The 57,671-nt window shown below is 39.9% G+C and carries 59 protein-coding genes (1 of these 59 only partly in view); 11 read left to right on the forward strand and 48 right to left on the reverse strand.

The window, feature by feature from the left end:
- Nucleotides 1-191 precede the first annotated feature (191 nt).
- From ACWNMY_RS09785 to ACWNMY_RS09805, 5 genes are all read left to right on the forward strand, one after another.
- Entirely contained in the window at nt 192-1,397 is a 1,206-nt protein-coding gene (locus tag ACWNMY_RS09785) for an IS256 family transposase (protein WP_449538036.1), read from the forward strand.
- 608 nt (nt 1,398-2,005) lie between these two features.
- Complete coding sequence (locus ACWNMY_RS09790) at nt 2,006-2,440, forward strand: VanZ family protein (protein WP_449538037.1); 435 nt, start codon at nt 2,006-2,008, stop codon at nt 2,438-2,440.
- 77 nt (nt 2,441-2,517) lie between these two features.
- Nucleotides 2,518-2,889, forward strand: a complete 372-nt coding sequence (locus ACWNMY_RS09795) for a hypothetical protein (protein WP_449538038.1) — start codon at nt 2,518-2,520, stop codon at nt 2,887-2,889.
- The gene (locus ACWNMY_RS09800; RefSeq protein WP_449538039.1) at nt 2,876-3,400 is read left to right on the forward strand and encodes an RNA polymerase sigma factor; all 525 of its coding nucleotides are present in this window, start codon (nt 2,876-2,878) and stop codon (nt 3,398-3,400) included. Before ACWNMY_RS09795 ends, ACWNMY_RS09800 begins: the two co-directional genes overlap by 14 nt.
- Nucleotides 3,397-3,633 carry a hypothetical protein gene (locus ACWNMY_RS09805; protein ID WP_449538040.1) on the forward strand — a complete coding sequence of 79 codons (237 nt, stop codon included), beginning with the start codon at nt 3,397-3,399 and terminating at the stop codon, nt 3,631-3,633. The genes ACWNMY_RS09800 and ACWNMY_RS09805 overlap by 4 nt, the downstream gene beginning before the upstream one ends.
- A gap of 42 nt (nt 3,634-3,675) precedes the next feature.
- On the opposite strand, the gene spoIID is transcribed toward ACWNMY_RS09805, so the two are convergent.
- The 26 genes from spoIID to upp all read right to left on the reverse strand — a co-directional run bounded on the left by spoIID (nt 3,676) and on the right by upp (nt 30,726).
- Nucleotides 3,676-4,689 (reverse strand): stage II sporulation protein D, encoded by a 1,014-nt coding sequence (spoIID, locus tag ACWNMY_RS09810; RefSeq protein ID WP_449538041.1) that lies wholly within the window; start codon nt 4,687-4,689, stop codon nt 3,676-3,678.
- Between the two features lie 420 nt (nt 4,690-5,109).
- Nucleotides 5,110-6,411 carry a UDP-N-acetylglucosamine 1-carboxyvinyltransferase gene (murA, locus tag ACWNMY_RS09815; RefSeq protein WP_449538042.1) on the reverse strand — a complete coding sequence of 434 codons (1,302 nt, stop codon included), beginning with the start codon at nt 6,409-6,411 and terminating at the stop codon, nt 5,110-5,112.
- 757 nt (nt 6,412-7,168) lie between these two features.
- Nucleotides 7,169-7,402, reverse strand: a complete 234-nt coding sequence (locus ACWNMY_RS09820) for a DUF1146 family protein (RefSeq protein WP_449538043.1) — start codon at nt 7,400-7,402, stop codon at nt 7,169-7,171.
- A gap of 187 nt (nt 7,403-7,589) precedes the next feature.
- Nucleotides 7,590-9,098, reverse strand: coding sequence for an NADH-quinone oxidoreductase subunit NuoN (gene nuoN / locus ACWNMY_RS09825; protein WP_449538044.1), 1,509 nt, complete (start codon nt 9,096-9,098; stop codon nt 7,590-7,592).
- A 4-nt stretch (nt 9,099-9,102) separates the two neighbouring features.
- A complete protein-coding gene (locus ACWNMY_RS09830) occupies nt 9,103-10,614 on the reverse strand; it encodes an NADH-quinone oxidoreductase subunit M (protein WP_449538045.1) in 1,512 nt (503 codons plus the stop codon).
- Nucleotides 10,611-12,479, reverse strand: a complete 1,869-nt coding sequence (nuoL, locus tag ACWNMY_RS09835) for an NADH-quinone oxidoreductase subunit L (RefSeq protein WP_449538046.1) — start codon at nt 12,477-12,479, stop codon at nt 10,611-10,613. Before nuoL ends, ACWNMY_RS09830 begins: the two co-directional genes overlap by 4 nt.
- Before the next feature lie 81 nt (nt 12,480-12,560).
- A complete protein-coding gene (gene nuoK, locus ACWNMY_RS09840; RefSeq protein WP_449538047.1) occupies nt 12,561-12,875 on the reverse strand; it encodes an NADH-quinone oxidoreductase subunit NuoK in 315 nt (104 codons plus the stop codon).
- Complete coding sequence (locus ACWNMY_RS09845; protein ID WP_449538048.1) at nt 12,872-13,387, reverse strand: NADH-quinone oxidoreductase subunit J; 516 nt, start codon at nt 13,385-13,387, stop codon at nt 12,872-12,874. The genes nuoK and ACWNMY_RS09845 overlap by 4 nt, the downstream gene beginning before the upstream one ends.
- Nucleotides 13,384-13,803: an NADH-quinone oxidoreductase subunit NuoI gene (gene nuoI, locus ACWNMY_RS09850; RefSeq protein WP_449538049.1), complete on the reverse strand. Its 420-nt coding sequence runs from the start codon at nt 13,801-13,803 to the stop codon at nt 13,384-13,386. The genes ACWNMY_RS09845 and nuoI overlap by 4 nt, the downstream gene beginning before the upstream one ends.
- 324 nt (nt 13,804-14,127) lie before the next feature.
- Nucleotides 14,128-15,129, reverse strand: a complete 1,002-nt coding sequence (nuoH, locus tag ACWNMY_RS09855) for an NADH-quinone oxidoreductase subunit NuoH (RefSeq protein ID WP_449538050.1) — start codon at nt 15,127-15,129, stop codon at nt 14,128-14,130.
- Nucleotides 15,129-16,229, reverse strand: a complete 1,101-nt coding sequence (locus tag ACWNMY_RS09860) for an NADH-quinone oxidoreductase subunit D (protein WP_449538051.1) — start codon at nt 16,227-16,229, stop codon at nt 15,129-15,131. The genes nuoH and ACWNMY_RS09860 overlap by 1 nt, the downstream gene beginning before the upstream one ends.
- 3 nt (nt 16,230-16,232) lie before the next feature.
- Entirely contained in the window at nt 16,233-17,510 is a 1,278-nt protein-coding gene (locus ACWNMY_RS09865; RefSeq protein WP_449538052.1) for an NADH-quinone oxidoreductase subunit C, read from the reverse strand.
- 1 nt (nt 17,511) lies between these two features.
- A complete protein-coding gene (locus tag ACWNMY_RS09870; protein ID WP_449538053.1) occupies nt 17,512-18,024 on the reverse strand; it encodes a NuoB/complex I 20 kDa subunit family protein in 513 nt (170 codons plus the stop codon).
- On the reverse strand, nt 18,015-18,392 hold the full coding sequence (locus tag ACWNMY_RS09875) for an NADH-quinone oxidoreductase subunit A (RefSeq protein ID WP_449538054.1): 378 nt from the start codon (nt 18,390-18,392) through the stop codon (nt 18,015-18,017). The genes ACWNMY_RS09870 and ACWNMY_RS09875 overlap by 10 nt, the downstream gene beginning before the upstream one ends.
- Nucleotides 18,393-19,790: 1,398 nt before the next feature.
- A complete protein-coding gene (locus ACWNMY_RS09880) occupies nt 19,791-20,195 on the reverse strand; it encodes a F0F1 ATP synthase subunit epsilon (protein ID WP_449538055.1) in 405 nt (134 codons plus the stop codon).
- A 25-nt stretch (nt 20,196-20,220) separates the two neighbouring features.
- Nucleotides 20,221-21,642, reverse strand: a complete 1,422-nt coding sequence (gene atpD, locus ACWNMY_RS09885; RefSeq protein ID WP_449538056.1) for a F0F1 ATP synthase subunit beta — start codon at nt 21,640-21,642, stop codon at nt 20,221-20,223.
- A 110-nt stretch (nt 21,643-21,752) separates the two neighbouring features.
- Complete coding sequence (locus ACWNMY_RS09890) at nt 21,753-22,610, reverse strand: F0F1 ATP synthase subunit gamma (protein ID WP_449538057.1); 858 nt, start codon at nt 22,608-22,610, stop codon at nt 21,753-21,755.
- Between the two features lie 316 nt (nt 22,611-22,926).
- Entirely contained in the window at nt 22,927-24,438 is a 1,512-nt protein-coding gene (atpA, locus tag ACWNMY_RS09895) for a F0F1 ATP synthase subunit alpha (RefSeq protein WP_449538058.1), read from the reverse strand.
- An 11-nt stretch (nt 24,439-24,449) separates the two neighbouring features.
- Nucleotides 24,450-24,992 (reverse strand): F0F1 ATP synthase subunit delta, encoded by a 543-nt coding sequence (locus ACWNMY_RS09900; protein ID WP_449538059.1) that lies wholly within the window; start codon nt 24,990-24,992, stop codon nt 24,450-24,452.
- Nucleotides 24,989-25,513: a F0F1 ATP synthase subunit B gene (gene atpF / locus ACWNMY_RS09905; RefSeq protein WP_449538060.1), complete on the reverse strand. Its 525-nt coding sequence runs from the start codon at nt 25,511-25,513 to the stop codon at nt 24,989-24,991. The genes ACWNMY_RS09900 and atpF overlap by 4 nt, the downstream gene beginning before the upstream one ends.
- A 223-nt stretch (nt 25,514-25,736) precedes the next feature.
- Nucleotides 25,737-25,952: a F0F1 ATP synthase subunit C gene (atpE, locus tag ACWNMY_RS09910; protein WP_449538061.1), complete on the reverse strand. Its 216-nt coding sequence runs from the start codon at nt 25,950-25,952 to the stop codon at nt 25,737-25,739.
- Nucleotides 25,953-26,039: 87 nt separating this feature from the next.
- On the reverse strand, nt 26,040-26,774 hold the full coding sequence (gene atpB / locus ACWNMY_RS09915) for a F0F1 ATP synthase subunit A (protein WP_449538062.1): 735 nt from the start codon (nt 26,772-26,774) through the stop codon (nt 26,040-26,042).
- A 78-nt stretch (nt 26,775-26,852) separates the two neighbouring features.
- The gene (locus ACWNMY_RS09920; protein ID WP_449538063.1) at nt 26,853-27,221 is read right to left on the reverse strand and encodes an ATP synthase subunit I; all 369 of its coding nucleotides are present in this window, start codon (nt 27,219-27,221) and stop codon (nt 26,853-26,855) included.
- Between the two features lie 6 nt (nt 27,222-27,227).
- Complete coding sequence (locus ACWNMY_RS09925; RefSeq protein ID WP_449538064.1) at nt 27,228-27,449, reverse strand: AtpZ/AtpI family protein; 222 nt, start codon at nt 27,447-27,449, stop codon at nt 27,228-27,230.
- Between the two features lie 342 nt (nt 27,450-27,791).
- Nucleotides 27,792-30,041: a S8 family serine peptidase gene (locus tag ACWNMY_RS09930; protein ID WP_449538434.1), complete on the reverse strand. Its 2,250-nt coding sequence runs from the start codon at nt 30,039-30,041 to the stop codon at nt 27,792-27,794.
- A gap of 55 nt (nt 30,042-30,096) precedes the next feature.
- Nucleotides 30,097-30,726, reverse strand: a complete 630-nt coding sequence (gene upp / locus ACWNMY_RS09935; RefSeq protein WP_449538065.1) for a uracil phosphoribosyltransferase — start codon at nt 30,724-30,726, stop codon at nt 30,097-30,099.
- Nucleotides 30,727-30,974: 248 nt separating this feature from the next.
- On the opposite strand from upp, the gene ACWNMY_RS09940 reads away from it, so the two are divergent.
- Together ACWNMY_RS09940 and ACWNMY_RS09945 are read left to right on the forward strand one after the other, a co-directional pair.
- Nucleotides 30,975-31,817 (forward strand): SPFH domain-containing protein, encoded by an 843-nt coding sequence (locus tag ACWNMY_RS09940; RefSeq protein ID WP_449538066.1) that lies wholly within the window; start codon nt 30,975-30,977, stop codon nt 31,815-31,817.
- A 12-nt stretch (nt 31,818-31,829) separates the two neighbouring features.
- Nucleotides 31,830-31,991 carry an Arc family DNA-binding protein gene (locus ACWNMY_RS09945; protein ID WP_449538067.1) on the forward strand — a complete coding sequence of 54 codons (162 nt, stop codon included), beginning with the start codon at nt 31,830-31,832 and terminating at the stop codon, nt 31,989-31,991.
- Nucleotides 31,992-32,230: 239 nt separating this feature from the next.
- On the opposite strand, the gene glyA is transcribed toward ACWNMY_RS09945, so the two are convergent.
- The 11 genes from glyA to spoIIR all read right to left on the reverse strand — a co-directional run bounded on the left by glyA (nt 32,231) and on the right by spoIIR (nt 42,445).
- Nucleotides 32,231-33,472, reverse strand: coding sequence for a serine hydroxymethyltransferase (glyA, locus tag ACWNMY_RS09950; protein ID WP_449538068.1), 1,242 nt, complete (start codon nt 33,470-33,472; stop codon nt 32,231-32,233).
- A gap of 268 nt (nt 33,473-33,740) precedes the next feature.
- Nucleotides 33,741-34,751: an anti-sigma factor C-terminal domain-containing protein gene (locus ACWNMY_RS09955; RefSeq protein ID WP_449538069.1), complete on the reverse strand. Its 1,011-nt coding sequence runs from the start codon at nt 34,749-34,751 to the stop codon at nt 33,741-33,743.
- Nucleotides 34,752-34,765: 14 nt separating this feature from the next.
- Nucleotides 34,766-35,293: a sigma-70 family RNA polymerase sigma factor gene (locus tag ACWNMY_RS09960; protein ID WP_449538070.1), complete on the reverse strand. Its 528-nt coding sequence runs from the start codon at nt 35,291-35,293 to the stop codon at nt 34,766-34,768.
- Nucleotides 35,294-35,623: 330 nt separating this feature from the next.
- On the reverse strand, nt 35,624-36,196 hold the full coding sequence (locus tag ACWNMY_RS09965) for a TIGR01440 family protein (RefSeq protein WP_449538071.1): 573 nt from the start codon (nt 36,194-36,196) through the stop codon (nt 35,624-35,626).
- Between the two features lie 63 nt (nt 36,197-36,259).
- A complete protein-coding gene (rpiB, locus tag ACWNMY_RS09970) occupies nt 36,260-36,712 on the reverse strand; it encodes a ribose 5-phosphate isomerase B (RefSeq protein ID WP_449538072.1) in 453 nt (150 codons plus the stop codon).
- A gap of 314 nt (nt 36,713-37,026) precedes the next feature.
- Nucleotides 37,027-38,316, reverse strand: coding sequence for a methyl-accepting chemotaxis protein (locus tag ACWNMY_RS09975; protein ID WP_449538073.1), 1,290 nt, complete (start codon nt 38,314-38,316; stop codon nt 37,027-37,029).
- 18 nt (nt 38,317-38,334) lie between these two features.
- Nucleotides 38,335-38,769 (reverse strand): low molecular weight protein arginine phosphatase, encoded by a 435-nt coding sequence (locus tag ACWNMY_RS09980; protein WP_449538074.1) that lies wholly within the window; start codon nt 38,767-38,769, stop codon nt 38,335-38,337.
- 201 nt (nt 38,770-38,970) lie between these two features.
- Nucleotides 38,971-39,531: a manganese efflux pump MntP gene (locus ACWNMY_RS09985; protein ID WP_449538075.1), complete on the reverse strand. Its 561-nt coding sequence runs from the start codon at nt 39,529-39,531 to the stop codon at nt 38,971-38,973.
- Between the two features lie 127 nt (nt 39,532-39,658).
- Complete coding sequence (locus ACWNMY_RS09990; protein ID WP_449538076.1) at nt 39,659-40,702, reverse strand: L-threonylcarbamoyladenylate synthase; 1,044 nt, start codon at nt 40,700-40,702, stop codon at nt 39,659-39,661.
- A 343-nt stretch (nt 40,703-41,045) separates the two neighbouring features.
- Entirely contained in the window at nt 41,046-41,492 is a 447-nt protein-coding gene (locus ACWNMY_RS09995) for a GNAT family N-acetyltransferase (protein ID WP_449538077.1), read from the reverse strand.
- 257 nt (nt 41,493-41,749) lie between these two features.
- Nucleotides 41,750-42,445 (reverse strand): stage II sporulation protein R, encoded by a 696-nt coding sequence (gene spoIIR / locus ACWNMY_RS10000; RefSeq protein ID WP_449538078.1) that lies wholly within the window; start codon nt 42,443-42,445, stop codon nt 41,750-41,752.
- Between the two features lie 194 nt (nt 42,446-42,639).
- Here spoIIR and ACWNMY_RS10005 point away from each other — a divergent pair, with 194 nt between their 5' ends.
- Both ACWNMY_RS10005 and ACWNMY_RS10010 read left to right on the forward strand, forming a co-directional pair.
- Complete coding sequence (locus ACWNMY_RS10005; RefSeq protein WP_449538079.1) at nt 42,640-42,840, forward strand: helix-turn-helix transcriptional regulator; 201 nt, start codon at nt 42,640-42,642, stop codon at nt 42,838-42,840.
- A gap of 3 nt (nt 42,841-42,843) precedes the next feature.
- Nucleotides 42,844-43,317: a hypothetical protein gene (locus ACWNMY_RS10010; RefSeq protein WP_449538080.1), complete on the forward strand. Its 474-nt coding sequence runs from the start codon at nt 42,844-42,846 to the stop codon at nt 43,315-43,317.
- A 171-nt stretch (nt 43,318-43,488) separates the two neighbouring features.
- Here the strand turns inward: ACWNMY_RS10010 and prmC are convergent, their stop codons facing one another.
- Nucleotides 43,489-44,358: a peptide chain release factor N(5)-glutamine methyltransferase gene (gene prmC, locus ACWNMY_RS10015; protein WP_449538081.1), complete on the reverse strand. Its 870-nt coding sequence runs from the start codon at nt 44,356-44,358 to the stop codon at nt 43,489-43,491.
- Nucleotides 44,358-45,425 carry a peptide chain release factor 1 gene (gene prfA / locus ACWNMY_RS10020; protein WP_449538082.1) on the reverse strand — a complete coding sequence of 356 codons (1,068 nt, stop codon included), beginning with the start codon at nt 45,423-45,425 and terminating at the stop codon, nt 44,358-44,360. Before prfA ends, prmC begins: the two co-directional genes overlap by 1 nt.
- Nucleotides 45,426-45,714: 289 nt before the next feature.
- Between prfA and ACWNMY_RS10025 the strand changes: the two genes are divergently transcribed.
- Nucleotides 45,715-46,230 carry a MerR family transcriptional regulator gene (locus ACWNMY_RS10025; protein WP_449538083.1) on the forward strand — a complete coding sequence of 172 codons (516 nt, stop codon included), beginning with the start codon at nt 45,715-45,717 and terminating at the stop codon, nt 46,228-46,230.
- A gap of 75 nt (nt 46,231-46,305) precedes the next feature.
- Here the strand turns inward: ACWNMY_RS10025 and ACWNMY_RS10030 are convergent, their stop codons facing one another.
- From ACWNMY_RS10030 to ACWNMY_RS10060, 7 genes are all read right to left on the reverse strand, one after another.
- Entirely contained in the window at nt 46,306-46,926 is a 621-nt protein-coding gene (locus tag ACWNMY_RS10030) for a thymidine kinase (protein WP_449538084.1), read from the reverse strand.
- A 362-nt stretch (nt 46,927-47,288) separates the two neighbouring features.
- The gene (rpmE, locus tag ACWNMY_RS10035; RefSeq protein ID WP_449538085.1) at nt 47,289-47,489 is read right to left on the reverse strand and encodes a 50S ribosomal protein L31; all 201 of its coding nucleotides are present in this window, start codon (nt 47,487-47,489) and stop codon (nt 47,289-47,291) included.
- A 199-nt stretch (nt 47,490-47,688) separates the two neighbouring features.
- Entirely contained in the window at nt 47,689-48,981 is a 1,293-nt protein-coding gene (rho, locus tag ACWNMY_RS10040) for a transcription termination factor Rho (RefSeq protein ID WP_449538086.1), read from the reverse strand.
- Between the two features lie 401 nt (nt 48,982-49,382).
- Nucleotides 49,383-50,345: a class II fructose-bisphosphatase gene (gene glpX / locus ACWNMY_RS10045; protein WP_449538087.1), complete on the reverse strand. Its 963-nt coding sequence runs from the start codon at nt 50,343-50,345 to the stop codon at nt 49,383-49,385.
- A gap of 536 nt (nt 50,346-50,881) precedes the next feature.
- Nucleotides 50,882-52,168, reverse strand: a complete 1,287-nt coding sequence (locus ACWNMY_RS10050; protein WP_449538088.1) for a UDP-N-acetylglucosamine 1-carboxyvinyltransferase — start codon at nt 52,166-52,168, stop codon at nt 50,882-50,884.
- A gap of 811 nt (nt 52,169-52,979) precedes the next feature.
- A complete protein-coding gene (locus ACWNMY_RS10055) occupies nt 52,980-53,837 on the reverse strand; it encodes a class II fructose-bisphosphate aldolase (protein ID WP_449538089.1) in 858 nt (285 codons plus the stop codon).
- A gap of 334 nt (nt 53,838-54,171) precedes the next feature.
- The gene (locus tag ACWNMY_RS10060; RefSeq protein ID WP_449538090.1) at nt 54,172-54,543 is read right to left on the reverse strand and encodes a response regulator; all 372 of its coding nucleotides are present in this window, start codon (nt 54,541-54,543) and stop codon (nt 54,172-54,174) included.
- 262 nt (nt 54,544-54,805) lie between these two features.
- Here ACWNMY_RS10060 and ACWNMY_RS10065 point away from each other — a divergent pair, with 262 nt between their 5' ends.
- Nucleotides 54,806-55,339 carry a DUF2529 domain-containing protein gene (locus ACWNMY_RS10065; protein ID WP_449538091.1) on the forward strand — a complete coding sequence of 178 codons (534 nt, stop codon included), beginning with the start codon at nt 54,806-54,808 and terminating at the stop codon, nt 55,337-55,339.
- Between the two features lie 40 nt (nt 55,340-55,379).
- Here the strand turns inward: ACWNMY_RS10065 and ACWNMY_RS10070 are convergent, their stop codons facing one another.
- Nucleotides 55,380-56,987, reverse strand: coding sequence for a CTP synthase (locus tag ACWNMY_RS10070; protein WP_449538092.1), 1,608 nt, complete (start codon nt 56,985-56,987; stop codon nt 55,380-55,382).
- Between the two features lie 439 nt (nt 56,988-57,426).
- Nucleotides 57,427-57,671, reverse strand: the 3' end of a protein-coding gene (rpoE, locus tag ACWNMY_RS10075) for a DNA-directed RNA polymerase subunit delta (protein ID WP_449538093.1). Its footprint extends 322 nt past the window's final position; only the last 245 of its 567 coding nucleotides appear in the window; the start codon falls outside the window, past its right edge; the stop codon is at nt 57,427-57,429.

Genomic DNA, 57,671 nt, shown 5'->3' on the forward strand with positions numbered 1-57,671 from the left:
TAGCTCACACAAGGGCTTATTTGGTTTTAGTCTTCGATTGATGGTAAAGAGCTTATCATAGCAACTACACCCCTGTTTTGCTCTTCATACGCCTGATGAAGGGCTTGTCTCTGTAGACGAGAAGAGAATGTATAAAATTTTGTGTAAATGGTCATAATTTTCTAATAATTATTAACAGGAGATGATCATTCATGCAAAATTTTAAAGACATTACAATTAGGGAATTAGCTAGTCAATGCGAAACGGTAGACGATATCCATGTCATGATAAGGGACCTTTTTAAGGAAACTCTTCAACAGGTTTTCGAAGCTGAAATCGAGGACCATCTAGGCTATTCTAAACATGACCCTAGAGGGAATAATTCCGGAAATAGCCGAAATGGATATAGTAAAAAAACGATCAAAAGTAAGTTTGGTGAGACCGAATTAAGTGTACCAAGAGACCGTAAAGGTGAATATGAGCCTCAAATTATTAAGAAATATGAAACATCCATCAATGGCCTTGAAGACCAGATTATTGCACTATATTCTAAAGGAATGTCTACCAGAGACATCGAGAGCCACATGAGGGATATATATGGGGTGAACGTCTCTCCGAGTCTTGTAAGTAAAGTGACTGATAAAATATTGCCTGCTGTTTATGAATGGCAATCTCGTCTACTAGACCCTGTGTATCCAATTGTGTTTTTAGATGCAATCCACTTTAAAGTAAAACATGAAAATAGAATTGTTAGTAAAGCTGCATATACAGTTTTAGGTATTAATTCGGAAGGAATAAAGGACATTCTTGGTATCTGGATAGGTGAGAATGAGAGTGCTAGTTTTTGGCTGAATGTCTGTCAGGAACTCAAAAGCCGTGGTGTCGAAGACATCTTAATTGCCTGTAAAGATGGACTTTCTGGCTTCTCCGAGGCAATTAAGGCCACATTTCCTAATACCGATATTCAATCATGTGTGATCCACCAATTGCGCAATAATATGAAGTTTATACCTACTAAAAATCGTAAGGAAGTAATGGATGATTTAAAGAATGTATACAAAGCCTTTACACTTGAACAGGCTGAAGTAGCTTTTGAAGAATTAAAGAATAAGTGGGAAACCAAATATCCAATGATAATTAAATCATGGGAAAAGAATTGGCTTGAACTAACAGCCTACTTCTCTTACCCAGTAGAAATTAGAAAATTGATATATACAACTAATACGATTGAGGCCTTCCATAGACAGCTAAGAAAGGTGACAAAAACCAAAAATGCGTATCCTAGTGATAATGCTTTAAGAAAGATTGTTTACCTCGCTACAGTAGGAGTAACAGAGAAATGGACTACTCCCGTTCCTGGATGGTTAGAATGTAGTCAACAGTTCGATATTATGTTTAACGGTCGGCTAGGAAAGTAACATCTCAATTGTATAGTTACGTATTAGGGCTACGCCCTAAGGGTTTATCGCTTTTGTTCTCCCAAAAGGAGAAAAAAGATGGGGAAAACCCCATCTCCTTTTGTGCAGAACCCTATTAGGTGCTCGGGTTGCTCCCCAGCATTGCCCTATCCCCCTAATAGGTAAGAACATATAGTTTTAGTATAGTCAAAATATAGTAACAAAATCATTTACACAAAATATTTTACGTAACCGACGAGAACTACTTTTGCTCTTCATACGCCCGATGAAGAGCTTTTCTCTGCATCCATGATCCGATTTTGCTCTTCATACCCCCGATGAAGGGCTTTTCTCTACATCCATGATCCGATTTTGCTCTTCATACCCCCGATGAAGGGCTTTTCTCTACATCCATGATCCGATTTTGCTCTTCATACCCCCGATGAAGAGCTTTTCACTGCATCCATGATCCGGTTTTGCTCTTCATAACCTCCATGAATACCTTTTCTCAGTGCTAAAATACGTTCTGTCCCTCGTCCATGAATGAACTCATCGCTAAAGTAATCTCCCTCATTCCTTTTAATGAATGCTATACTATGTTAGTACATTTTTAAAAGGAGAGTCACAGCATGAAAGCAATTTTACGATTTCTACTATTACTTGCACCATTTGCATATATGATATTTATTTGGATATTATCGAGCCTTCCTTCTGATGCAATTGTCAATACGCCTTATTCATGGGATCGGGCCTTCAAGGAATCGTTACATCTGATTGAATTTGGGATCTTATATGGATTTTGGGTGTTGTTTTTCTTAGTCCGCGGAAAGCTCACGTTACAAACAAACCTGTTGGCCGCAATTATTACCATCGCATACGGATTTGTCGATGAAACACACCAGTACTTTGTTCCGTATCGTTCCGCAACTGTCATTGACCTTGTTAAAGATACCATTGGCGTTCTCGTTTTATTTTTCATTGTAAAAGCCAGTTATTTTGGAGAAAAACTTCCGCGTTTCAAAAAACTGTTGCAATGGGTTGAAGGGCTAGGTAACCAAAAATAAAAATAGGTAAAAACAAATGAACCTTTTCACCTGTTCTCTTGTATAAGCTAGTAAAAGGATGAAAAGGGGTAGATGATATGGCTTTAGGTTGGTTAATCAGTACGATAGTAGCCGCGATTCTTGGAACAATATTTGCTATATTAATTGGCACCATGAATAAAAAGGTCGTCCGCGACAGCAAGGGAGATATTGATTTTAGTAAATCAGATTTATATTTTCACTGGACGAGATGGGATTATACAATAATCCTAGCCGCTGTTTATACATTTTTATGTATCACAGGTTTGATGATCTTCTTACTTCGTGGTGATACGATTGAAAGTCCATGGATCCAATTCTTTATCCATCAAACATTTGTGTTTTCGTTGCTCACCTTTATTTGGTTTATTACTAGAATTGCATTTGTATTCAAAGGTATTAAAAAGCGGTGGTCGGATGAATGTAAATAGAGATGCAGCAATGGAGATTAAAGAAGGACACGAAAAGTATACAATAGAAGACTTGTTTCGTACGTACAAAGACCCTATCTATCATTTTATTTATCGGTATTGCCAAGATGAACAGCTTAGCATTGATACTGTACAGGATACATTTGTGAGATACCATAAATATCAAGACAGGTATGACAGTGACAAATCTAGCATGAAGACGTATCTATTTCGAATGGCCTATCAAATTATGATAAATCGGTTAAATAGACAACGTACATTGAAACGAATACTTCCGTTTTTATATCAACCGCATCCGCAACAGGAACTATTACTAGACGATAAACTCACCATCCAAGCAGCCCTGCAGCAACTTCCTGATCAACATCGTGCGGTGCTTTTATTAACCTATTATCACGATTTAACACAAAAAGAGATATCAACTATTTTAGAAATCCCTGTAGGGACAGTAAAATCGCGACTACATGCTTCACTAAAAAAAATGAAGAATTTATTGGAGGGGATTGAATGAGTAAAAAGGAGTTTCCACCTGAGCTTCAAAGTAAGTTAGACGAATTCCATGTTGATGTTCCGGATATTCCAGTTCATTGCAGCAAACTTGACCGAATCGCGAACTGGATTTATGCCCCATCAAAGGATCCACTGGAACTTTTCCATGTCAAGGAATCCTCTATCACAAAACTTATCCTATACCCATTCATCTTCTTACTCGTTTTGTTCTTCATACCTAGTTTCTTTATTTAATCAAAAAAAGATGCACCGCGTGATTTACGGTGCATCTTCTTTCTATTTTTTCACTGTTAATTTATTTAAGAAACTCTCTGCTGATGAAACTTCAACACCTTGGTAATAGTGAGTCACAATTTCCTTATAATTTTTGCCTTCCTTCGCCATTCCGTCTGCACCATATTGACTCATACCAACACCATGACCATACCCCTTGGTTTGAATGACGATGTGGTCACCTTTCCGTTCCCACGTGAAATCACTTGAACGAAGCCCTAATGCTTCTCGAACCTCACGACCAGTAAATGTCTTTCCACCTACCTCAACAGTTGCCACACGATTGGAATCAGTACGAGCTGTGACCTTCCCAATATCATTCCCAACTTTGACTCCGAGTTTTTGTTCAAAGTCAGCTACAGTCATTTCAATACGGGTGAGGTACTTTTCTGTGTTTACATCCCATGGACTTGGAACACTTTTTAAATAAGGATACGCATTCTTATAATAATCTTGAGAGTTTTCGGTATACCCATTACTCGTCGAGAAAAATTGTGCATCTATCGGCGCTCCATCATAGGTTAAAATTTGACCTTGCGTCGCATTAACAGCATCTGTAATTTTTTTAATTTTCCAACTGTAGTCGCCTTTCCACTCTGACTTCAACTCTTCCATATCTTTATATACCTGATGGTTAATTGTATCTGAAACATCTGCTCCTTTAGGAACACCTATTTTTTGATCACTTAACATGTGTCTTACAACATACGTCCTAGCTGCCAACGCTTGTGCTTTTAATGCTTCCATTTCAAACTTTGCTGGCATCTCCATCGCTAACACACCTACCACATATTCTTCAAGTGGTACATTTTCAATTGTTTGTGCATTTACGCGGTGGACTGCTACCTCAACCGTCGGACCTGATGCAATTTGAGGCGGTTCTGGATTTGATTGCCGTTCTTCAGCCAGCTTACTCGACTCCTTACCAGAGAACGGTATGACTAGCATTGTTGGAATTAATAAGATCAAGATAAATAGGGCAGAAACTAGTACAATGATTGGTTTAATTTGTTTCATGAATGCAAGCCTCCACTTAAAAATTAATTATATATACAATATCTATGGTAGTGGACAAGCATTTATGACTTTACGAAAAAAATAATTATATTCTAGCACCTACCACATATAGTATAATTTTTCTAGTAAGAAAGACTTATATTTTAATCAAAGGGGAACCGAGAAAGATGAGCAAACACTTGATAAGTAGGATTTGTCTTGCACTTGCTTTGTTGGTAACAGTTTACAATTTTTTTATTACAGAGAACCCAGACTCTCGTGCGACAGGCGTGATATTTTTATTTCTCATCATCGCAAATATACTACTTATACTAAAAAAGGATTCATAATGCATAAAATTAAAAAAGCTAGAGATATTACCTTATATGGGTAATGTCCCTAGCTTTTTTGCGGTTAAATCAAATGTGCTACTGAATAAACTTAAAAGTTTACATTTACCTCTTCTACTATGTTTTCAGTAGTGACTTCGGCAATGCGTTCAATATCCGCACCCAATCCAGCAAGCTTTTGGTGGAAGCCTACATAACCACGGTCTAAGTGCTTTAATTCAGTTACACGAGTGTAACCTTCTGCAACCAATCCAGAAAGGATAAGTGCAGCTGCGGCACGAAGATCAGTTGCTGCGACTTCAGCTCCTTGAAGCTGTGATTCACCATTGATAATAACAGAACGACCTTCTATCTTGATATCACCATTCATGCGACGGAATTCTTCAACGTGCATGAAACGATTTTCAAATACAGTTTCCGTAATCATACTTGTGCCTTTTGCACGTAGTAATAATGCCATCATTTGCGATTGCATGTCTGTTGGGAAACCAGGATGAGGCATTGTTTTAATATCAACTGCCTTTAATTTTTCAGGTCCGATTACTCGAAGACCATCCTGTTCCTCAATAATGGTAACACCCATTTCTTCCATTTTCGCAATAAGTGAGCTTAGGTGTTCTGGTACCGCACCTTGAACAAGTACATTACCGCCTGTAATGGCAGCTGCCACCATAAACGTGCCTGCTTCAATACGATCAGGAATAATATTGTGAGTTGCACCGTGTAATTCTTTTACACCTTCAATACGAATAGTTCCAGTTCCTGCTCCTCTAACCTTTGCTCCCATTGCATTAAGGAAGTTAGCTAAATCAACAATCTCTGGTTCCTTCGCACAGTTCTCAATTGTAGTAATTCCATCTGCCAATGTAGCAGCCATCATGATATTTTCAGTAGCCCCTACACTTGGGAAATCCATATATACCTTTGCACCGCGAAGTCTGCCTTCGACTTCAGCATCAATAAATCCATTTCCAACCTTTACAACTGCTCCCATTGCCTCGAAACCTTTTAAATGCTGATCAATTGGTCTTGATCCAATCGCACAGCCACCAGGAAGAGCAACTCTTGCATGGCCGTTGCGAGCAAGCAATGATCCCATAACGAGGACAGATGCGCGCATTTTTCGAACATATTCAAAAGGTGCTTCCGTTTTTAGCTCTCTTGATGCATCGACAACGATTTGATTGTTAGCAAATGTAACCTCTGCGTTTAAAAAGCGCAATACCTCATTAATCGTATACACATCTGAGAGCGTGGGTACTTCATTTATAACACTTTTTCCATTACTTGCTAATAAGGATGCAGCGATAACTGGCAAAACGGCGTTTTTTGCGCCTTCTACTTTAACTGTGCCGTTTAGCTTACGACCGCCGCGGACGATGATTTTTTCCAAGGTATTCCCCTCCGCGTCCCATTTTCTATATATTCATATTCATACATGACAATTGGTGTTCCATCTTGGCGAATGTTTATCGAACCCAATCTTTCATATTCACTACTTATTCATTACTTATTTGTGAAAATTTGATTCGCACTGATGTAGTATATGCAAACAACCGGGCAAATGTCTCTATTTGAGGTTGGATGCTTCTTACCTTTTCATTTAAAAAACCTGACAAATCTACACAAAACCAAAGTTCATCATATCATTCAAGCATAGTTGATACAAGTGAAAATTGTGGTATTTTCGCAATTTCTGTCGACAAATATTCGTACGTTTCTTATATAAAATTTCGGCATAGCTCACATAGTACATTACATTCGAAAGGAACATCTACTTTATGAGGGTTTGTCTCTATTATTTTGGACATGAATATCGTAGTATATGGATGATGAAACTCAAGAAAATGCTCTTTTGGTGCGTTTACCCGAATATCATCAATAAGAATTTTATAATTCCTAGTTCCTTCTTAGTAGTAGTGACCTTTACCTTCTAATTGGTCAAAATATAACCCAGTAAAATCCAATGTATTTTTACCAAACATAGATATACTAAGAAATGTTTTTACCCTTTCTGCCCTCTCCTTACTAACATTTTTTGCGATATTCACCATACACATACGTGGAAAGTAGTGGAGATAGCACGCCATCACTACATAAGGCATAAATTTCCACACATGTTTTTTACGAAGAGGACAGGACATTCTATTTTATAAGATACTTGGTAATTGTTGTGACCAAAGGAGATAATCTAGAAAGAAACTACTGACAGTTGATCCAATCGCGATCGTAACTAATATAAGAAGGACACGCGCCTGGAACACATGATTTGGTTTTATTAAATGTTCATATCGTATACTCTGTAACGCCCACCATGTAATCGTAATAAAAATCAAATGCGATATAATACTTATTAGTGCTTGATACCCGAAACCCGCTAACATGAAACCACTCCTTAACTGAGCCTGAGTCATTCTTACTAACAAAAACCACACCAATCTATTTTAGCACCTTACCATACAGAAGTCCCCTATAAAAAAACGACAAAAAAGAAGAGGCATCCCCATACCTCTTCCTTTTTCGTTACACCCCTATGTTTGAGAGGTCAGCAGTTGTTTTTCGTTTCGCTGCTTACTCCATGAAATCTCCAAAATTCTCGAATTGCTGAATAAATTCAAACGCAACTCCTGGGAAGATTCCAAATCCAATTGTACCAACTATCGCCACAATAATAACGACTAACACTCCAGTTGGCAGTTTTATTTTACGATCGTCCGCAGCAGGTCTAAAGAACATTTGCGTTAGGATTCCAAAGTAATAAAAATAGGAAACCACTGTAGTCGCAATCATAATTGATGCAAGCACGTAATGTGCTGGACTTGTTACAAAAACACCAATGAAAATCTCCAGTTTTCCAATAAATCCAGCTGTACCAGGAATACCAGCTAAGGATAAGATAAAGACGCCAAGTGCTACTGCGAGTAACGGTGAGCGCTTATACAATCCTGCAAAAATACTGATATCCTCAGAATCCGACTTTTGTGAAACCACTTGTAGGATGGCGAAGAAACCAAGGCTCATAAAGAGATACGCCACTAAATAGAACCAAATAGCATCCATCATAAAATAAGAGAAAGCAACAAATGCCACTAACACATATCCCGCGTGAGCAATACTTGAGTAAGCCATTAAACGCTTGATATTGCGTTGTCTTAATGCAATTGTGTTCCCAATAATCATTGTTGCGCCTGCGATGATTGCTAATAAATCCTGCAGATGGAACAATAAGAATGGTGAATCTTCATTTCCAGATGGTGCTTGAATAAAGATCATGACAACTATACGTAGGATGATCACAAATCCCGCTGTTTTCGATACAACACTCAGAAATGCTGTAACTGGTGTTGGCGCACCTTGATACACATCTGGTGCCCACATATGAAATGGTGCAGCCGCAATTTTAAAGGATAGACCAACAACAATCATAAATAGAGCAATGGCCAAGATGTAGATATGCTGTGAATCCTGTATATTGCCGCTCGCAACGAAAATTTCTTTTAAATTCGATGTCCCTGTAAGTCCATATACATAGCTTACCCCGAATAAAAAGATAGCGGTAGACACTGTTCCATTTATTACGTATTTCAAGGCAGACTCATTTGAAAGCTGATTTCGTTTTCGAATCCCTGCCAAAATGTAAGAAGAGATTGACAGCAATTCCAAGCCCACAAACAAGGTAATCAAGTCTCCACTCGAGGTCATAATCATCGTGCCTAGCAATGCCGTTAAAAGCAAATAATAAAATTCACCACGATACCCTATACCTTCTTTTGGCTCATAATTCATAGCTAATAATAGAACAAGACCCGTTCCAACTAATAAAATCAGTTTAAATGCGATGGAAAAAGTATCAAGACGAAAAGTGTCGTGCAAAATAGATGTAACATCTGTTCCTATTAAAGAGACAGTGAACCCAATTGCAACGAGGATACCTACAATTCCAATCCATCCAAGCGGTTTACGGTCTTTGTCTTTTCCTAAAAATAAATCAAGTAATGAGAGTAGGGTTGCAACACCGAGGATGATAAATTCTGGTGCCATAACTCCCCAATCGTAACTAAGTAATGTTTCTATATCCATCGGCTTACCCCCCTAACCCTAACATGATCGTTTCAAGTGCAACTTGTAATGGCTGTGTAAGCACGTTTGGATAAACACCGATTAATACGATAAAACCTAGTAGAACTAGGACTGGAATCATTTCAATCGGACGTATATCAAATGTACCTTCATATAAATGGTTGGCTTTCCCGAACGTTACATGTAATACAGCACGTAGTAAATAAACAGCTGTCATGATAATGCCAATTGCTCCAACTGCAGCAAGAACCGGCATTTCCTTAAACAGTCCGAGGAAGGCCATAAACTCACTTACAAAGCCTGACATACCTGGTAAACCTAGTGAAGCCATTGCTCCTGCCAGTAAAAATCCAGCAGTTAGTGGCATCACCTTTGCTAGTCCACCTAACTTGTCAATATACGATGTTCCTGTACGTTCGTACATAACCCCAATGAGGAAGAACAATAGAGCTGAAATTAAGCCGTGCGATACAACCTGGAATACAGCACCTTGAACTCCAGCCTCGTTCATTGCACCAAGTCCAATTAGTACAATCCCCATATGTGAAATACTTGAGTACGCAAGAACCATTTTGAAGTCTTTTTGAACAAAAGCCAGAAATGCCCCATATAAAAGGTTCACAACCCCAAGCACAGCAACAATTGGTGCAAGAGTCACAAATTCATCTGGGAAGAATCCCATTCCAAAGCGAATGATACCAAATGCTCCTATTTTCAGAAGAATTCCTGAGTGAATCATTACAACTGCTGGTGGTGCTTGTACGTGTACACGTAGCATCCACGTGTGCAGTGGAAAGATCGGTAATTTGATTCCAAAGGCAATCAAAATAGCGATTAGCAATCCAAGCTGTAAATCCTCTGAAAACTCACCGGGAATCGGTAAACTGTCAGTCGGACTCGCAAAAATTGCGGTTAATGCTGCTATATTTGCTGTTCCTGCCTTTGCAAAAATAATCATGATGACTATGAGTAAGATCGCTGAGCCGAGACCGTTATAAATCAAGAAGCTAAACGCAGCTTTTTCTTTCTCAAAATAACCCCATTTTCCAATCAGGAAGAACATTGAAATGAGTGTCATTTCAAAGAATATAAAGAATAAAAGTAAATTTCCTGCTGTAAAAACACCGAGCATTCCAAGTTCAAGTAAAAGGAATAGCATGAAATAGCCTTTCCATTCCTTTTTAATATGAATGGATGCAATAGCTGCTAAAGTAGAAATGACTGTTGTCAACAGGACGAGTACAAGCGAGAGGCCATTGACACCTAACTCATAGTAAACCTCCCATGGATTGCCCTTTGGTAAAAAGCCAAACCAATAGACTGATTCCTTAAATTTCTCTAGGTCTCCACCACCTGTATAAAACCCATACACATAAAGGGCAAGTACAAGTGAGGGAATGGTAGCCAAGGTTCCAACAAGCTTGATAGTTTTTTCCTCTGTTTTTGGCACGAATGCAAGAACAGCTATACCTAAAATCGGGAAGAATACCAAAAGTGAAAGTATAAGTGAGTTCATCTTAAGTACCCCCCTGTCAATGCCACAACGAGTAGTAAAATGGCTAAGCCTACAAAGGCAACAGATGTGTACATTTGTACTTGACCATTTTGAAGCTTAGAACCAAGCTTTCCAATACCCTGTGTAGTTGCAGCAACACCTTTGACAATTCCACCTACTAAAAATTCATCAATGTAGCGGAGGAATGTACTAAATACCCTTGTTCCGTAAACAACTGTCATGTTATAAAATTCATCAATAAAATATTTGTTGCGGACGATGCTATACATAATAGGTGCTCGCGAGCTGAAAAAGTCTCTAGAAATTGTTTTTCGTTGATACATCGCATATGCCAGTAAAATTCCAAACAACGATACAAATGTTGCAACTGCCATAATCCAACCTGGTCCTTCTATATGACCATGGCCATAGAGGTCCGTACCTTCTGTTAACCAATCACCGAGATACGTCCCAAACCAAGGAGTGTTCACATAACCAGCCACAACAGCTAATATCGCTAAGACAATTATTGGGAACGTCATTACCGACGGTGATTCATGTACATTTTTTTGTTTTCCTCTTGCTTCACCTGTAAATACCATGAAGAACAAGCGGAACATATAAAACGCTGTAAAGAATGCTGCAAGTACCGCTAACCAGAAGAGGACATAATTCCCACTTGCCCATGTCGCAAGTAGGATCTCATCCTTACTAAAGAAACCAGAAAAGAACGGTACCCCACTAATTGCCAGAGTTCCAATTAGAAACAATGGACCTGTCACACGAAGCTTTTTCCACAGTCCGCCCATCTCCTCAATGTTTTGCGTATGAACGGCATGAATAACACTACCCGCTGCTAAGAACAGTAGGGCTTTAAAGAAAGCATGTGTCATTAAATGGAATACTCCCGCTACATAGCCAGCTGATCCTAATGCAAGCATCATATAACCAAGCTGACTAACTGTGGAATAGGCTAACACACGCTTGATATCCGTTTGTGCTAAACCGATTGATGCTGCAAAAATGGCTGTTACTCCACCAATAATTGCAACGGTCATCATCGCAACGTTACTTGCCGCGAATAGCGGAAAAGTAGTAGCAACCAAGTAAACTCCTGCTGCAACCATTGTTGCTGCGTGAATTAAAGCTGATACGGGTGTCGGACCTTCCATTGCATCCGGTAACCACGTATGAAGTGGGAATTGACCTGATTTTCCGACAGCCCCTACAAAGATTAGGATAGCTGTTAACGTAATCATGGTAGCCGAAATTTCACCAGCTCCAACTGCTTCAAAAATTTTATCATATTCAAAACTACCAACTTGCCAGAATAATAGAATCATCCCAATTAATAAGCCAACATCCCCGATACGCGTCATGATGAATGCCTTTTTTGCGGCTGCTTTGGCTTCTTCCTTATAGAAGTAGAAGCCAATTAAGAGAAACGAACCTACCCCAACAAGTTCCCAGAAAATATACGTTTGCAGAAGGTTTGGCGAAAGCACCAAGCCTAGCATCGCAAAGGTAAATAACCCAAGGTATGCATAGAACACAGGAATGCGCTCATCACCATGCATATACCCTTTGGAATACATATGTACTAAAAAACTGACAAGTGATACTACCACTAACATAAGTGCATTTAATTGATTGACTTCGAACCCCGCTGTTAAATGTACATCCCCAATTGATAACCACGTACCCTCATATTTGTATGTTGGATTTCCTAGTCGAGCGACGAGAACCAACACCGAGTAGACGAGTGAAATAAAGGATAGCGCCATGCCGAGGTAGGCACTCGATTCTTTCAATCGTTTCCCGAATATAAGAAGGAACAAAAAAGAGATAAGCGGGAAAAGCGGTATGATCCATGCATTTTCCATCATCGTATCACAATCCCCTTCTTTGACTTTCGGTTCAAGACGAGTGGAATTTGATACTCAACATTCCACAGCTTTTACCGGTACTTAATGTTGCATCTTGTTCATTTCATCAATGTTAACTGTGCGTTTGTTTCGGTACAACGCCATAAGAATGGCTAAGCCTACTGCAAATTCAGCAGCTGCTATCGCTATCGTAAAAATCGAGAAAATTTGCCCAGTAATTCCAGGGACCGCACCATATTTACTAAAGGCGACGAAATTAATATTCACTGCATTTAGCATCAATTCAACGGAAATCAAGACAATAACCGTGTTTCGCTTTGTGAAGGCTCCATATAACCCAATACAAAATAAAATTAACGCAAGGACGAGATAGGCTGCTAATGGAATTGAACTCATTCCTTATTCGCCTCCTCTTCAGTGTCTTTTTTCGCTAAAATGATCGCACCAATTAACGCTACTAGTAACACAACTGACGTTAATTCAAATGGAATCACATATTTTGAATAAAGCTCAATTCCGATTTTTTCGGTATTGTCCACATGTAACTCAGTTGCTTGCCCGCCGAAGTCCAAGTCGTATATGCCAATGTAAACAGCAACACCAAATGCAAGGATTCCAAAGAGGACGAGTAAGTGTCGACCCAAGCTAATTTTTGGCTCATTGGTATCATTATGCTTAGTGAGCATAATCCCAAACAGCATTAGGATTGTGATGGCACCTGAGTAAATTAATACTTGAACAGCTGCAACAAACTCTGCATGAAGCAAAATGTACAAACCTGCAATACTGATAAAGGTGAAAACTAGTGCGATTACCATGTGTATGACCTTTTGGAGGTTCAGCATTAACACACCGCCGCCAATCGCACTAAGTGCTAGGACTAAAAATGCTAAAAATTCTCCAGTCACGCTTTATTCTCCTTTCGCACGTTTGTATCGTTTTCATCTAACCATTCTAGGTTTTTAAATAATTCATCACGACTGTATTCCGCCAGTTCGAAGTTATTTGTCATGACAATTGCTTCTGTCGGACAAACCTCTGTACAAAGATCACAGAGAATACAAATTTCAAAGTTAATGTCATAGGTATCAATGATTTTTCCTTTTTTCGTTGGATCAGGGTGTTTCTTCCCGGTTAACTGAATACAATCGGTTGGACAAATGTTGGCACATTGATTACATACGATACATTTTTCCGGATAAAATTTTTGGATACCACGAAAGCGATCAGGCAATGGTAGTGGTTCATTCGGATAATCATATGTTACTTTTTTATAGGTTAATTGATTAAGGGTGTATTTCATCCCTTTCAGTAAGCCAAGCATATTTTGTCACCCCTTTGTTTAGAAGTAAAAGATGATGTTTAAAAAGTGCGGTGAATATGACACATCTGTAAAGGATCTTCGACTAAGTACCGACACGTCCTGTGTCGAACGTCGAAGTCACCACATCCTGTGGAAGCTCGTTGTCTTGCTTCTCCGTTCCTCACGTATTAACTGCATACGCTCCGGTACTCAAAGCTGCGCCGCCTCGACCTTTCGACACACAGGATGTGTTAGTGTCGACAATGCCACAGGACGTGGCGTTCTTGTCGACGTGGTCCTTTTCATCCTCCTTTTTAAACACACACTTAAAACGAACTTTCCTTTTTAATAAAACAATTCTTTTATTAATGCGGAGAGGAAGATGTTTGCTAATGCGATTGGCAGTAGTACCTTCCAGCCGAATTCCATCAATCTGTCCGCACGTAATCGTGGGAATGTAGAACGGAACCAAATTAATATGAAGATGACCAGACTAAATTTCAAGGAGAACCAAACTGCACCTGGAATAAACTCTAAGAACAGTACAGGTTTCCAGCCTCCTAAGAAAAGAACCGTTGTTAATGCGGCCATCGCAAACATATACACATATTCGGCAAGCATAAAGAATGCCCATCTAAATCCAGAGTATTCGACATGGAATCCTGCTACAATTTCTGATTCGGCTTCAGGTAAGTCAAACGGCACACGGTTTAACTCTGCTACTGATGCTATGAAAAACACCAGAAACGCAATCGGCTGTGCAAAAATAAACCAAACCTTATCCTGCGCTTCCACAATTTCAGACAGATTTAAGCTTCCAGATAATAAAATAACCCCGATTACTGACATCACAAGTGGTATCTCATAGGAAATCATCTGTGCAGCTGCACGCATGCCTCCCATAAGGGCATATTTGTTATTTGAAGCCCAACCACCTGCAACAATTCCTACAGTTGTAATTCCAGAAACGGCAATGTAATAAAGCAACCCAACACCGATATCGGCAAATTTATAGTTATCTGTAAATGGTAGTGCCGCGACAACCATAAAGGCTGGGGCAAATGCAATCACTGGCGCAAGGATAAACAATGGTCGATCCGCAACCTTTGGGATAACATCTTCTTTTATAAGAAGCTTTAAAACGTCAGCGACAGTTTGTAACAGCCCCCATCGTCCTCCCACCTGATTTGGACCTTGACGCGCTTGCATGAAACCCATAACCTTACGCTCTGCAAGAATTCCATAGGTTACAAAACCTAGTATCACTAAAAGCAGTACCGTAGCCATCAAAAAGAAAATACCGAAATTCAACCAACTAGGAGGTGAATGTAACAAATTATCCATCATTATCCGTCAACCTCCCCAAGTACAATATCAATTGCACCTAATATCGCAATCAGGTTTGCCATATTTTCACCCTTCAATAGTTTTGGGAGGATTTGGAGATTGTAGAATGACGGTCGTCTAAATTTCAATCGATATGGTTCCTTCTTTCCATCACTTGCAATATAGCAACCAATTTCTCCACGTGGTGATTCTATTCTTACAAATGCTTCACCTTTTGGGGCTTTAATGATTTTTGGAACCTTTGCTAAGATTTCCCCTTCTGAAGGAAATTGTTCTACAGCTTGTTCTACTATTTTAAGAGATTCCTCAATCTCTGCCATACGACAATGATAGCGAGCCCATGCATCTCCACCATCTCTTGTTGGAACTTCAAAGTCAAAGCGATCGTAGATGGAATATGGCTCATCTTTTCGCAGATCCCATTTCACACCTGTACAACGAAGATTCGTACCGCTCAAGGAGTAATTTAGTGCATCCTCCTTCGTGTACTTTCCAACCCCTATTACACGATCACGGAAAATTTCATTTCCTGTTACAAGTTCATGGTATCCAGGTAGCTGTGATCTCATATAAGGAACAAACTCTTTTACTTTTTCAATCCATCCCTCAGGAGCATCCCATTTTACTCCACCTACACGCATATAGTTAAAGGTTAACCGTGCACCTGATAGCTCATTTAATAGATTGATAATCATTTCTCTTTCCCTAAATGCATATAGGAAAGGCGTTGTTGCACCAATATCTAGTAAATATGTTCCCCACCATACAAGGTGACTTGCAATTCTCCCTAATTCCATGGCAAGTACGCGTAAATACTCCGCACGCTCTGGCACTTGAATATCCATCATCGTTTCAACTGCGTGACAAAGTACATAGTTATTTGTCATTGCGGATAAATAATCCATACGGTCTGTATATGGGATGATTTGTGTGTATTGCAAATCCTCTGCAAGCTTTTCAGTACCACGGTGTAGATATCCAATTACAGGTGTAGCTTCCGTGATTATCTCGCCGTCTATCTTAACAACGAGACGGAAAACCCCGTGAGTACTTGGATGCTGTGGCCCTACATTGAGGAGCATTTCTTCGGTACGAATCATATGCTACACCTCCACATCATACGGTTCATAGTCTTTTCTAAGCGGATATCCCACCCAGTCATCTGGTAGTAGAATTCGAGTTAGATTTGGATGTCCGTTAAATCGTATTCCGAGTAAATCATACGCTTCACGCTCTGGCCAGTTAGCACCTTCCCATAAAGGCTGTAACGATTCAGTCACTGGATTATCACGATCAATCTTTACTTTTAAAGCAACTGATTGTCTATTTTTATAGGAAAATAAGTGGACATATACTTCCATATGAGTCTCGAAGTCTGTCCCATGCAGCTCTGACAGATAGTCAAACCCCAGTTGCTCATTATATTTTAAGAACTGCGCTACCTTATAATATGTATCTGGTTTAGAAACAAGGGTAGGAACATCTTTTGATAGTTTGTTAATATACAAATCTTCTAGAACATCTTCCCCTAGATGCTCTGTAATGACTTTCACATATTTATCTAGGTACTTCTGATTAGGCGATGGTTGGACTTCTTCCGCCTCTTCTACACCACCATCTGCAGCGCCTTTTGCTCTTGCTGCTGCGGCCGCCTTGGCTTTCGCTGCTGCAATTGCTTTTGCTTTTTCCTTTGCAAGGTCTTCTGTTCCACCAGCACCTGATGCCGCTTTCGCCTTCGCTGCCGCCGCCGCTTTTGCTTTCGCCACTGCTGCTGCTTTAGCCTTCGCTTTTACAGCCTCATCATCCGTGCCATCACCAGCTTTTTCAGCTGCTTTTTGTTTTGCTAACGCCGCAGCCTTTGCCTTTGCTGCCGCTACCGCTTTGGCCTTGGCCTTAGCTAAATCATCATCACTCGAAGCACCTGATGCTCCTGCTGCCTTTTGCTTCGCTAGCGCTGCGGCCTTGGCTTTCGCTGCTGCTGCAGCTTTCGCCTTCGCGGTTGCCTTGTCATCTTCCGCCGCCGGTTCTCCCGACGACTCTGCTGCCTTTTGCTTCGCTAACGCTGCAGCCTTGGCTTTCGCTGCCGCCGCTGCCTTTGCCTTTGCAATCGCCTTGTCAACCTCTTCTGATGATTCAGAATTTTTATCAGATACGGATTCCTCTAAGCCCTGTTCTTTCGTCTTTTGCTTTGCCAATGCTGCCGCCTTTGCCTTTGCTGCTGCTGCGGCTTTTGCTTTCGCAATATCTATATTCTCTTCCTTAGATTCTTCCTTACTTTTGGCTTTAGCCGACTGCTTTTCTGCTAGCCGCTTTTTCGCAAGTTCTTTCGCACGCTCTGCAGCCTCACGCTTTTGTTGTTCCAGATTTTTTTCATCGCTCACGCTAAATCACCTTCTTCCCCGTTTTAGCCTCATAGCGAATCTTTTCTTTTAGTTTATTAATCCCATAGATTAAAGCAGCCGGATTCGGCGGACAACCTGGTATGTATACATCCACAGGCACAATTTGGTCTACCCCTTTAACAACGGAATACGACTTTACATATGGTCCTCCCGCAGTAGCACAAGACCCCATTGCAATTACCCATTTAGGCTCTGGCATCTGATCATACAATCGCTTTAACACAGGAGCCATTTTCTTCGTCACCGTTCCAGACACAATCATACAATCTGACTGACGTGGAGACGTACGGAAGAAGGAGCCAAAACGATCCAAATCATAGTGAGAAGAACCTGTACCCATCATTTCAATTGCACAACAAGCCAGACCAAATGTAAGTGGCCACAACGAATTACTTCGTGCCCAACCCTTCACCTGCTCCAGCGTTGTTAAAAATACACTTCTCTTTAACTCTTCCATCTCTAAATCTGAAATACCATCCATTTTTAAATCCATTTCAACACGCCCTTCTTCCATGCATAAACTAAGCCGATAACGAGCATAACTACGAATATCAACATCTCAACTAACGCAAAAATACCAAGCTTTTCGTAGGCAACAGCCCATGGATATAAAAATACAGTTTCCACATCGAAAATAACAAACAATAACGCAAAAATATAATAACGTACATTAAACTGTACACGTGAATCATGGAATGGCTCTATCCCACTCTCATACGTAGTAGCCTTCTCCTCACTCGGCGCATGCGGCCTCAACAACTTCCCCAGAAACAAAGCCACAATCGGGAGTAAAATACCCAACAGCAAGAAGACAAACACAATCAAGTAACTATTCAAATACTGATTCAACAAATCCTCCATGCAGCCCCCTCCGATATCCCCCAAAAATATTTTATTACCAAAATTTATAAATGTAACCGAATACATTATAGCACTTTTCCCAGCAAAGTGACACCCAATCCCAACACATATTCTAGGAAATTACCTTTTCAGACAAATGAATAAAAACAGGCAGGAAAAGCTCGCTTTTCCAAGCCTATTTTTATTCATTTGCTGTTTCAGCCACAGCTGAAATGATGAAACTTTAGTTTCATCAAAAAGGTAATTTCCTAACTTAATATACTTAACGGACTTGGTTTGTGACATTTTGCCCCTCCCCTCTAGCCTAAACTGTCGCAGACAGTTTTGGCGTACTCCCCACACTTAGAACTACCGTCTCACTAAAAATAACAAATACTCAGTATACCTATGTAACGAAGTTACCCATCCCTCTTAAACAACCATATACATCCTATATATCAACCCATTTCATCAAAACGGTAATTTCCTAACCTTATAGACATACGGACTCGGTTGTGACATTTTGCCCCTCCCCTCTAGCCAAAACTGTCGAAGGCAGTTTTGGCGTACTTCCCACACCTAGAACTACCATCTCACTAAAAGTAACAAATTCTCACAATATACCTATGTAACGAAGTTACCCATCCTTCTTAAACAACCATATACATCACTATATATATAAAAGAAACAACCACCCATTCTAGCCAAAACTGCCTAGGCAGTTTTGCGTACTTACCATACCTAGACTACCGTTCAATAAAAATAACAAATTCTCACATTATACCTATGTAACGAAGTTACATTCCCCAACAAACATAATAATTACTCAGCTTTCTTACCTTCAGTTGTCCATTTCTTTCATCTTGAAGGTAAGATTACACGCTTTTCCTACCTTCAGCAACGCACTTTTTTCACCTCGACGGTACGATTACACACTTTTCTTACCTTCACCATCGCTCTTCTTTCACCTCGACGGTACGATTACACGCTATTCCTACCTTCAGCAACGCACTTCTTTCACCTCGACGGTACGATTACACACTTTTCTTACCTTCATCATTGCTCTTCTTTCAACCCGACGGTATGATTCCACGCTTTTCCTACCTTCACCATCGCTCTTCTTCCAACTCAACGGTACGATTCACACCCCTAAACAAGTCCATACTAAATCTTACTCACCAAGACCAACCTTTATGTGATATCATTATAAGTTTGAATTTTTAGATAACTAACTTCTGCTAATTTACTAGTAAACACTATAACGATAGTAATTTCCTCAGAAATAATTTGAACTTACCAACTTCAATAAATGAAGCCTTTTATACAACAACATACTACAAATAAACTGACCACAATCACTACATCTCACAAACACAAAAACCCCCAGAGATCGTAACCTCTGGGGGTCTTACTAACAAATTAATATTTGTTTTGTGTAATGTTTAATCGGTTGATGGCACGTTTTAAAGCGAGCTCTGCTCGTTTAAAATCGGTATTGTCTTGTTTCGCCTGCAAGCGTTGTTCAGCGCGTTCTTTTGCTTCTTTCGCACGATGAACATCAATCTTTTCAGCTGTTTCTGCAGCTTGTGCAAGAATTGTTACTTGATCAGGACGAACCTCGAGAAAGCCTCCACTTACAGCCACAAGTTCAGTGTTGCTTCCCTTCTTGAGTCTAACTGCCCCTACTTGAAGAGGAGCAACCATAGGAATATGTCCTGGTAAAATACCGAGCTCACCGCTCTGAGCTTTGGCACTTACCATTTCCACATCAGCTTCATAAACTGGGCCATCAGGAGTCACGACATTGACTTTTACTGTCTTCATTTTATACCCTCCTAGGTCCCGTTATTTATGCTTCAACACCCAAGCGCTTTCCAGCTTCAACTGCTTCTTCAATTCGACCAACTAGACGGAACGCATCTTCAGGAAGATAATCGTATTTTCCTTCTAGGATTTCCTTGAATCCACGAACAGTTTCTTTTACTGGTACATAAGAACCTGGTTGTCCAGTGAACTGCTCAGCAACGTGGAAGTTTTGAGATAAGAAGAATTGGACACGACGCGCACGGTGTACGACTAACTTATCCTCATCACCTAACTCATCCATACCTAGGATTGCAATGATATCTTGTAATTCACGGTAACGTTGTAATGTTTGTTGTACTTGACGCGCAACATTGTAATGCTCTTCTCCAACAATTTCAGGAGAAAGTGCACGAGATGTAGATGCCAATGGATCCACCGCAGGGTAAATACCCATCTCAGAAAGCTTACGCTCAAGGTTAGTTGTTGCATCTAAGTGAGCAAACGTTGTTGCTGGTGCCGGGTCAGTATAGTCATCGGCAGGAACGTAAATCGCTTGGATTGACGTAACAGATCCAACGTTTGTAGACGTAATACGTTCTTGCAGTCTACCCATTTCAGTTGCAAGTGTTGGTTGGTAACCAACGGCAGAAGGCATACGTCCTAATAGGGCGGAAACCTCAGAACCTGCTTGTGTGAAACGGAAGATGTTATCGATAAAGAATAACACGTCTTGACCTTGCTCATCACGGAAATACTCCGCCATTGTAAGACCAGTTAACGCTACACGCATACGAGCACCTGGTGGTTCGTTCATTTGTCCGAATACCATGGCTGTTTTAGAGATAACTCCAGAGTCTTTCATTTCGTAGTATAGGTCATTACCTTCACGAGTACGTTCACCTACACCAGCGAATACGGAGATACCACCGTGTTCTTGTGCGATGTTGTTAATAAGTTCCTGGATAAGAACTGTTTTACCAACTCCCGCACCACCGAATAGACCGATTTTACCACCTTTAATATATGGAGCAAGTAGGTCTACTACCTTAATACCAGTTTCAAGAATTTCAACCTCAGTTGAAAGTTGTTCAAATGTTGGTGCTTCTCTATGAATTGAATCACGACGTGCCTCAGCCGGAACTGGTGCATCAAGATCGATATTTTCACCTAATACGTTAAATACACGACCAAGTGTTACATCACCTACTGGTACTGAAATCGGTTTACCAGTGTCAGTAACCTCTAATCCACGAACTACACCATCTGTAGATGACATCGCAACTGTACGTACAGTATCATCTCCAAGGTGAAGCGCAACTTCTAATGTTAAGCTGATATCTACTTCATTTTCATTACGCGCACTATGATTAATAGTAAGGGCGTTATAAATCTCAGGAAGATGTCCGCTGTCAAACTGTACGTCTACAACAGGACCCATAACTTGGGTAATACGTCCTTTTGTCATCGTTTTCCCTCCTATCTTACTTTTCGCGGTCATTCAAAAGAACGTAAAATCTGGTTTGTTCTATGCTTTTTGAATGCCTTTGGTTTCAATCTATCTGTGTTGTTACTGTTCTATTCTAGTGCCGCAGCTCCACCAACAATTTCCGTAATTTCTTGCGTAATTGCTGCTTGACGAGCACGGTTGAATTGTAGAGTAAGTGAGTCGATGAGCTCCTTCGCATTATCTGTCGCATTTTTCATGGCAGTCATACGAGCAGCATGTTCACTTGCTTTTCCGTCTAAAAGTGCTCCATAGATGAGACTTTCAGCATATTGAGGTAGTAACACCTCTAAAATATCTTCTTGTGAAGGTTCAAATTCATAAGAAGTTAGTTTTTTGTTTGCAGCTAAATCCGATAACGGTAATAGCTTCTTCTCAGTTACCTCGTGTTGAATCGCACTAACAAAGTGGTTATACCACATGTATAGCTCATCATACGTACCATCTGCAAACATATTTACCGTACTATTTGCAATATCCTTAATCTCTGCAAAAGAAGGCTGATCAGATAAACCAGCTATATCTAAAGTGACAGAAATTCCTCTTTTCACAAAGAAGTCACGGCCAACACGTCCGATTGCAATTACTGTAAATTCATCATTGCTTTTATGACGTTTTTGCATTGCTTGGTATGCACCACGAATAACGTTACTGTTATATGCACCAGCTAATCCACGGTCGGAAGTGATGACGATATAAGCAGTCTTTTTTACTGGTCTTTGGGTTAGCATTGGATGACTTGCATCTGAGCTTCCAACTGCGATATTCGCAACGACCTCTTGAATTTTTTCCATATAAGGAACGAACGATTTTGCATTTGCTTCAGCACGGCTAAATTTAGATGCTGAAACCATCTCCATCGCTTTCGTAATTTGACTCGTCTTCTTTGTTGAAGTGATTCTCGTTTTTATATCACGTAAGGATGCCAAAGGTTCTCACCACCTTTTCCTCGAATTAGATCCTAAACTCGGGGACCATAGTCTTTCTAACCTATTTCAGATAAGCGACGCACGCATTGCGCGTCGCTTCAATTATGTCTAGCTACAGCTCCCAGCGACTATCGAGACTTCCCTCACCCTCCGTACGATAAGCTCAACATCGAATCGCTTTGCTCTTCGTGTTTCCTTCATCTCCAGAGGAACACAGACTAGAATCGCCACATCGTGTGGCAACGTCTGTGTGACCCACATCGTGTGGGCCTCAGTCCGTACGTCCCTTAACGGGAGCTTCCGCTTTTCGTTTTATTTATTCAGAAACTGCAAATGTTTTCTTGAAGTCGTTAATTGCAGAAGCAAATACTTCGTCTTCAGGAAGTTTACCAGTAGACTTGATATGATCAAGTACTTCTGCTTTACGGTTATGCTCTAACCAAACATGGTATTCATCTTCAAAACGACCGATGTCTTCTACAGGAATATCATCTAAGAATCCACGAGTTAATGCATATAGAATCGCAACTTGCTTTTCTACTGCTAGTGGCTTATTTAGACCTTGTTTTAATACCTCAACTGTACGAGCACCACGGTTTAGCTTTGCTTGTGTAGCTTTATCAAGGTCAGAACCGAATTGTGCGAACGCTTCTAGCTCACGGTAAGAAGCAAGGTCAAGACGTAATGTACCTGATACCTTCTTCATCGCATTGATTTGCGCAGATCCACCAACTCGGGATACGGATAAACCTGCGTTAACAGCAGGACGTACGCCTGAGAAGAAAAGGTCAGATTGTAAGAAAATTTGTCCATCAGTGATCGAAATAACGTTTGTTGGAATGTATGCAGATACGTCACCAGCTTGTGTTTCAATAAACGGTAAAGCTGTAATAGATCCGCCACCTTTTTCATCAGAAAGCTTCGCAGCACGCTCAAGTAAACGAGAGTGTAGGTAGAATACATCCCCTGGATATGCTTCACGACCTGGAGGACGACGTAGTAATAATGAAAGTTCACGGTATGCAGAAGCTTGTTTTGTTAAGTCATCATAGATAACTAAAACGTGCTTACCATTGTACATGAACTCTTCACCCATTGTTACACCAGCATATGGAGCTAGGAATAATAATGGAGCTGGTTGAGATGCAGAAGCAGTTACAACGATTGTGTAATCTAATGCACCATTTTTACGTAATGTTTCAACAACACCACGAACAGTTGATTCCTTTTGTCCGATCGCTACATAGATACAAATCATATTTTCGTTCTTTTGGTTAAGAATTGTATCGATTGCAACTGATGTTTTACCAGTTTGACGGTCACCGATGATTAACTCACGTTGACCACGACCAATTGGAATTAATGCGTCAATCGCCTTGATACCAGTTTGTAGTGGTTCATGAACAGATTTACGGTCCATGATACCAGGAGCTGGACTTTCGATTGGACGAGTTTTAGTAGTTTCAATAGGACCTAGACCATCAACTGGTTGTCCTAGAGAGTTAACAACACGGCCGATCAATGCTTCACCAACTGGAACCTCCATGATACGTCCTGTACGACGTACTTCGTCACCTTCACGAATGTCTGTGAAAGGACCTAGGATGATAATACCAACGTTGTTTTCTTCAAGGTTTTGTGCCATACCCATGACACCATTTGAAAATTCAACTAGTTCTCCAGCCATGACATTGTCGAGGCCATGAGCACGAGCGATACCGTCACCAACACTGATTACTGTACCAACTTCGCTCACTTTAATTTCAGACTGATAGTTTTCGATTTGCTTTTTTATCAGCGCACTAATTTCTTCAGCTTTAATGCTCATGAATTTCACCCCTATCTTTTCGCAATAAGTTCACGCTCGATGCGCTCTAACTTACCTTTTACGGTTCCATCATATATACGATTTCCGATTCGAAGCTTAACGCCACCAATCAGACTTGGATCTACCACGTTATGAATACGTAATGATGTCTTTCCAACTTTTTTAGCAAATACAGAAGAGATACCTGCTTCTTCTGCTTCGGATAACGCACGAACAGAATATACAGTTGCATCTGCAATTCCACGTTTGTCATTTGCAAGTGCTACAAATTCATCTGCCACATCAGCAATTATTTCTTCGCGATGACGATCAATCAATAAATACAATGTATTTAAAGTTGTTTGTGAAAAGCCAGTAAACGCAGCTTCCACAATCGCCTTCTTCTTATCAACTGAGAGCTTAGGATTATTTAACACTGTTTGGAAATCGCCATTATTTACAAACACTTGTTTAACAGTTCGAATTTCTTCCTCAAACTGGTCAAGTGCATTTTGCTCACTTGCTAATTGAAAAAGAGCTACTGCATATCGTTTTGCTACGATTCCTTTGCTCATCGCCCTTCTCCTACCTCTTGAATATATTCGTTAATTAACTTCTCTTGATCTTCAAGGCTAAGTTCCTTTTCAATCACTTTAGAAGCAACTAACACAGATAGTGAAGCAACCTGTTCACGTAAAGCTGTAACAGCCTGTTCTTTTTCTTGAATGATTTCTTGTTTTGCAGCTTCTTTTAGGCGGTTTGCTTCTTCACGAGCAGCTTGGATAATACCTTCTTTCTGCTCTTCACCTAATTTACGTGCATTTTCCATCAATTCAGCAGCTTCTGAGCGAGACTTTTTAATAAGCTCACGTTGCTCTTCAGCTAGTTTTTTCGCTTCTTGGTGATTCTTTTCAGCAGAATCAATTTCATTCGCAATATGTTGTTCACGTTGTTTCATGATGCCCATAACTGGACCGAACGCAAATTTACGAAGTAACGCTAGCAATACGATGAATACAACCAATTGGAAAATGATATCCCCAAGGTTAACTGGTGACCCACCAGCGGCAGCGCCTAAGACAAAAAGATCTAACACCTATATTCACTCCTTTCAGAGTTCCAATGTCAAATGGAAGTCTTTAATGTAAGCTTCACGTGTAAGTCTACTACTAGTAGAACCTGCACACTATTTTATTATCATTTTTTAAGGTTATACAAAGGAATGGCGAAGGTTCTCATGGAATGATCTTCGCCATTTTGTTGATGAAACTTTCATTTTATAGTAGAAAAAGGAAAGCTTCACGAGAAAGTCTTACTTATTAGTTAGCACCGAATACCATGAACGCGATAACAACCGCGATGATAGGAATCGCCTCAACTAACGCAACCCCGATGAACATAGTTGTTTGTAACTTACCTTGTGCTTCTGGTTGACGAGCAATCCCCTCAACTGTACGTGATACGATAAGACCGTTACCGATACCAGCACCTAGTGCTGCTAAACCAATTGCAATTGCTGCTGCTATTAAACCCATTGAAAAAGTCCTCCTTTAATTGTATAAAAAATAATAGTAATTGTTTTTTGTTGTCCAAAAAGTCTCATTTCGGACAAGGTATTTATTTTAATGGTCTGTACTCACTTTGTGAGAAATATAAACCATTGTTAACATTGTGAAGATGTATGCCTGAATGGCACCTACAAAGATACTAAATCCTTGCCAAGCAATCATCGGAATAAATGCTCCGATTGTACCAAGAATACCTCCGAAAATGCTTTCTCCATAACCACTTACTGCCATACCAGCAATTAATCCAAGTAGGATTTCACCAGCATAGATGTTACCGAATAGACGCAGTCCGAGAGTTAATGTATTTGCAAATTCTTCAATAATCTTAAGTGGAAACATAAATGACATAGGCTTAAAGAAATCTTTCCCATATTCTCTTGCACCCTTCATTTTGATTCCGTAGTAATGTGATAATCCAACAACCATAACAGCAAGTGTTAATGTAATAGTTGGATCAGCAGTTGGAGACTTCCACCATAATTCATGATCAAAAATGATCGCGAATGGCAACCCTAACATATTCGATACGAAAATATACATTAATAATGTAATTCCTAATGTTAAGAATCGTCCGCCTGTGTTCCAGTCCATTGAACTTTTGATAATTCCTCGAACGAAGTCCATGACCCATTCCACAAAGTTCTGAGCACCAGTTGGCTTCATTGCAAGGGTACGAGTTCCAGCAACTGCGATAATAAAGACAATTACACTCGCAATTGTAATCATTACCATGTTTGATCCACTAAACCAAAGTCCAAATAATTCAAACGTAGGAGCTTCGTGACCCAACAGTATTCACCTCTCTTCCATATTGTCTAGCGCTAGCGGTATAGGTATAAAATAAGTTCTATTAGCTAGTGCTATAGTCTATTTATGAAGTTTTTGAAAAAAGAAATCTATCATAATGACAAAATATGCTGTCATTAATCCAATAACCATACTACCTAGATGAAACATTTCTGGAAACTCGATCACGACTAGGACTGCAAGTGCAGCCACTGCCATTCTCGGCATTGTACCTAACGAACGAACTCTACGTCCCTCTTCGTAGGCTTTACTAAATTGCTTGTTCTTCCGAACCAAAGAAAATAAGATATAAAAGCTTCCTATTGTACCTAGTATTAATCCTAAGAAGATTGATTTGTATACCGTAAATGCCCAACCTAGTACATAGATTGCAAGTAAATAGAATATGTATTTACGATATCTTGGAAAAGCGATAGATAAATCCTGCATATTGCGTTAATCTCCTGAGAAGAAATGGTTGACTAGACGAAGCGTTGCATAGACTCCTGTTGCTAGTCCCAATAGAAGGCCAATAATTAAAAAGAGTGGTTCGGTGTCTAGTGTTCGATCAATCCATCTACCGAGGAATATCCCTACTAATATAGATCCTACTAGTTGAGATAGAATACCAGACATAAGCGCATAGGCTCTCAGCGGATATTTATCATTTTTACGCATCTGCATTCCTCACTTGAAACGCAAGTGGTTCGAAAACGTCAGAAAATACTTACTATTACAAGTAATTTTCTGCATGAAAACCCTCTCATCGATACCCTTTGTAAGCATACAATAGGCACCCAGAGATGTCAATTGTTTGCAGTGAAAAAGTTCACTTTCTCACAAGTAAAAATAAGGGTTTGAGCAACACCTATTTAAAGCGTTTTACCACTGATTTTTATTAGCATTGTTTGTATAGTAGTTACTTAAATATTCAATTATTGTTCACAAAACGTTCATATTTTACAACACGAAGAACAGTCCAGTAAACCCTACTTTTTATAGCTGTAGGCAAGCCATTTTTCAATGGCCGCCTACCATCGTATCATCAAATACGATTTCAGTTTCTAGTATATCTTCTTTTCCTGCCTTTTTTACAAAAATGATGGCTTTGAAAACTCCCTTTAGGTTTCGTTCCTTTCGATTCACTTGTCTCTCTACTAATCCTCTTGGAACATCCCGTTCCCAATCTAAGAATGTAACGAACCGTAATGTGTCAGGGTCGTATAATACAATCCCATATTCATCCGCACCACCAGGAAGGTATAATTCATACCGAAAGATATCTTCCTTGTCTCCTTTTCCAAATTGAAACCCCATGATTCGGGGATAATCTGGTTCTTCTATCACGTACATATAGGGAATGTGATATCGATTTTCCCCTTCTCTCAAAAATAAAAGCCCATGATGCAAGCCTGCTCCAATTGTACTTGGAGTCATTTCGATCCCTACAGTCACCACTTTCTTCTGTTTCGGTTTCACCGTAAAAGATAGCGGAAGCTCCCACTGAATCCCTTCCCTGTTTTTTGGTACCTCGAAGGTGTACATTTTTTCCTCGGAGGACTGGTTATCTATTGTTATCCTTATCTTTTTTTCAGCTCGGTTATCATCGTGGTGAAGAAGGCCTAGCGAAAATGAACCAGGGTAGATTAAGGTTTCAGAATGAATTGCCTCATGTAGTTGGATTCTACCTGCCCCTTGTTCATAGGGTTTGTACAAGGTTCCATCTTCCGATTCTAGTAATCGTGCTGTATTCATAAGTGCTGCCTTGATTTGCTCGGGTGTCCAATCAGGATGTGCTTGTTTCAAGATGGCACTTGCTCCCGCTACATGTGGCGCAGCCATACTCGTTCCTTGCATTTCCTGATAACCTTCTGGGACTGTGCTGTCAATCGCAACTCCCGGTGCCACAACGTCTGGCTTTATATCCCACGTATGAGTTACAGGTCCACGAGAGCTAAACTGTGCAATGGTATCCTCTACTTTTTGAAAGGACGTTTTTACTACATTGTTTTTCGATTTCATTTGCTGCTTCATCCACTCACCGTCTGCTTTTGAAATAGAAGCAACTGGTATGGGTAGCTCACGTTCAAGCGTTCCACCAAAATTACCATCTGTGTTGTTATAAATAATAACCGCAGCAGCTCCAGCCTCTACCGCCCTCACTGCTTTTTGTGTAAACGTTATTTCGCCCCTTTCCATTAATACAATCCTATCTTTTGCATCTGGAAAGTTTGTCTCAGTTCCAATTCCTGCTTCTACTAATTCAAACTTCTTTTGAAGCTTCCATGGTTTGGAGCCTTGAAGTGGTTGGAGCTGTATGTGTCGATCAGATAAGCCAATTGTGACATATGGAAGTGTAAGTGGAGGTGTCGATGCACCTACTGAAATGGCCTTAGATGATGTTCCAGGGGAACCCACTGTCCACACTTTTGGACCTGAGTTTCCACTTGACGTTACTGCAACTATTCCCTTTTCCGTTGCTTTGTCTAATGCAAGGCTTGTTGGCCAATCCGGTCCGTTAATGGTATTCCCAAGAGACAGGTTAATCACATCGACCTTATCCTCAATCGCTCGATCGATTGCTGCGATGACTTGCTCGGAGGTTCCCATCCCCCCTGGTCCGAGTGCCCGGTAGCCAATGATAGTAGCTTCAGGTGCAACACCTTTCACCTTGCCATTTGCTGCAATGATCCCTGCAACATGTGTCCCGTGAGAGGTATTAAGATTTGCTTGTCCTTTTGTCTCCATAGGATCCGCATCACCATCCACTAAATCATAGCCACCTTTGTAGTTCCGACGTAGATCTGGATGTGTGTAATCCACTCCAGTATCAATTACCCCTACTTTCACACCTTTCCCAGTTAAGCGATGATCTTTCCGATCAAAATGTCCACGAATCTCCTCACCGCCTATAAACGGAACACTTTCTTCAACAGAGGCTTGATAGGTGGCAACTGGAGAACTATGTTGAATACCTGTTTCAGCTTTTAGTTTTTCTACATCACGTCTTTTTCCTTTTAACGAGAAACCAGGAAACACATGCTTATAAATGTGGTTGATTTGTAGGGAGGAATAATCTGTTTTGATTTTTTCTACTAACGTTTCAAATTTGTCTTCATCTGTGATGAAAATCTCATGCACCATTTCGTCCATATTCTCCTTTGGCAAAGGAGGTCTCTCTGGGTACATGGCAGCATGTACGGTCATTGTTGAAAATAGGAGGGTAAGACAGATGCTTGTTGCAAACAAAATTCTACACAAAAAAACCACCTCTTTGAGATAGCATTTCTCAAATGGTGGCTGAATATGAATCGTAAGTTTCGTTTTATTTCGTTCCGAATAGTCGGTCTCCAGCGTCTCCAAGACCCGGAACAATATAGCCATGGTCATTTAGCTGCTCATCAAGTGCAGCAATGTAGATATCGATATCAGGGTGCGCTGCTTTCATTGCTTCCACACCTTCCGGGGCTGCAATTAAACACATGAATTTAATGTTCGTTGCTCCACGCTTCTTTAATGCATTAATCGCTTCAACTGCAGATCCACCAGTGGCGAGCATCGGGTCAACTACGATGAATTCGCGCTCTTCAATGTCAGAAGGCATTTTAAAATAATACTCAACAGGTTGTAAAGTTTCTGGGTCACGATAAAGTCCAATATGACCGACCTTTGCCGCTGGAATCAAACGCAAAATCCCATCTACCATTCCAAGACCTGCACGAAGAATTGGCACAATCCCTATTTTCTTCCCAGATAAAACCTTTGATTTTGCCTTTTGTACGGGTGTTTCCACCTCTACTTCTTCTAATGGCATATTGCGAGTAATTTCAAAGGCCATTAAGCTTGCTACTTCATCTACTAATTCACGGAATTCCTTGGTCCCTGTGTTTATATCACGAATATATGTAAGCTTATGCTGAATCAGTGGGTGATCAAATACGTACACCTTCCCCATTGTTCATCTCTCCTTTATATTAACTGAATTTCAAAACCCTGTTCTTAGAATACCACTAGACGAAAAAATAATTTACGAACTCTATGTAATACACCTCAATAGATTTTACAGAAAAACATAGGCATGTTCAAGGCGAATGTAAAAAAAACAAAAATTTAGAGGCGTAGAAGTTACCGATTTACAATTTTATACAAAAGTGATATCATAATAATATAATAAAAATATCGCAATGAAATGGAGATGAGTGCATGAAAGAAACACAAGTATGGCGTCTCAATGGCTTTCTAGGTATCCTTATCATCGCTGTTTTCACAGGAATAGGCGTTATGATGCTTATTAACACAAAGATTATAATTGGAGCACTATTTATCCTTGCAGCTATAACCCTGGCTTCCGGTATAACCATCGTTCAACCCAACCAGGCTGGTGTCGTTATCTTTTTTGGAAAATACCTCGGTACGATTCGTGACAGCGGCATGTTTTTAACCGTTCCATTTTCCATTCGAAGAACTGTTTCCTTACGCGTAAATAACTTCAACAGTAAAAAATTAAAGGTCAACGATGTTGAAGGGAATCCAATTGAAATTGCAGCGGTTATTGTATATAAAGTAATTGATTCAGCGAAGGCTGTTTTTGATGTGGATCATTATGAGGAGTTTGTTGAAATCCAAAGTGAGACTGCCATTCGTCATGTGGCAACAAGATACCCGTATGATACATTCGAAAATGTGGAGTTAACATTACGAGGAAATGCAGACGAAATTTCAAGTGAATTGGCGACTGAGCTACAGGAACGACTACGTGTGGCAGGGGTTGATGTCCTAGAAGCGCGTCTCACTCACCTTGCATATTCTACTGAAATTGCTCAAGCAATGCTTCAACGCCAGCAAGCAACAGCTATTATTGCAGCCCGTCAAAAAATTGTTGAAGGTGCAGTTGGAATGGCCCAAATGGCCATTAAACAGCTTGAACAAGATAAAACCGTTGAACTCGATGACGAGCGTAAGGTACAAATGGTGAATAACCTACTCGTTTCCATCGTGTCTGAAAAATCAACCCAGCCTGTCATCAATACAGGAACTCTCTATTAATGAGTGACAAGCATGTCTAAAAAAAAGAGCTTTCCATTACGTGTAGATCCTGACCTCTATGAAATACTGCAAAAGTGGGCTGCAGATGATTTTCGAAGTGTAAATAGTCATATCGAATATCTTCTCAGAGAGGCAGCAAAAAAGGCTGGGAGAATACCGAAGAATAAGCAATAACCCCTTCAAACCGCTTGGGATATACCGTCCGAGCGGTTTTTTACGTGTAGCTTTTCTTCTGATTTTTGCGAAATGCCCCCTAAATTTGGATTTATGGGACAATCCGGATAAAATATGTGACACTAATTTGAATAAATGGGACATTCAATGGCATTTATAGGACAAACATCGAACTAAATGGGACTTTGAGCGGCTAAACACAAAAAAAGACAGGACGCGTAGTCCTGCCGTATTACATCTTAATATTTTTTATATAATTCGAACTTACCAGATAACGCTTCTACACGTTGTCTAGCTTCTTCAAGCTTCTCTTCATTTTCTGCATTTTTCAATGAGAATGCGATGATTGAAGCAATTTCGTCCATGTCTTCTAAACCAAATCCACGGCTTGTAACAGCTGCTGTTCCAATACGGATACCACTTGTTACAAATGGACTTTCAGGGTCAAACGGAATTGTATTTTTATTTACTGTAATGCCCACATCATCTAGAACCTTCTCAGCTACTTTACCTGTTAGTCCTAATGAACGTACATCAAGTAATAATAAGTGGTTGTCCGTTCCTCCAGAAACAAGAGCTAACCCTTCGTTCTTTAAGGACTCCGCTAATCTAGCAGCATTTTCTACGATGTTTTTCGCATAGACTTTGAAATCATCCTGAAGTGCTTCCCCGAATGCCACCGCTTTTGCTGCAATTACATGCATTAATGGGCCACCTTGAATACCAGGGAAAATCGACTTATCAATCTTTTTTGCGAATTCTTCTTTACAAAGAATCATACCACCGCGTGGACCGCGTAATGTTTTATGTGTAGTTGTTGTGACAAAGTCAGCATATGGAACTGGGTTCTCGTGAAGACCAGCTGCAACCAAACCAGCAATATGAGCCATATCAACCATTAAGTATGCGCCAACTTCATCAGCGATTTCTCTAAACTTCTTAAAATCAATCGCACGTGGGTACGCACTTGCACCTGCAACAATAAGTTTTGGCTTATGTAGCTTCGCCTTTTCTAAAACGTCTTCGTAATTAATTTGGTGTGTTTCCGCATCTACTCCGTACTCCACGAAATTGTATTGAATTCCACTGAAGTTTACCGGGCTACCGTGTGTTAAGTGTCCACCATGTGATAGATTCATCCCAAGTACAGTGTCACCTTGCTCTAGAATTGTAAAATACACAGCCATGTTTGCTTGTGCACCAGAGTGCGGTTGTACGTTCACGTGCTCTGCACCAAAGATTTCCTTCGCACGGTCTCTTGCAATGTTTTCGGCAACATCAACATGCTCACAGCCACCATAGTAGCGACGTCCAGGATAACCCTCTGCATATTTGTTTGTTAACACAGAACCTTGAGCTTCCATAACTGCTTCACTAACAAAGTTTTCAGATGCTATTAATTCAATCTTAGTCCGTTGTCTTTGTAATTCATCTTGAATCGCACGAAATACTTGCTGATCTTGCTCCGATAAATGTTTCATTGGAATCCTCCTTTTAATCTATTATGAATTATTCGCTTATTTGAAAAATACTTTTCCATTGTAACACTTTTATTCGGTTGTAGGAAGATGAAGTTTATAATCTTATTTCACCGAAACATCCATAAACTAGGGTAAAGGCTGTAGGAATGGTACTATTACTAGGTTTTAGGCAAAACCCACATTTTAATAAACACGAACATTAAACCTATTTTTATTAATATTGTTCATTTATATGCAAAAAAGAGACAAGGTACCCCCGTCTCTTTTTCTACTCTTTTGTCCAGTTCCAATATTCAAAGTCACCAACCTGAATATTCCTAAAATCTTGTTCTTCTTTTAACTTTAAAAGCTCCTTCACCGGCCCTGTGACTACCGCACCATATACGAGAAACTCATTCTCTTTTAAATACTTATACCTTTCCTCCAAATACCAAAGGCCAAGTACGTTTTCACGATAATAGTCACCCTCATCTTCCACAAGGTTTTTCATATTTTCAAGCATGATTTTTTGATTTTCCTCTATTGTCTTACTGTTTATATATAACGTGCTGCCACCCTTGTAGTCTTTTTCCATTTGTACAGCTCTCGTTAATCCAAGCGTGTCTACTGCTAGACTCTGACCTCCGCCTGCCTGAGACCATCCAGGTTCAAAATCTTTAAGTTCCCCCGCATACAAAGGCATCCAGTGAACATCAACGTCATATTTTTCTAATCTTTCTAGAAGCTCAGCAGGCTCATAAAACTGTGTTGTTGAAAAAGCTAAGTCAGCAACAGTTCCTTCATGTACCATCTCTAGTTGTTCCCATTCCAATGCATCGCCACCATTCGAGCCAGGTACCTTTTTACCTGTTCGCGGATCTTCCGGAAGGACAAACCGGAACCGATAATCATCCGTACGTTGAAAATATGTTGTCTCTTTTGTGGAGAGTGGGGTTAGTAATCGCTTGGTAACATTCAATTCACCAACTACCTTCTCTTCCTTCCCTATCGTACGCGATATCGGAATGGTAAACTTCTGACTAAGAAAAGGTGTAATCTCTGCAGGAGTTACATCCCAATGATTCCCCACGAGACCTGACTGCGTCCAATCGATTGCAAGATTTAAGTGGAAGGCATTTTTATTATCAACCTTTGAAAATCCATAACCAATTGTTAATAGGATCATATACACCCCATATAAAAACAAAAGAATCACTACAATCTTTAGAATTCTAGCAGTTAATAAGAATCTATATTTCCACAGAATCCTTTTTTCTTTATCCTTTGTCCATTCTGTCATTTGTGATCTCTCCTTTACAAATCAGTAAGTCCCTTTCTCCGAACCTTTTCAGCTATTGTTTGCAGTTTTTTCCTTGCCCGGTGGAGTGTCACCTTTACTTGTGATTCGGAAAGCTCCATCGCCTCCTGTATTTCTTCATATGAAAACTCCGCTATTTCTCTTAGATAAATGATGGTTCGATAGTTTTCTGGGAGTAAATCTAGGAGATCTGTTAGCTCCTCCGCTGTTTCCTTCCCAAGCATTTCATCCTCAGGAATTCCATAAGGACTTGTCATGTCCCCGCTATCATAAAACGGTACCCACTTCCATCTTTGCCGCTTTCTCCATTCGTCAAGATACGTATTCCTTGCAACCTTAAACAACCACGGCTTCACATCTTCATACTTGTAAAAAGAAAGAGAGACAGTCGCACGAAAAAAGGTTTCCTGTACGAGTTCCTCTGCTAGATTGGCAGAGCCTGACATACGTAACAAATAATAATAGAGGGGTTCCGCATAACGCCGATAAATATCATCTAGTTTTTCATTCCGCTCTTTATTCACCAGCGCCCCCCTTTCATGTTTCGTCTCTCCATCATACCTCACAAAGAAAACGAATAAAGACTTAAAATGTTACACATGACTTGAAATTAATTTTCGGACAGAACAAAAGTGCAAGCGCCTTGATTAGCCCCGACAAGCATAAGACGAGACGGCGAGAAGGTTGCTCTTTGACCTTCTTGACGGATTGGCTTATGACCTCGAGGGGCTAGGCGCTGGAGCTAGATGTAGATAAACTCATTTATAACTTATCATAAGGTTGAATTTTATAATTTCCCTAAACAACAAAAAACCCCTACTTAATAGGGGCTAACTAAGGTGTAGTATTAGTTTTTAGCACTTCATATTCTCTTTTTTATCCGGGTATACAGCCCTCGCTCCACCAATTAGCTTAGGTCGTGCCTTTGCCATGGTGACATGGGCACTGCCCATCTCCTTTAGTGAACTTCTGATAGGCACCGCGACATGCTTGAGGTGCATCCCGATAAATGTATCTCCTATGTCAATTCCAGCGTCTGCTTTAATAAATTCTACAACTACTGGGTCTGTAAGTTGCCCAAATGCATAGGTTGCCATCGCTCCACCAGCCGTACGAACCGGAACAACTGTGACTGGCTCTAGATCTCTATGTAATGCCGTTTCCCGCTCAACTACCAATGCACGATTTAAATGCTCACAGCACTGAAACGCGAGTTCAACACCATGGTTTTTCCGAAGTGAATCGAGTTCTCGAAAAATCATTTCCGCAACTTCTTCAGACCCTGCTGTGCCGATTCTTTCACCAATTACTTCACTTGTACTACACCCAACAACAAGAATCTCGCCTTTTTTTAGAGATGCCTTTTCTGTAAATTCAGCTAGAATTGTTTGAAGTTGCCCTTTCCACACTTCAATGTCAGCAACCATTTCCCTACCTCCTTCAATAAAAGTACGCCTGATTTCATATTGTCCTCAGGCGTCCTTTTTCACTTATTCTCCAGATGGGTTGTTTTCGTACGTTGTAATTTTGTTAATTCTGTTTTCGTGGCGTCCGCCTTCAAATTCAGTTGTAAGCCATACTTTTGCGATTTCACGTGCTAGTCCTGGACCAATAACACGTTCTCCCATCGCAAGAACGTTTGTGTTATTATGTTCACGCGTAGCCTTTGCACTAAACACATCGTGAACGAGGGCACAACGAATACCTTGCACTTTATTGGCAGCAATACTCATTCCTATTCCCGTTCCACAAATTAAAATACCACGATCATATTCCCCATCTGCCACTTTTTTCGCAACAGGTAGAGCATAATCAGGATAATCAACTGAAGTCGAGCACTCGCACCCGAAATCATCATATTGTATTCCTAGCTCGTCCATTAACCCTTTGATTTCTTCACGTAATACGAGTCCGCCATGGTCTGACGCAATTGCAATTTTCATTGTAAATCCCCCCATAATCAAATGCGCCTTGGCGTATTTGCACTCAGATTTTAGGCCCACAGTAAGTGGGGAACAAAGACGTTGGCACAGGAATTGGCGTTCTTAGTCTTTGATCTTATGCTCGATAAACTTCCTTATATCCGAGGCATCCGCCGGAGGCAAACTTTATTCAGCTTGCGTTTAATCCTCACGCATCGTAAACCTTTATTGCACTAATATACGATATAAAAACCTATTCCTGAATAAAGTTACTACTTACTTATTATTATACCTAAAAAAGAACTCCCGAACCAAAACGGGAGTTATCATTTTTCCTACAAGGTAAACCTATGAATTGTTTGCTTGAGTTGACTTGCTTGGGTTGCAAGCTCTTGGGCTAATATATCAACCTCACTAATCACACTTGCCTGATGCTGTGTTGCTGCACTCACTTCCTGTGCACCTGCTGATGTTTCTTCAGCAATGGCAGCAACCTCTTGTGATTGTAGGGATGTGGCTTGAATACGATCCATCTGAGATTCAACTAATACAGCTATTTGCTTAACAGCATCTGCTACTTCATGAACAGATGTCGTCATGTCGGCAATAGCCTCATTTGTTATCGTTCCTTTTTTAGCCTCTTCATTTGCTACAGCAACTTGCTCGGATATTTGAACCACTACATTTCGAACCTCTTGCTGAATGTTTTTAATAAGCTCTGAAATACCTTGAACAGCTTTTGAGCTTGCATCTGCTAACTTTCTCACTTCCTCAGCTACAACCGCAAAGCCTTTCCCATGCTCACCAGCACGAGCTGCTTCAATGGACGCATTTAATGCAAGCAGGTTCGTTTGACCGGCAATATCTCCAACAAGCGAAATAATATGTTCCACTTCCTTGGCATTTGTTTCAAGGCGATTTACTGCCTGAAGTGATGTTTGATTGTTTTCAACAAGCTTATTTATTCCAGCTATAAGGGAATGTACCGTTTCCTTACTATCATGTAGGGAATCGACCATTTCAACAGATAATTTTTCAGACGTTTTTGCTTTATGCTGAACTTCTTCCGCAATTTTAATCACATCTTCTACTGATTCTGCCGTTTCCTGGATTGAAACTGCTGAGCTATCCGCTCCATTTGATATTTCAGAAATGGTTCGATTAATATTATTCGCCTGCTCTGATGCAAGGCTTGATGCTTTCGTAATCTCAATTACCTTTTCATTTGTATTTTCAAAGTTTTCCTCAATACTGTGCACCATATTACGCAGGTTTTGTAGCATCTTATTAAAAGCAAGACTTAAACTACGAATCTCATCATCCGATTTGGAAACAGGCACATCCTCGCGAATATCCCCATTAGCAGCAGAGATAGCCACTTGTTCAAGCTTCTGAAGTGGTTTTGTAATAAAGGATGCTGCGAAATAAGCAAGAATCCCAGACCAAACGATTCCTAAAACCAATGTTGCCACCATAAAGAGCTGTTCGTTCATTACGTTTTCCACAAATGGATAGACAAAATAAATAAATACTGCAGATGTAGAGTACGTGACAATTGCTAAAATGGTAGTAAATAGTACGAGTTTGACCCTTAGTCCAAATTTGTAACGCCTTTTGTTTTCCAACCGTTTCTCCCCCTGAATCTATCTTTTTAATTTAGAAAGCACCTGATCAATCAATGGTTCAAGTTCTGCATATGTTTCTCTATATATTTCAACCGGTCCACCAAAGGGGTCAGAAACATCTCCACTACCGTTCGTAAATTCTTTCAGGGTATATATTTTCCCATCCACCTCTGGAAAGCGATACATGATTTCCTGTTTATGATGATGGGTCATTGTTAAAATACAAGTAGCCCATTCAATTAGCTCTTTTGTTAAGAAAGAAGATGAATGCTGGCACTGAATTCCGTTTTCCGTCAAAACCTGTGAAGTATTTGAGGAAGCAGGACTTCCACTACTTGCAAATATTCCCGCTGATTTAACCTCTATCCCTTCAGGAGCTTTGCTTCGTAAAATAGCCTCAGCCATCGGACTTCTGCATGTATTTCCCGTACATACAAATAATACACGATTCATTTTATCACCCTTTAAACTTATTTTTCAGGTGTCAACGTAGTACTTTTAGGCTACGTTTTTAGACAAATTTCGATATATCTTTATTATAAAACAGATTTAGCAAGAGACATAGACTAGATTAAAAAAAGAGCATGGTTTTTTACCAATGCTCACAATTTTGTTGAAATTTAGGTGGGTCAACGAACCTGTCCCCTTGTCCCATTACAGTGGAAACAGTAATTTCACTCCGAAAATTAAGAGGATACTTCCTCCGAGTACTTCGCTATATGTACCTAACCAGTTCTGGACCTTTCGACCTAGTAGAAGTCCCAACCATGATAGAACCATACTAACAGCCCCGAACATGAGAATAACCATAATTGTCTTAGCACCGTAGATACCTAGGGAAAGCCCCACAGAGAAGCTATCTAAGCTCACACTTAAGGCAAAGATAAACAAGCCAAACCCTACTGGCGTAATCATCGGCTTATCTTCATCCTTGAAGGAAGAAATAATCATTTGAAGTCCTAAAAATAAGAGCAATCCTGCTCCAACATAAGTAGCAATCACTCCAAATTTATCAGACAATAAGCTACCAATCATGATTCCTGCTAACGGCATCCACATATGAAAAAATCCAATTGTTAGACCAATTGAAAAGATTTGTTTTAGTCTTAGTTGGATTAACCCCATACCCAACCCTACGGAAAAAGCATCCATTCCTAGAGCAAATGCCATAATAAATAATGTAATAATTTCTCCTAACACTGCTGTGATATCCATTTTCTACCTCCTCGGACGTGCCTATATCAACATATGCATGTCCGAAACGAAATAGAAGAGAGGAAATTCAAAATTTCTTATTAAAATAGAAAATCGAGTATTCCTAAATTTTTAACACGTTTTATATTTATTCCGTTAGTACTTTATGACCTGCAGCTTTGGTCAAACGATTCATGATCGCCTGGCCAATACCCTCACTTGGAAAGCTTTCACTAAAAATAACATCCACACTGCTTTCATCAAATACACGCAACACATCAAATAGACGATTTGCTACGGTTTCTAACTGTTCACGAGATCCGCAGGCAATAACTTTATCTGCCGAGTATTTATCTTGTCGCTCAATAGTTGTGAGTACACCAACACGTAAACCTTCAGTCTGCTTCTCTTTTACAAGCGACTGAATATACTCCATTGATCCATTTACGATAAAAAGAGGAGCCTGTGTTGCATAATGTTTGTATTTCATTCCCGGTGATTTTGGAGCATGATTTTCTTCTACTAATGCCTGGTCAACCTCAACTACACCACATACATCTTCTAACTGTTCCTTGGTGATGCCACCAGGTCGTAAAATAACAGGTACTTCTCCAGAGCAATCCACAACCGTCGATTCCAAACCAACTCCAGTTGCTCCCCCATCAATGATTCCAGCAATTTTACCAGTCAAATCATCTGCCACATGCTTAGCTAGTGTTGGACTAGGCTTACCTGAAAGATTTGCACTTGGTGCAGCAAGCGGAAGTTCTGATGCAGAAATTAACGCCAATGCAACTGGATGATTGGGCATACGTACGGCTACCGTATCAAGTCCTGCTGTTACTTTTTCGGAAACGGCATTCTCTTTTTTCTTCAACACCAAGGTCAGTGGTCCTGGCCAGAACTTTTCAATTAACCGATAGGCTTGATCCGAAATATCCTGTGCAACCCGGTGTAACTGTCCCATTGTGGAGATGTGGACAATTAGTGGATTATCACTTGGGCGACCCTTTGCTTCATAGATTTTCGCAACAGCCTCACTAGACAGTGCGTTTGCCCCTAGCCCATAAACCGTCTCAGTTGGAAATGCGACAACTTCATTTGCCTGTAAAAGAGTAGCTGCCTCTTTTATTTGTGGATAAGTTTCAATATCTTGTTGTTGTTTATCCACAATCCATCGTTTTGTATCCATATAACGCAACTCCTATAGAAAATTCCTTTATTTATCATGTTTTTTTATTATTTCAATATAAAAAAAGAGAGGGTTTAAAATGGTATATACAGGCGTTATCCACATTTTGTGGATAAAAACCGTTAAAAAGTGGATAACTTTGTGGATATATCCATTCTTGGAACAATTCACATCCACAGGAAAAATTAAAGCCTCAGTCCAGTTTTTATATTATGTTCCACAGATTATCACATTTCTCCTAATTTTAACAACAACCTTATCCACATCATCCACAAAAACCGTCTTTGTGCACATTAAAAAAGCCCCCGCTTGCTGCATATAGCGAACAAACAGAGACTTGGACTTATTTTTCGATTTTGGAAACCATGAACATAGGGTCAGTAGTTTCTAAGATCTGTGTTATATGATTTGATGTTTTGATATGTCCTGGCAGCTCCTGCTCTTCTATTTTTGAAAAGCCAAGCATATTGAAGAATGAGATTGATGCCTGTTTGTTCGTCGCAAGAAATAACTGACGCAGTTCCTTGTGTTTCGCTAAAGAAATGGCACTCTTAAAGAGTGTTAACAGGTTCGTTTGATCAACCTTCGCTGTAATCACCAACGATCGTAACAGGCCGTCTTGTTCGATTCGTTCAATCCCTAATGTTGCGAGAATGTTTTGTTCCGCATCCTCTAATAATATAAAATGATCTATGATTGATTCAATTCCATCAGCACTCACTTCAGCTTGTCCCAAAAATGATGTTACTCTTTCAATATCCATCTCATTTGCGGTTCTAATTTGCTTCATCTCTCCACCCCATCCTTTGTTTTCTACTAACTACTCTATGAGGGGTTTGGAAAAATAGAACAAGTTACTAGAATAAATCTTCGTGAAAAATTGGTTTTTTTCTAGTAAATTAGGTTAGCATTGGTCGTTATGTGCCCAATTGTTGCATATATGGGACAACCTTCATAATATATGGGACAGACTTTTCATTTTATGGGACAAATTTTTCGATATATGGGACATAACCTGTTAGTTATGGGACATTATGAAAATATCTTTTAACTAAAAAGTGAAGTAATAAATTCAACTAAGAAGAACTTAACCTCTACTTCATCTTCTTGTGCTTCGTTATCTTCCTTGTCTTCATTTTCTTTCTTGTCCTCTTTATCTTCTTTCTTTTCCTTCTTATCCTTCTCTGCCTTCTCTTCTTCCTCTACTTCTACATCTTTTCCTTCTTCATCAGAAGCCTCTATTGCATCTCCTGTGGAAAAGTCTAAGAAACACAGTGGCGGGAATAGCACGCACCACCAGTTTGCACCTTTTGCTTCACCTAATGAGATCAGAATTGCTTCATATTCACCTGCTGGATAAAGGAACTCACCGTATAGCTTTGTTGGGAACTGAACATTGCTTCCATACCCTACCGTATAGGATTGATCACTATTTTCTCTTTCTAATACTCTAGCAACAATTTTCTCTATTTCTGGTAGTCTCTCTTGAATTAATTCTCTTGCAGCTTCAATCGACGTTAGTTCAGCCACCCACTCTGTGATTTCGGCATTCACTTCATCTCGTACCATACGCTTAAGCTCCTGATCTTTATCAGAATCACTATTCGCTAGAATACGCAGTCGAATCGCTTCATCTGGAATCACCGCTGGACCATCAGCACTTGTTTCTTTTATAAATAAATGGCTATTCGCCCCAATTAATAATAAAAAGATAAATGAAATAATAGCAGTTTGTTTTTTCAATTTCCTTGCACCATCCCTTCACAACCCATTCTGGACAGGAAATTGAATTCTTAAACTACCAAATATAAAAAAATCTAGTAAACTATAAAAAATTTGTATTTGTGTTTCGTGTTATAAAAAATATGTAAAGTTGACTTTACAAAAAGTATGGTGTACTTTACAATGAATATAGAAACAATTGGAGGATATTGTAAATGGAGATTAAGAACCGCGTGAAGGAACTTCGTGCAAAACATAACCTCACACAAGGTGCACTTGCCGAAAAGGTCAATGTAACACGGCAAACAATTGTTGCACTGGAAAAAGGAAGCTATATCCCTTCACTGTTGCTTGCAATGAATATTGCCCAGACGTTTAACTTACCAATTGAAGAAATCTTTTATATGGAGGAATGAGAGATGAGTATTTTTCGTAGTGTTTTGTATTCAATTATTTCAATCGTGATTTTAGGTTGGGGATTATCTGCCATGTATTATGCTCAAATGGATTTTGCCCATATTGTCAAAACCAACCAAGAACCACCTTGGTTTATTGAAATCAACATGCTTCCGATATTTGTAGCACTGGTAGCCAGTATTGTCTTTTCAGCGATAATCTATCCAAAATTAAAACGAAAGCGGAAGTCGTGGAAGAACGTTTTATTATTACCTACCGAGTTTGAAGAAGGTGATGAACGTGAAAAAGAACTTACAGCAAAAGCTTGTCGCGCTTCCTATATTAGCATGTGGTACACATTCCCAATCATAACGAGCCTAATCCTGCTCTACCCCTTCATCTCAGACACAGTACCATATTACCCTATTATTCTCTTACTACTATACCCACTCATTCAAGTTGTCGTTTACTTTTTATCTTGGAAAAGAAACTATTAGTATTGCGCTGAATTACCGTAGTTTTATCGAAAGATGTTCGTAACGTACAATTATTGGAGCTAACGGTGCAATTATCCAGATTAACGGCTCAATTCCCCTTGTGGTAACTTTGTTCCTATATAAAAAAGTAGCTTAGGGCTGTCCCCTAAGCTACTTTTACAAAATTTCCACTTAAAACCCTATTTCTGCAAACACCATTCGGTCTTTTCCGTTGATGTCATATACCACTTCAACTTTTGCACCAGTAAAAGTGTGCTGTAGCAAATCCGCAACAAGCTTTCCTTGTCCGATTCCTACTTCAAAGGCAACGATTCCGTTTTCTTTTAGAACCTCTGGAATTTCATACATAAACCTGCGATAAAAGTCTAATCCATCGACGCCACCAACAAGTGCGCGCATCGGCTCATGGTCTTTTACAACAGTTGATAAGGTTTCAATATCACCTTCTGGAATATAAGGCGGATTGGAAACAACAACATCTACCTTTGTCCCATGTTCAATCAATGGCTGTAGAAGGTCACCTTCATAGAAGCTTACATTCGCCCCAAGCTGACGTGCATTTCCCTTCGCAACGTCAATGGATGCCTTTGCAATATCAACAGTCATGACATCCAATTTAGGATTTTCAAGTGCAAGCGTGATGGAGATTGCTCCACTACCTGTCCCGACGTCGACAACAGCTACCTCTTCAACATCCCCATACAGCTTTGTAATTCTGTTCAATAGTCCTTGAACAAGCTCTTCTGTTTCCGGTCTAGGAATTAATACCTCTTCATTTACAATAAACCTTCGACCATAAAATTCCTCATAGCCAATTATGTATTGAACGGGAATTCCGCTCACAACTTCTTCAATCGCGTTTGTAAACTTTTCTTTTATCGTTTCGTCCAATTCTTCCCGTAATTCCGCTAGCAACTGGGCCCTAGTCAACCCTAAATAATGACACAACAGCAGTTCCCCACTATTCTCGTCCCGACCATTTTCTCGTAAAAAAGAAGAAGCCCATTTGAGGGCTTCGTATATTTTTTGAAAGGATGCCATTATTCGGCAGCCTCCATTTTTCTTGCTTGGTCTTCCATTATCAGAGCTTCAATGACTTCTTCAAGCTTACCTGTAAGGATTTGGTCAAGCTTTTGAATCGTAAGCCCAATGCGATGGTCGGTCACACGGTTTTGCGGGAAGTTATACGTACGAATACGCTCAGAACGGTCACCCGTACCTACCGCTGCTTTACGGTTTTGATCATATTCAGCTTGTGCTTCTCGTTGGAACTTATCATATACACGTGCACGTAATACCTTCATCGCTTTTTCTTTGTTTTTAATTTGTGATTTTTCATCCTGACAGGAAACCACAGTACCAGTTGGTAAATGAGTTAGACGTACCGCTGACATGGTCGTGTTAACACTTTGTCCACCAGGTCCACTTGAAGCAAAGGTATCCACACGAATATCCTTCTCGTGGATTTCTACCTCAACCTCTTCCGCTTCCGGTAAAACAGCAACCGTTGCAGTCGATGTATGGATACGGCCACCAGACTCTGTTTCAGGAACACGCTGGACACGATGCGCACCATTTTCAAACTTCAGGCGAGAATACGCACCTTTCCCGGAAATCATAAAGATGATCTCCTTATACCCACCGACTCCAGTTGAGTTAGCTTCCATAACCTCTGTCTTCCAGCCATGCTGTTCAGCATAACGGCTATACATACGATACAAGTCACCAGCAAATAACGCAGCCTCATCTCCACCAGCTGCTCCACGGATCTCCATGATTACGTTCTTGTCATCATTCGGGTCCTTCGGAAGTAATAGCACATGTAGACGCTCCTCTAGTGCCTCCATACTATCCTCAAGCTCACTGATTTCTTCCTTCACCATTTCACGCATGTCTGCATCTAGCTTTTCTTCCAGCATCGCCTTCGCATCTGCTAGCTGCTCTTTAACCTCTTTGTACTCTCTATATTTCTCAACGGTTTCTTGTATATCAGATTGTTCCTTTGAATATTCACGTAGTTTCGTTGTGTCATTTACAATATCCGGATCACTTAATAATTCATTTAGCTTTTCATAACGAGCTTCAACAGCTTCTAAACGATCAAACACGGTCTTCACCTCAAAATTTAGTCCATAACAGTATAATTATAGTATAGGGCACTAACCTCGTCAAAGCAAATCCGCACAGAACCGCATTTCTCTCACATTCCGCTGTCGAATGAGGGAAATTATGTTGGATTGGTTCTTTCTTTGACGAAACGATACTAGTTTTGTCTTTCTGGAAGGATTTTATTAAGAAAGAGAGAATCGTAAGTAGTAGAAGAGTAATCGGAAAGTACTATAAAATATTTAGTAGCTGAGCTTTTGGGAAAGAAGAGTATAATAGGGAGTGGATGGTATGAATACAGCTGAGTTCGCAAAAAAGTTAGGGGTTTCAACGAAAACAGTTCGTAAATGGATAAAGAATCTCAATATTCCTTGCACGAAAAATGAATATGGCCACTATGTATTCGAGGATACAGACCTTCCACTTTTCGAGGAAATACGAAATCAAGTAAGGTCCGGGGTTCCAACCGAGAAAGTTGATTTGAACACGCAACAACCTAGAAAGGGGACCGTACGAAAAATGGTACAGGTTAATGATAAAACACTCTCTGAGAAATTAAATAAAATGATGGACCGGATTAAGGAAAACGAAAGACGCATCGAGGAGAAAGCGAGTGATGTAGTTTCTTACCAGCTTTTGCAGCATCGCAAAGAAATTGACGAGCTCCAAAAACGCGTACAGACGTTAGAAGCGTATATACAACGTCTTGAGGATGAGAAAGAGGAACTACAAAAACAAACTGCCATTACCCTTGAAAAAATTGAGCAGCCAAGAAGACGGAAAAGAGTACTCGGGTTCTTATTTTAAATAGAACAACCATGGTCAGGTACCTACCTGATCTTTTTATTGTTGCACATAAAAAGCACTCCAAACGGGAGCGCCTTATAATTTCATTTTATCCTTTTGAGTGATTGATGCAGCTAATGGTTTTCCAGGTACTTCGTGATGGTGGCGACAACGCGGTTCATAAGACTCGGATGCACCTACTAAAATGACAGGGTCATGATAGGATGCCGGCTGTCCATTAATTAAACGTTGTGTTCTGCTTGAAGGTGAACCACATACTGAACAAACAGCCTGTAGCTTTGTTACAAGCTCCGCTAACGAAAGTAACTCAGGCACCTTTCCGAATGGCTCGCCACGGAAATCCTGATCCAATCCAGCAACGATAACACGATGCCCTCGATTCGCTAGGACTTGAACGACTTCTACTATGTCATCATCAAAAAACTGTACTTCATCAATTGCTACTACATCTGTATCTGCAGAAACCACTTCTAAAATCTCAGTTGATTTCGAAATGGGAAGCGCCACAAAGGATGTCCCATTATGAGATACAACAGAATTATCACTATATCGATTATCAATTTGAGGCTTAAACACCTGTACCGACTGCTTTGCAAATTCAGTGCGTCTAACACGTCGAATTAATTCTTCAGATTTACCTGAAAACATGCTTCCACATATCACTTCAAGCCAGCCGCTATGCTTCATAATATACATGAAACGGGGTCCTCCCTTTCCTCGGTTGTTCCTTCGAGTCAAATGATTGACCACAAATTAGAGGGTATCTTTTATTGGGGTAATATAATGTATAATTGCGAGAAAAATTATGTCAATTAGCATAAAAAACAGGCAAGAGGAAAAATACTTGCCTGTTTTTTGGCTGATCAAATTCGCCTTGGCGAATTTGCGCCCAGATTTTATCGAGCTTGCTCGATAAACTTCCTTTGAAAATCTGAGGCATCCGCCGGAGGCTTAACTTTATTCAGAGAGGCTTTTAACCTACTCTATTAACAAATCTTTTGCATATAAGTCCCCACTTATATAAGCAGGGACTTTTGCTGAATAAAGTTAAACGGTTATTATTTAATACCGTATTTTTTATTGAATTTATCTACACGTCCACCTGCATCAGCGAATTTTTGACGGCCAGTATAGAATGGGTGACACTCTGAGCAAACCTCAACGCGTAACTCTTCTTTTACAGAACCAGTTTCAAATTCATTTCCACAAGCACATTTCACCATAACCTTCTTAAAGTTTGGATGAATTCCTGCTTTCATTCGTCTCATCTCCTTCCGCCCTGAATCATTAATCGAAACAGAGTTACGTTCTAGTGAAATTGATGTACAACTTCTATACCTAAAACGCACATGTTGAAATTATAACAAGTGATGCTATGAATTGCAACTTAATCCTGCTGTTAAAAATCGTAAATAGAGTACAATTTTTCCCAACAGGTATATTTCAAATTTGGCTTTCTTACGATTCGTTTCTACTGCTATTTCTTCTTGCAGCAGCTGCTTTCTTTTCCGCCTCAAGCATTTCGAAAAACTCTGCATTTGTTTTAGTTTGCTTAAGTTTTCGTAAAAATTTCTCAGCAAAATCTGGTGAATCTGACATAGCTTTCCTGATAGCCCAAATTTTATCAAGCTTATCTTTTTCAATAAGAAGCTCTTCTTTTCTAGTTCCTGAACGACGAATATCAATTGCAGGGAAGATACGTCTTTCTGCTAACGAACGATCTAGGTGGAGCTCCATATTACCTGTACCTTTAAACTCTTCATAAATAACGTCATCCATACGTGAGCCCGTATCAACAAGCGCAGTTGCTAAAATAGTTAAGCTACCGCCCTCTTCAATATTTCTGGCTGCCCCAAAGAAACGTTTTGGACGGTGAAAGGCAGCAGGGTCAATTCCTCCTGATAACGTACGTCCACTTGGAGGGATTACTAGGTTATAAGCCCTTGCAAGACGTGTGATACTATCCATAAGGATGATCACATCTCGTTTATGCTCAACAAGACGCATTGCTCTTTCTAAAACAAGCTCCGCAACCTTAATATGGTTTTCAGGTACCTCATCAAAGGTCGAACTTACAACATCACCTGCTACAGAACGTTCAATGTCTGTAACTTCTTCTGGGCGCTCATCGATTAGTAACACAATCAATTCAGCCTCAGGGTGGTTGGTTGTAATGCTGTTGGCAATTTCTTTAATTAGCATGGTTTTACCAGCCTTTGGTGGCGCCACAATTAGACCACGTTGACCAAATCCAACAGGTGCCAATACATCCATAATTCTTGTTGAAATATGGTTTGGTTTCGTTTCTAATATAACTTGTCGGTTCGGATATAAAGCTGTCAATCCAGGGAAATGCACACGTTCCTTTGCTGTTTCTGGATCGTCACCGTTTACTGCTTCCACATGGAGTAAGCCATAATAACGTTCGTTCTCTTTTGGAGGCCGCACCTTACCAGAAACTTTATCCCCATTTCTCAAATCAAAACGACGAATTTGAGAAGCTGAAATATAAATATCTTCTGAGCTTGCAGAGTAATTTATTGGGCGAAGGAAACCGAATCCTTCAGACTGGATAATTTCCAGTACCCCTTCCATAAATAAAAGGCCATCCTGTTCAGCTCTCGCTTTTAAAATTGCAAAAATCAGTTCTTTTTTCGATAATTTACTATAATAGGAAACCTTAAATTCACGTGCTAATTCATATAATTCTTTTAGCTTCATGTTTTCAAGACTAGATATTGTAATACTCATTCGTACACCACTCTTTATTTTTTGTTAAAATCGTTGCTACTACTCGTAAATGCTCTCCAATAGATTTGGTTATGAGATTGGTCATTCTCCACCATATAAATGCGTTTGCGCAAGCTACTCCTAGGAAAAAAGGACATCCTATAAAAAACGATCATTTTATATGTATAAGTATGGATGGAATGATTTTAGAAGCATCATGAGGATTGCATAGAAGTTTTCACCGCGGTACTCATTTTTCATTTTGGGCAAATGGATTCCCATGTTTTGAATGATTAGAAGTAAATAGACGATTGATAGTCTTCTCTATTTTACCCTATTAGCGTATTTTTAATCAATACCATTATTTGATAGACTTATGGCTAGTTTATGCCAAAAGAGCGAGTACAGTGACTCGCCCTCCATTATTTAATTACTAGATTCGGTTTTTTCTTCAAACTATGTCTACCATCTATGAATCTAACTGTTCCTGATTTTGCACGCATAACAATTGAATGAGTTGTCCCTATCAATCCCTTGAACTGAACTCCTCGTAAAAGTTCTCCGTCTGTAACGCCTGTTGCTGCAAAAATTGCATCATCTCCACGAACTAAATCATCCATACGAAGAACTTTTGACACATCCAGTCCCATTTTCAGACATCGTGCTAACTCCTCATCATTTTGAGGTATAAGCTTTCCTTGGATTTCTCCGCCTAGGCATTTCAAGGCAACAGCAGACAGAACACCCTCTGGAGCTCCACCGGAGCCAAATAAAATATCAACCCCTGTATGGTCAAATGCTGTATTAATTGCTCCTGCCACGTCTCCATCATTGATGAGCTTGATTCTAGCACCAGCTTCCCGTAGTTGGGAGATAATATGTTCATGTCTTGGTCGATTTAAGACTGTAGCCACAATATCTTCAATATCTTTATTTTTGGCTTTCGCAACAGCTTTTAAATTGTCGATAATTGGCGCATCAATATCAATCAATCCTACCGCTTCTGGTCCTACTGCAATTTTATCCATATACATGTCTGGGGCATGAAGTAAGTTACCATTATCTGCAACGGCTAAAACAGCAAGTGCGTTCCACCCACCTGAAGCAACTATATTTGTACCTTCTAATGGGTCAACTGCAACATCCACTCTCGGTCCATATCCATTTCCAAGCTTTTCCCCAATATAGAGCATTGGCGCTTCGTCCATTTCGCCTTCCCCTATGACAACTTGTCCCTTCATTGGGATTGTATCAAACACATCTCTCATCGCAGAGGTTGCTGCACCATCTGCCTCATCTTTTTTTCCACGTCCCATCCAACGTGCTGAAGCTAATGCTGCTGCTTCCGTAACACGAACGAGCTCCATTGATAAGCTTCTTTCCATGAATACCTTCCCCCTTGCTTGGATCGTTTCTGTTTTTAATTAGGCAAAAATACAATCGGTACGTAGTGCGGACAATTTTAACGCGCTTTTGTTTTCTGTCTTTTTATAGCACGGAATCCCCGAGAACCGGACTTGCTAGTAACTACACTGCCACAGGACGTGGCGTTTTCGTCTGCCCGTTTTCTCGTTTCTAAGCAAGTCGCTTCCGCTTTTCTATTTGTCTAGCTGCAGCGACTAGAAACTCGAGAAACTTCAACTCCTCCTGCAGAGGCAAATTGCGCCTCTTTGTCGGAGTATCCAGTTTTCTCGTTTCTGAGCAAGTCGCTTCCGCTTTTCTATTTGTCCAGCTGCAGCGACTAGAAACTCGAGAAACTTCAACTCCTCCTGCAGAGGCAAATTGCGCCTCTTTGTCGGAGTATCCAGTTTTCTCGTTTCTGAGCAAGTCGCTTCCGCTTTTCTATTCATTCTTAGAATACACGAAAACTCCCACTTTTTGTAGTGGGAGTGAGTAAATTCATTTACTTTTCAAAAGGTTGTTACGAATTTTGAATTTGTTCAATTTCTTCTTCGGATAAACTTTCTCTCCAGATCGTTGCGCCTAAACCTGAGAGTTTTTCTTCTAAATGACTATAACCACGATCAATATGCTCGAGACCTGTGATTTCTGTGACTCCTTCAGCCATTAAGCCTGCTACTACAAGTGCAGCACCCGCGCGCAGGTCACTTGCTTTCACCTTGGCACCTTGTAACTGAACAGGTCCTGTTACAATCGCCGAACGTCCCTCAACTTTAATTTGAGCGTTCATCCGTCTAAGCTCATCAATATGCTTAAATCTTGCTCCATATATTGTATCAGTCACAACCCCCGTTCCACTTGCTCTCGTTAGGAAAGAAGTGAAAGGTTGTTGTAAGTCGGTTGGGAACCCAGGATACACGAGTGTTTTGATATCTACGGCTTTTAAGTCCTTACGACCAGCCACCCATATTTGATCATCACTTGTTTCCACGGATACACCCATCTCACGGAACTTGGCAATCAATGATTCTAAGTGTAGTGGGATAACATTGTCAATTAACACACCTTCTCCCATTGCAGCACCTATAATCATATATGTTCCAGCCTCAATACGGTCAGGTATAATCGTGTGGCGGCAGCCCTGCAAGGAATCCACACCATCAATTCGGATTACATCTGTTCCGGCTCCTTTGATTTTAGCCCCCATGCTTGTTAATAAGGTCGCAACATCGATAATTTCTGGCTCTTTTGCTGCATTTTCAATAATCGTACGACCTTTTGCTCGTACCGCAGCTAGCATGATATTTATCGTTGCTCCAACACTTACTACATCGAGGTAAATTCGAGCACCTCGTAACTCATCTGCACGGAGGTAAATTGCACCTTGTTCGTTTGTAACTTTTGCTCCAAGTGCTTCAAAGCCTTTTATATGCTGATCAATTGGTCGTGGTCCTAAATGACATCCACCTGGCAAGCCAATAACAGCCTTTTTAAAACGCCCTAGCATTGCTCCCATTAAGTAATAGGATGCTCGAAGCTTCTTTACTTTTCCATTTGGAAGTGGCATTGACACAATATTAGATGGGTCAACGAATATTTCTTCTTTATTTATCGATACTCGGCCACCTATTTCTTCAAGTAGATCACCTAAGATTTGAACATCTGAAATATCAGGTAGGCCTTCAATAGTAACTGGCGTTTCTGCTAGGATTGTTGCTGGGATAAGGGCTACTGCACTATTCTTTGCCCCGCTAATTTTTACAGATCCTTTTAATGGATAACCGCCTGCTATTTTTAGTTTTTCCATATGTGTCTCCCTTCTAGCGAAGATGACGGTTTTGTAAGGGAAACCTTGCTTGCCACGATACTACTACCGGGCTTTCGCACATCAAATTCACTTTGGCGTATGTGTGCATCCGAAATTTTATCAAGCTTGTTAAGAAGGTATCTTTTAAAAAAACAAGTCTCGCCGGATGACAACCCGGAATCGGTGTCTTTTTCCCTTATTCCGTTACAATAACAGATATGCAACGGGTTGTAACTTCACTTGAACTGGTATATTTTGACATGCATTTATTACGTAGTTGTACAAGTATTAATTCTTAGTTTACACGAAAACGAATTGCACATGTACCATTTTAGCAACTTTTTCAAAAAACAATCAATCCCACCTATGGAAGATAATTCTTCCGAAGGAATGTAGTACGACAAAAGTAGTGCATTATAGTGAAATAGTTATATGAAGTTTTATGACAGAAGTAATTTCTAGTTGAAGTTCTATGTAAGGTCTAGTGATACGATATGGATTTGTCCTCTGGGTACTTACGCAATCACTCCTTCCAGTTCTTTTTAATTTTGATTACCTGTAATTACCCCTAGATTCCCATCGATTCTGTAAGTGGCTCCTTTTTAGTCAAGCGAGTTCACCAAACTTTCATAAGGTAAGTCTGCTAACTAAAGGTAAATGAACCTTTTACATTTTCTATTATAACGCAAGAAAACCGCTCTTCCAAATTACGTTGTCATAATTGGAAAAAAGCGGTATCCGATATAGTTCGGAGGTACATCCTCCGATGTATTCAATTAGTTAGACGTTTCCTTTTATAAAAAGGTTTCGCTTATGCTCTACCTGAAGAACCAAATTCACGCATTTTGCCTTTTACTGTTTCACGAATTGCATCGCGAGCAGGTCCTAGGTATTTACGTGGATCATATTCATTTGGCTTTGCAGCCAATGTTTCGCGTACTGCTTTTGCAGAAGCAATTTGGTTTTCTGTATTTACGTTAATTTTTGCAGTACCTAAAGAAATTGACTTTTGGATATCCTTTGTTGGAATTCCAGTTCCACCGTGAAGAACTAGTGGTAATCCAGTAGCTTTCCCGATTTCTTCCATTTCTTTAAATCCAAGGTTTGGTTCACCCTTATATGGACCATGTACAGAACCTAAAGCAGGTGCTAAGCAATCAATTCCAGTGCGGTTTACTAACTCTACACACTCGTCAGGATTAGCGTAGATTACACCTTCTGCAATTACGTCATCCTCTTGTCCACCTACAGTACCAAGCTCAGCTTCAACTGATACTCCGTGGAAATGCGCTAATTCTACAACTTTAGATGTAGTTGCAACATTCTCTTCAAACGGATGGTGAGATGCATCGATCATGACAGATGTGAAACCAGCATGAATTGCTTTTGCACAAGATTCAAAGCTAGAACCATGATCAAGATGAATAGCTACAGGTACTGTGATGTTGAAATCCTTCATTAGTCCCTTTACCATAGCCACAACTGTATTGAATCCACCCATATAACGACCAGCACCCTCAGAAACACCTAAAATAACAGGTGAATTCTCTTCTTGTGCAGCCTGTAAAATTGCTTGTGTAAATTCAAGATTATTTAAGTTAAATTGACCTACTGCGTAACCTTCTGCTTTTGCTTTTTCAAGCATTTCTTTCATAGAAACCAAAGGCATGTGAATTTCCTCCTTATGTACCGTTTTTTTGTATAAAAGGGAGTTTTCCCTTCTACACGTAGAACCACGGCTATCGTACCGAGGTTAGTTATATACCTATTCCAACGTTTTCGTATCACATTTATAATGACCGAAACAAAATCATAATATGTAAGGATAAGGATAGAAAATAATAGACAAAAGGGTGACAAAAGCCTCTTGCCCCAAGGAATAGCTATAAACACAGTACAAGCATATCACAAGATTTTGATTTCGCAATAGACCATATTTTAACGTTTTTTCTATTAAGCGTTTACAATGCGTTAATATTGCGATTTTCTTCTTTTGTCTTTTTTTATTCCGATTTCAGTGGAATATTTGCTCTAACTGCTTCACGAAGCTCATCAATATCAAATGGTTTTGCAAAATGAGTGATAGCCCCCAAATCTCTTGCTTCCTGAATCATATCCAACTCACCATAGGCAGTCATAATGATAACCCGAATATCTTGGTCAATTTTTTTCAGCCTTTTTAATATTTCAATCCCATCCATACCAGGGATTTTCATATCTAGTAATACCAAATCTGGAGTATGTTTTTGTACAATATCAATTGCTTGTACTCCATTAGCTGCTTGGAATGTCGTATAACCTTCTTTTTGAAACACTTCGTTTAACAGTATTCGTATTCCGTATTGGTCATCCACAATTAAGATTTTTTCTGACATCCTTTAAAAACCCCCTTTAAAATAGATAAAAATAAATAAGTGCTTTTGTCCTAAAAATCAGTTAGTCTCTGATTATGTTCAATAATAAACTCTATTCTACTAAAATCAACAATTTCCTTCTTTTTACGTAGAAAACTTTTATTTCCAATATGAAAACTATATTTTCTTACGTATTAGGACATGGTTTCTTATTTTTTTCCTATAACGTTATAATGATAATCATAGTAAGTCAAACTATTTTTGAGTAAGGAGTTTTACTTTTATGTTAAAAATTTTCACTACCCAGCTACAGGGACAGTTTAAGAAAATTATGGATCAAGAAGAAATGAATATGGAGGATGGTGCAAGAATCCTCGCACAATCAGTCATTAGTGATGGCACCATTTTCATCCATGGTTTTTCAGAAATGGCTGCCATTACAACAGAGGCATTATTTGGGGCAGAACCATTGAAGTCAGCTCGTCCAATGTATGAAGGCGGGAAAATAAATGATATTGAGGATGTAGACAGTGTTCTTTTAGTTACTAGATTCTCGACCGATCAAGAAGCAATCCAGCTTGCAGAAGAACTACGTCAAAACGGAATTCAAACGGTTGCGATTTCGGCAATCGTAAAAAACGATGGGGAACGTAGTTTGGAGGATGTCGTTACTATCCATATCGATAGCAAATTACAAAAACCACTTATTCCTGATGAGAATGGGACACGTTTTGGGTTTCCAAGCGTCATCACGGCGCTATATGCGTATTATGGACTCGTGTTTACGATTAAGGAAATGGTAGAAGAATTCGAATAAATGGTAATGGGGCGCCCTATTGGACGCCCCTTGATTTTTCTTATAGTTTTTCAGCATTAACAAGTGATGCACGGATAAATTCTCTGAACAATGGCTGTGGACGATTTGGTCTTGATTTGAATTCTGGATGGAATTGAGATGCTACAAACCAAGGATGGTCTTTCAACTCGATAATCTCCACAAGACGTCCGTCTGGGCTTGTCCCTGAAAAGACAAAGCCTGCTGCTTCCATTGCTTGACGATAATGATTGTTGAATTCGTAGCGATGGCGATGACGCTCATATACTACTTCATCATTGTAGGCTTCAAATGCCTTTGTACCTTCCTCAATCTTACAAGGGAAAAGTCCAAGACGCAGTGTGCCACCTAAATCTTCAATGTCCTTTTGTTCTGGTAAAAGGTCAATAATTGGATGTGGTGTATTTGGATCAAGTTCAGCAGAATGGGCCCCTTGAAGACCTAGTACATTTCGTGCAAACTCAACAGATGCTAGCTGCATACCAAGACAAATTCCTAGTAAAGGAGTTTTTTCCTCTCTAGCGTACTTCATCGCAGCAATTTTTCCTTCTACACCTCTGTCTCCAAAACCACCTGGAACAAGAATTCCATCTGCACCAGCTAGTAGCTCGGAAACATTTTCATCTGTCACTTCTTCTGAATTTATCCAGTTGATGTTGATGTCAGAATCGAATGCATAACCGGCATGCTTTAGTGCTTCAGCAACTGAAAGATAGGCGTCTTGTAGCTCTACATATTTTCCAACTAACGCAATGTTTGTTGTTTTTGATAGATTCGTTACCTTCTCCACAAGTTTAATCCAATCCGTCATATCTGCTTCTTGGCAATCTAATTGGAGGTGTTCGCAAGCAATTTGATCAATGCCTTGTTCCTGTAGTGCTAATGGAATTGTATATAATGTTTCTGCATCACGACATTCAATAACCGCTTGAGAATCAATATCACAAAATAGCGCAATTTTATCTTTCATATCTTGAGATATAGGCATCTCTGTACGTACAACGATAATATTTGGTTGAATTCCTAGACTACGCAGCTCTTTTACACTGTGCTGAGTTGGCTTTGTTTTCATCTCGCCTGCAGCTTTAATATAAGGTACAAGTGTACAATGCACATACATGACATTACGAGAGCCTACATCGCTTTTAATTTGACGAATCGCTTCTAAGAACGGTAAGGATTCGATGTCGCCTACAGTACCACCAATTTCAGTGATAACCACGTCTGCATTTGTTTCACGTCCTGCGCGGAACACTCTTTCCTTAATTTCATTCGTAATATGCGGAATAACCTGAACAGTCGCGCCTAAATAATCACCACGACGCTCCTTCTTCAGAACAGTCGAATAGATTTTACCTGTTGTCACATTACTGTACTTGTTCAAATTAATGTCTATAAAACGTTCATAATGTCCTAAGTCCAAGTCTGTTTCAGCACCGTCATCGGTAACAAATACCTCACCATGCTGGTACGGACTCATTGTCCCTGGATCCACGTTAATATATGGGTCAAACTTCTGAATGGTAACATTCATTCCTCTGTTTTTTAATAGGCGACCTAGAGATGCTGCAACAATCCCTTTACCTAAGGACGACACAACGCCACCTGTAACAAAAATATACTTTGTCATCTTCCTCTTTTCCCCCAATCTATGTATTAGTTAAAGTTTGCTCAAAAGAGTCAAATTGTATAAATTGAAAAGCTCAAGCGCCTGGTTCAGCCGTGATAAGCATAAGACATTCCGGCCAGAAGGAAGTTCTTTATCCTTCTTAACGGATTTGCTTATGACCTCGAAGGGCTGGCGCTTGGGCTAGACATAAGAATCTTTGATGGTGCCGGGGGTGAAATATTTTTCAAAACCGAACCTTCACTCTTTTATAAAATAAAAAAGCTCCACTTACATATGTAAGGGAGCGAAACTTTATAATATGGTTTCGTTAGTTACTCTTTTTTGAGAGCCCAAAAATGATTCTACCGACTTGCGATAGAAAAGTCAATATGAAGTTCTGTAGATTTTCTACGATTGACCTTCTATCACCGGAAAGTGGAAGTTTATTTTGAAAAGGCGATTACTCTTCTTCCTCTTCCTCATCTTCTTCTAACTCAAATTCGTCATCTTCTAATAATTCTTCCTCGTCTTCAAGCAATTCATCGTCATCATCGTCTATATCGTCAAAATCATCGTCGTCATCTTCATCGTCGTCGACATCTAAATCATCCACATCATCTATCTCATCATCATCGTCATAGTCTTCATCATCATAATCTAGGTCATCTTCATCTAAATCATCAAAGGCGATGAGATCATCTTCAT

This window comes from Ferdinandcohnia sp. Marseille-Q9671 (genome assembly GCF_976954385.1).

Excerpts from the sequence above, each read along its gene's own strand:
- ACWNMY_RS09785 (WP_449538036.1), top strand. The coding sequence starts at position 192 with ATGCAAAATTTTAAAGACATTACAATTAGGGAATTAGCTAGTCAATGC.
- ACWNMY_RS09790 (WP_449538037.1), top strand. The coding sequence starts at position 2,006 with ATGAAAGCAATTTTACGATTTCTACTATTACTTGCACCATTTGCATAT.
- ACWNMY_RS09795 (WP_449538038.1), top strand. The coding sequence starts at position 2,518 with ATGGCTTTAGGTTGGTTAATCAGTACGATAGTAGCCGCGATTCTTGGA.
- ACWNMY_RS09800 (WP_449538039.1), top strand. The coding sequence starts at position 2,876 with ATGAATGTAAATAGAGATGCAGCAATGGAGATTAAAGAAGGACACGAA.
- ACWNMY_RS09805 (WP_449538040.1), top strand. The coding sequence starts at position 3,397 with ATGAGTAAAAAGGAGTTTCCACCTGAGCTTCAAAGTAAGTTAGACGAA.
- spoIID (WP_449538041.1), bottom strand. The coding sequence starts at position 4,689 with ATGAAACAAATTAAACCAATCATTGTACTAGTTTCTGCCCTATTTATC.
- ACWNMY_RS09820 (WP_449538043.1), bottom strand. The coding sequence starts at position 7,402 with ATGTTAGCGGGTTTCGGGTATCAAGCACTAATAAGTATTATATCGCAT.
- nuoN (WP_449538044.1), bottom strand. The coding sequence starts at position 9,098 with ATGGATATAGAAACATTACTTAGTTACGATTGGGGAGTTATGGCACCA.
- ACWNMY_RS09830 (WP_449538045.1), bottom strand. The coding sequence starts at position 10,614 with ATGAACTCACTTATACTTTCACTTTTGGTATTCTTCCCGATTTTAGGT.
- nuoL (WP_449538046.1), bottom strand. The coding sequence starts at position 12,479 with ATGATGGAAAATGCATGGATCATACCGCTTTTCCCGCTTATCTCTTTT.
- nuoK (WP_449538047.1), bottom strand. The coding sequence starts at position 12,875 with ATGAGTTCAATTCCATTAGCAGCCTATCTCGTCCTTGCGTTAATTTTA.
- nuoI (WP_449538049.1), bottom strand. The coding sequence starts at position 13,803 with ATGCTTGGCTTACTGAAAGGGATGAAATACACCCTTAATCAATTAACC.
- nuoH (WP_449538050.1), bottom strand. The coding sequence starts at position 15,129 with ATGATGGATAATTTGTTACATTCACCTCCTAGTTGGTTGAATTTCGGT.
- ACWNMY_RS09860 (WP_449538051.1), bottom strand. The coding sequence starts at position 16,229 with ATGATTCGTACCGAAGAAATGCTCCTCAATGTAGGGCCACAGCATCCA.
- ACWNMY_RS09870 (WP_449538053.1), bottom strand. The coding sequence starts at position 18,024 with ATGGATTTAAAAATGGATGGTATTTCAGATTTAGAGATGGAAGAGTTA.
- ACWNMY_RS09875 (WP_449538054.1), bottom strand. The coding sequence starts at position 18,392 with ATGGAGGATTTGTTGAATCAGTATTTGAATAGTTACTTGATTGTGTTT.
- ACWNMY_RS09880 (WP_449538055.1), bottom strand. The coding sequence starts at position 20,195 with ATGAAGACAGTAAAAGTCAATGTCGTGACTCCTGATGGCCCAGTTTAT.
- atpD (WP_449538056.1), bottom strand. The coding sequence starts at position 21,642 with ATGACAAAAGGACGTATTACCCAAGTTATGGGTCCTGTTGTAGACGTA.
- atpA (WP_449538058.1), bottom strand. The coding sequence starts at position 24,438 with ATGAGCATTAAAGCTGAAGAAATTAGTGCGCTGATAAAAAAGCAAATC.
- ACWNMY_RS09900 (WP_449538059.1), bottom strand. The coding sequence starts at position 24,992 with ATGAGCAAAGGAATCGTAGCAAAACGATATGCAGTAGCTCTTTTTCAA.
- atpE (WP_449538061.1), bottom strand. The coding sequence starts at position 25,952 with ATGGGTTTAATAGCAGCAGCAATTGCAATTGGTTTAGCAGCACTAGGT.
- ACWNMY_RS09920 (WP_449538063.1), bottom strand. The coding sequence starts at position 27,221 with ATGCAGGATTTATCTATCGCTTTTCCAAGATATCGTAAATACATATTC.
- ACWNMY_RS09925 (WP_449538064.1), bottom strand. The coding sequence starts at position 27,449 with ATGCGTAAAAATGATAAATATCCGCTGAGAGCCTATGCGCTTATGTCT.
- upp (WP_449538065.1), bottom strand. The coding sequence starts at position 30,726 with ATGGGGAAGGTGTACGTATTTGATCACCCACTGATTCAGCATAAGCTT.
- ACWNMY_RS09940 (WP_449538066.1), top strand. The coding sequence starts at position 30,975 with ATGAAAGAAACACAAGTATGGCGTCTCAATGGCTTTCTAGGTATCCTT.
- ACWNMY_RS09945 (WP_449538067.1), top strand. The coding sequence starts at position 31,830 with ATGTCTAAAAAAAAGAGCTTTCCATTACGTGTAGATCCTGACCTCTAT.
- glyA (WP_449538068.1), bottom strand. The coding sequence starts at position 33,472 with ATGAAACATTTATCGGAGCAAGATCAGCAAGTATTTCGTGCGATTCAA.
- ACWNMY_RS09955 (WP_449538069.1), bottom strand. The coding sequence starts at position 34,751 with ATGACAGAATGGACAAAGGATAAAGAAAAAAGGATTCTGTGGAAATAT.
- ACWNMY_RS09965 (WP_449538071.1), bottom strand. The coding sequence starts at position 36,196 with ATGGTTGCTGACATTGAAGTGTGGAAAGGGCAACTTCAAACAATTCTA.
- rpiB (WP_449538072.1), bottom strand. The coding sequence starts at position 36,712 with ATGAAAATTGCAATTGCGTCAGACCATGGCGGACTCGTATTACGTGAA.
- ACWNMY_RS09980 (WP_449538074.1), bottom strand. The coding sequence starts at position 38,769 with ATGAATCGTGTATTATTTGTATGTACGGGAAATACATGCAGAAGTCCG.
- ACWNMY_RS09985 (WP_449538075.1), bottom strand. The coding sequence starts at position 39,531 with ATGGATATCACAGCAGTGTTAGGAGAAATTATTACATTATTTATTATG.
- ACWNMY_RS09990 (WP_449538076.1), bottom strand. The coding sequence starts at position 40,702 with ATGGATACAAAACGATGGATTGTGGATAAACAACAACAAGATATTGAA.
- ACWNMY_RS09995 (WP_449538077.1), bottom strand. The coding sequence starts at position 41,492 with ATGAAGCAAATTAGAACCGCAAATGAGATGGATATTGAAAGAGTAACA.
- ACWNMY_RS10005 (WP_449538079.1), top strand. The coding sequence starts at position 42,640 with ATGGAGATTAAGAACCGCGTGAAGGAACTTCGTGCAAAACATAACCTC.
- ACWNMY_RS10010 (WP_449538080.1), top strand. The coding sequence starts at position 42,844 with ATGAGTATTTTTCGTAGTGTTTTGTATTCAATTATTTCAATCGTGATT.
- prmC (WP_449538081.1), bottom strand. The coding sequence starts at position 44,358 with ATGGCATCCTTTCAAAAAATATACGAAGCCCTCAAATGGGCTTCTTCT.
- ACWNMY_RS10025 (WP_449538083.1), top strand. The coding sequence starts at position 45,715 with ATGAATACAGCTGAGTTCGCAAAAAAGTTAGGGGTTTCAACGAAAACA.
- ACWNMY_RS10030 (WP_449538084.1), bottom strand. The coding sequence starts at position 46,926 with ATGTATATTATGAAGCATAGCGGCTGGCTTGAAGTGATATGTGGAAGC.
- rpmE (WP_449538085.1), bottom strand. The coding sequence starts at position 47,489 with ATGAAAGCAGGAATTCATCCAAACTTTAAGAAGGTTATGGTGAAATGT.
- rho (WP_449538086.1), bottom strand. The coding sequence starts at position 48,981 with ATGAGTATTACAATATCTAGTCTTGAAAACATGAAGCTAAAAGAATTA.
- glpX (WP_449538087.1), bottom strand. The coding sequence starts at position 50,345 with ATGGAAAGAAGCTTATCAATGGAGCTCGTTCGTGTTACGGAAGCAGCA.
- ACWNMY_RS10050 (WP_449538088.1), bottom strand. The coding sequence starts at position 52,168 with ATGGAAAAACTAAAAATAGCAGGCGGTTATCCATTAAAAGGATCTGTA.
- ACWNMY_RS10055 (WP_449538089.1), bottom strand. The coding sequence starts at position 53,837 with ATGCCTTTGGTTTCTATGAAAGAAATGCTTGAAAAAGCAAAAGCAGAA.
- ACWNMY_RS10060 (WP_449538090.1), bottom strand. The coding sequence starts at position 54,543 with ATGTCAGAAAAAATCTTAATTGTGGATGACCAATACGGAATACGAATA.
- ACWNMY_RS10065 (WP_449538091.1), top strand. The coding sequence starts at position 54,806 with ATGTTAAAAATTTTCACTACCCAGCTACAGGGACAGTTTAAGAAAATT.
- ACWNMY_RS10070 (WP_449538092.1), bottom strand. The coding sequence starts at position 56,987 with ATGACAAAGTATATTTTTGTTACAGGTGGCGTTGTGTCGTCCTTAGGT.